This is a genomic window from Longimicrobiaceae bacterium (assembly GCA_036375715.1).
In the GTDB taxonomy this organism is placed as follows: Bacteria; Gemmatimonadota; Gemmatimonadetes; order Longimicrobiales; family Longimicrobiaceae; genus DASVBS01.
Window position 1 is genome coordinate 1 of sequence record DASVBS010000045.1, and the last position, 57671, is coordinate 57671.

A 57671-nucleotide genomic window follows, 5' to 3' on the forward strand; every position below is an offset into this window, starting at 1 on the left:
CCGCGCGGATGGTACTGCCCGGGAGACCGGGTGGGAGAGTACGTCGCCGCCGGCCCCAAGCACCCCAGGAGGACGCCGCCCACACCGCCGCGTGTGGCCGGCGTCCTCTTTTTCTTGCCCCCTCCACCCCGCACCCGCACCCGCACCCGCACCGCCCAGCGCGATCACGAGCCGCGGACGGTGGCGGGTTTGCTTGCGCCGGCCGATCGGGTGCGTCTACATTCGACGTATGGGAGAGGAGGCGATGGGCGGCGCCGTAGAGGCGGATACGCGTGCGGGGTACGTCGCGCTGGTCGGGCAGCCGAACGCGGGCAAGTCGACGCTGCTCAACGCCTTTACGGGTGAGAAATTGAGCATCGTGACGCCGCGGGCGCAGACCACGCGCGAGCGGGTCATGGGGATCTACACGGCGCCGGGGTCGCAGATCGTCTTCGTCGACACGCCCGGACTGCTCGAGCCGCGCTACCTTCTCCAGCGGAGCATGCTGGAATCGGCGCTCGCAGCGCTGGCGGATGCGGATCTGGTGCTCTTGCTGCTGGACGCGACCCGCGCGGCCGAGGCCCGGCCGACGGGGGAGCCGCTGGACGCGTTGCGGCGGCGAGTGAAGGATCTGTTCGTTGCGGTGAACAAAGTGGATGCCGCCCCGGCGGAGGCCGTGGAGGAACTGTCTCGGTGGGCGGCCGAGACGTTCGGCAAGACGGCCTTCGCGATCTCGGCGGCGGAAGGCCGGGGCGTGGAAGCGTTGAGGGCGGCGTTGACCTCGGCGCTGCCGCGATCCCCGTTTCTGTATCCGGAAGACGAGATCGCGGTCCAACCGGTGCGCTTCTTCGTCTCCGAGATGATCCGGGAGACGATCTTCGAGGAGTACCGGGAGGAGGTGCCGTACAGCACGGCGGTGCGGATCGAGGAGTTCCGGGAAGCGACGGTGCCGGTGTTCATCCGGGCGGTCGTGTTCGTGGAGCGAGAGAGTCAGAAGGCGATCCTGGTGGGGAAGCGCGGCGCCGGGATCAAGCGCCTTGGGCAGCGCTCGCGGGAGAAGATCGAAGCATTCCTCGGCGAGCGGATCTACCTGGACCTTCGGGTCAAGGCGATCCCGGGGTGGCGCAAGAAGCGTTCGGCGTTGAAGCACCTCGGCTACCCGCTTCCGCAGGAGGGGGCCTAGTGGGAGCGCGGGCGGGGTGAAACGAGGAGGCATCATGCTGGATTCGGAGCTGCTGGAAATCCTGGTGTGCCCGAAGTGCAAGGGAGAGCTCGAGTATCGACCGGAGGAGAACGAGCTCGTGTGCCATGCGTGCCGGCTTCGCTACGAGGTCCGGGACGACATCCCGATTATGCTTCTGGATGAGGCGAAGCCTCTGTAAGGTGCGGCTGCGACCGGGGTCCCGCCCCCACAGGCGGTGGAGTCGGCGCGGTTCGCTGGCGGCGATCGCCGCCGCCGGCAGCGCATGCCTCGCCGTGGCGCCACTGCATGCTCGGCAAACGCCGGCCAGCGAGCGCACGCCGGCCTCCGAGTGCTGCCTCGTGCTGATCCTGCCGGTCGGGGCGCGTTCGATCGCGCTCGGCCGGGCGCTGACGGCGATGGCGACGCCCGATGCGGTGTTCTCGAACCCCGCCGGCCTGGCCGGGGTCGATGGCGGGTACCTCATGGTGCACCACACGGACGTCGCGGCGCAGGGGAACGCGTTCTCCCTGGTCTTCGCGCCGGAGGGCGTGGGCACGCTCGGCCTCTCGTACGAGCTCGTGGATTTCGGCGAGATCGAGCAGACGGACGACCGGGGCCAGACCATCGGCGCCGTCACGCTGCGCCACCACGTCCTCGTCGCCTCGTACGGCGCGCACCTCGCGGGCGGACTGGGCGCGGGGATCAGCTACAAGTTCTACCAGTTCCGGATCGGCTGCCGCGGCACCTGCGGCGGCGAGGAGGTGACCGCGACGACGCACGCGGTCGACGTGGGCGTGCGCTGGCACTCGCAGCGGTTCCCGGCGCTCCAGCTCGGGGCCGCGGTTTCGAACATCGGCTTCCCGCTCCAGGTCATCAACGCGCAGCAGGCCGACCCGCTCCCGGTCCGCATCCGGGTCGGCGGCGCGTACGAGGTGCTCCACCACCTGCGCCGGGACAGCGGCCTCGAACTCTGGTGGGCCGTCGACGTCGTGGACGAGTGGCACGAGCCCGGATCGCCGGACGTGTCGACGGGCCTCGAGCTCTCGATCGGCGACGCGGTCTTCCTCCGCTCCGGCTATGTGCCCGGCGAAGGGATCGGCACCGGCGCGGCCATCGGGGTCGGCATCGATTACGACCGCTTTACCGTGTCGATCGCCCGCAGCTTCGCGTCGAGCCCCCTCGAAGCCGTGGAGGAGCCGATGCAGTTCTCGTTCGGCCTCCGCTTCTGAGGCGCGGCGCCATGCTGCCGCGGGCGGCGCTCGCTTGGATGCTCCTCGCCCTCTTCGGCGATTCGGCCGATGCGCAGCGGGTACCGGAGGCTCCGGCCGTGCCACCGCCGGCGGCCGCGATGGAGCCGGTCGCCGGTGCGCCGGCCGCGCCGAGCGCTCCCCGCATGATGCTGCTCTCCGCCGTGGCCCCCGGGGCGGGCCAGTATGGGCTCGGCCAGAAGCGCTGGATCGCGTACGCCGCCGCCGAGGTGGTGGGCTGGCTGTGGTACGTCGACCGCCGCGGGGAGGGCCGCGATTTCGAGGCGCGGTACCGTGACCTTGCCTGGGACGTCGCCCGGCGCGTCGGCACGGGGGAGCGGCGGGACGGCGATTTCGAGTACTACGAGGCGCTCGCGAAGTACGAACGGAGCGGGGCATTCGACGCCGACCCGGTGAGGGAGGGCATCCAGCCGGAGTCGGACGTCGAGACGTACAACGGCTCCGTGTGGGCGCTCGCCCGGGCGATGTACCTTCCCGTCGGATCGGGCGCGCCGCCGGAAGATTCGCCGGAATACGAGCGGGCCGTCGCCTATTACCGGGCCCACGCGGCCAGTCCGGAGTTCGCCTGGTCCTGGGTCGGGAACGGCGGCGCGAGGCAGCGTTACCGGGAGCTGATGCGCTCGAGTGATGAGGCGTTTCGCGCCGCGACGCGAACCCTCGGCCTGATCCTTGCGAATCACGCCGTCAGTGCGGTGGATGCGCTGGTTTCCGCGCGTCTCCGCGGTCATCGGGATGCCGCCCCCCTCATCCAGTTCGAAAGCGCCCTGCGCGTCCGGGGAAGCGAGACATCGTGGAGCGCGATGGTTCGCATCCCCTGGCCGAGGAGGTGATCGTGCCGATCAAAGCCGACCTCATCATCGAGTACCTGCGCGAGACCGCGGGGCGCCCGCTGAAGGCGAAGGAACTGGCTCGAGGTCTGAAGGTACCCGAAGTCGATTACCCGGAGTTCAAGGCGCAGCTCCAGCGGCTGGAGGACGAGGGGCTGCTGTACCGGGTGAAGAAGCAGCGTTACGCTGCGCCGGAGAAGATCAACCTGGTCGTGGGGCGGCTGCAGACGATCCGCAGCGGCGCGGGGTTCGTGGTGCCGGAGGATGGAGCGGAAGACCTGTTCATCCCGTGGCAGGCGATGGGCTCCGCCGTGCACGGGGACCGGGTGATTGCGCGGGTCGAGAAGCGGCGCCGCGGCCAGCGGCGGGAGGGCCGGATCATCAAGGTCCTCGAGCGCGCGCGGGGGACGATCGTCGGCATCTATCACCCGGCGCGCAACTTCGGCTTCGTGGTGCCGGAGGATCGGAAGCTGACGCGGGACGTCTTCATCCCGCCGGGTCAGGAGTCGGGCGCGAACGACGGGGACGTCGTGCTGGTCCGCATCTCGAGCTGGGGGGACGAGCACCTGGGTCCCGCCGGAGAAGTCGAGACGGTCCTCGGCCATCGGGCCGAAGCGGGGGTGGATGTCCTGGCCGTGGTGTACGGGCACGGGCTGCCGATCGATTTCCCGGCGGAGGTGACGGAGGAGGCGGAGCGCCTGCGCGAGCGGGGGATCCGCCCCGAAGATCTCGAGGGGCGCCGGGATCTCCGCGACGAAGTGGTCTTCACGATCGATCCCGCGGACGCGCGCGACCACGACGACGCACTGTCGATCCGACCGGTCGGCGACGGGCGTTGGCGGGTCGGCGTGCACATCGCCGACGTGAGCCATTACGTCCGCGAGGGGACGGCGCTGGATGCCGAGGCGATGCAGCGGGGGACGAGCGTCTACCTCGTCGACCGGGTCATCCCGATGCTGCCGGAGGCGCTGTCGTCGGACCTGTGCTCGCTCGTCCCCGACCGCGACCGCCTCGCGCTGACGCTGTTCCTCACCGTCGACGAGGAGGGGCGCGTCCACGAGCACGAGCTGGTGCGGAGCGTGATCCGGAGCCGGCACCGGCTCTCGTACGACGATGCGCAGTCGGTCATCGACGGCGAGCGGTCGGTGGACCGCGAGACCGACGAGGCCATCCGGACGCTCGTTCGGATCAGCCGGGCGCTGCGGAGCGCCCGTGAGCGGCGCGGCAGCCTGGACTTCGACCTGCCGGAGGCGCGGGTCGTGCTGAACACGCGGGGTGAGCCGACGGACATCCAGCGCGTGCTCCGGCTGGAGAGCCATCGCCTGATCGAGGACTTCATGCTGCTGGCCAACGAGACGATCGCACGGCACGCCGTGCGGTCGCGGCTGCCGTTCCTCTTTCGCATCCACGAGCGGCCGGACGCCGATCGGCTGGAGCAGCTCCGGGACTTCGTCGCCACGTTCGGGTACCGGGTCGGCCGGCGCGCCGAGCCGAGGCCGAAGGACCTCCAGCAGCTCCTGGTCCGGGTCCAGGGGCGGCCGGAAGAGAACCTCATCTCCACCGTCGTGCTCCGGTCCATGAAGCAGGCGCGATACAGCCACGACAATGCGGGGCACTTCGGGCTCGCGGCCGAGCACTACACGCACTTCACCTCGCCGATCCGGCGGTACCCGGACCTCGTCGTCCACCGACTGGCGAGCCGGGCGATCATCGATGGGGAGCGGCTGCCGGAATCGCTGCGGGAGGAGGCGCTTCCGACGATCGCGCGGTTGTCGAGTGAGCGAGAGCGCGTGGCCGTCGAGGCCGAACGCGACAGCGTCGACCTGAAGAAGGTCGAGTTCATGGAGCGACACCTGGGCGACGAGTTCTCGGGCACGATCAGCGGCGTGACGTCGTTCGGCCTGTTCGTGCTGCTGGACGACTATTTCGTCGAGGGGCTCGTGCACGTCAGCTCGCTGGAGGACGACTACTACGTCTTCCTCGAGGAGCAGTTCGCCCTGGTCGGCGAGCACACGCGCCGACGCTTTCAGCTCGGCGGCGCGATCCGAATCCGCATCGCGGCCGTGGATCGGGAGGAACGCAAGATCGATTTCGTGCTGGCGGAGTCGCCCTGATCTGGCGATCCGGCGTTGTCGGGCGTGGGTTTGACAGTCCCCGGGCCCGGCGCTAGCTTCGACCTGACCTTCCAAGGACCTGATCTCACCGGCGGTTATGCGCCTGCATCGAACGATCGTGTTTCACTCGCCGCGAGGGGCGCAGCCGCCGGCCGCGGTGCAGGCCGTCGCGCGCGAGCGCGGTCTCCACGTCGTCGCCCATCGCGACGGCGCGGGGATGCTTTCGCTCGTGAACCAGAGCTTCCCGGTGCTCATCGTCCTGGACGGGAGTGACGGCGCCGGGAGCATCGCCCTGTGCGAGACGCTCAAGAGCGACCCGTTCACCGCGATCATCCCGGTGGCGTTCATGCTCGCGCAAGAGGACCGCGAGTACGCACTGCGCGCGCTCGAGAGCGGCGCGGATGAGGTGCTGCGCCCCGCCATGGAGGACCGCGAGCAGCTGCTGCGCCTCCGGCGGGCGCTGGACCGGGCCGACCGCGACGTGAGCGTGCATCCGAGCACGCGTCTGCCCGGCACCGTCCAGATCGAACGCGACATGGCCGACCGGCTCCGCAGCGGCGAGCTCTTCGCGGTCTGCTATGCGGACCTCGACCATTTCAAAGAATTCAACGACCGTTACGGGTACAACGAAGGCGACCGGGTCATCCTGCTCCTCTCGCGGATCCTGCGCGATGTGGTGAAAGGCCACGCGCCGTGCGGGTTCATCGGGCACATCGGCGGCGACGACTTCATCTTCAACGTCCCGCTCGAACACATGAGGCCGTGCTGCGAGGACATTCTCGAGATCTTCGATGAACTGATCCCGTACCAGTACACGGAGGACGACCGCCGGATGGGCTACTTCCTCGGCAAGGACCGCCGGGGCAACCTCCTGCGCGTCCCCATCATGACGCTCTCCATCGGCGTGGTGACGAACCAGCATCGGCACTTCACGCATACCGCGCGGATCAGCGAACTCGCGACGGAGATGAAGTCGTACGCGAAGACGCTGACCGGCTCGGTCTACGCCGTGGACCGTCGGCGCGACGCCGTTCCCGTCGTCCATGCCGGTTTCCAGGAAACGAAGGGCGAAGCGCCCTCGGAGCAGTCTTGAGTATGAACGTACGTTGCACCCACTGTGGCACCGCTTATCGCATCGATCCGTCGCGGATCCCGGCCGGCGGCGCGATGGCTCGCTGCGCCCGCTGTCAGCAGGCGTTCCGGATCGATCCCGCTCAGGCGGGCGGCGCGGGCGCGCCGCATGCGGCACACGGGCACGCAGCCGCGCCCTCGGCGGCGGCATCGCCGGGCGGCGCGGGCCTGGTCGCGCCGAAGCCGACGGGGCCGGCGACGCCGACGCCCCCGGCCGGGCCGGCGGGCCGGCCTCCCGCCGAGCCGAAGCCGCGGGTGACGGTCGCGTCGTCGACGGGGGGCGCGCCGGCGGCCCGCCCCGCCCCGATCTTCGGGCCGCAGGACCCGGAGGTCCGCGCCCGGCGCCTCGCCCGTGCACTCGTCTCGGACATTATCGCCTACCACCAGGACCGCTGGGAGCGGAGCGTGGCCGCGGGCACGCTCCGCGAGGATTTTCGCGAGGAGATCCTGAAGAGCTGGGAGGAGTACGTGCTCCAGGTGGGTTCCGAGCGGGCGCACGGCACGCCGTACTTCCGCGACGCGCTCAACGAGATTCTCGCGAAAGGACGGCAGGTCTTCTGACGCGCTCGGTTGATCCGAGTCCGGGAATCGGCTATATTTTCAGGGTGTCCACGTTTGATTCGGGGGCCGTCCATCCGGACGGCCTCTCGCGTTAAGAGAGGGGGAATCCGAATGAACGACACGAGGGAACGGCTGGACGGGTACCGCGAGCGGATCGCGTCGCTCGGAGGTTATCTTTGACGTAGAGGCCAAGCGGAGCCGCATCCAGGAGTTGGAGCAGCGGATGGCGGAGCCGGGCTTCTGGGACGATGGCGCCGCCACGCGCGAGGTCATCGCGGAGGTCAAGGAGCTGAAGGGCTGGGTCGAGCCGTGGGACCGCGCGGCCGCGAAGCTCGGGACGCTGGCCGAGCTCGGCGAGCTGCTGGCCATCGAGGCGGACCCGGACATGGAGGCCGAGTGGAGCGCCGAGGTCGACGCGCTCGGCCGTGAGGTCGAGCGGCTGGAGCTGCGCAACATGCTGCGCGGCGCCGACGACGCGCGCGACGCGCTGGTGACGATCCATCCGGGCGCCGGCGGTACGGAGTCGCAGGATTGGGCGGAGATGCTCATGCGCATGTACTCGCGCTGGGCGGAGGACCACGACTACGAGGTCGCGCTGCTGGATCTCCAGCCGGGCGAGGAGGCCGGGATCAAGAGCGCGACGCTGGAGGTCCGCGGCCGGTACGCGTACGGCTTCCTGAAGGCGGAGAAGGGCGTGCACCGACTGGTGCGGATCTCGCCGTTCGACGCGCAGGCGCGACGGCACACGTCGTTCGCGAGCGTGTTCGTCTACCCGGTCGTGGACGACGAGATCGAGGTCGAGATCAACGACAAGGACCTGCGGATCGACACCTTCCGCGCCGGAGGCAAGGGCGGTCAGCACGTCAACAAGACGGATTCGGCGGTGCGGATCACGCACCTGCCGACGGGGATCGTCGTCTCGTGCCAGAACGAGCGGAGCCAGACGCAGAACAAGGCGACGGCCATGAAGATGCTCAAGGCGGCGCTTTACCAGCACGAGCAGGAGAAGCGCCAGGCGGAACGCGACAAGGTCGAGGCGGAGAAGACCGAGATCGGCTGGGGGAACCAGATCCGGTCCTACGTGTTCCAGCCGTACACGATGGTGACGGACCACCGGACGGAGCTGAAGATCCCGGACGTGCAGGGGGTCATGAACGGGGACCTCGACCCGTTCATCGAGGCGTATCTGAAGGAGCACGGGGCGCGAGTCGCCTGAGCCGATTGGAAACGGAGCGGAGCGGAGGAGACCGCATGGGCGGAGCGGGAGCGGGGTCGGAGGCCCGGGAGCGGAGGAGTCAGGTCGTCGAGGCGCGCCACGAGAAGCTGGACGAGCTCCGGCGGCGCGGGATCGAGCCGTTCGCGTACGGCTACACAGTCACGCATTCGGCGGCCGACGCCCGCGCCGCATTCGAGGCGGCCGAGGGCGCGGGCAACCTCTCGGATGCCGGCGACGGGCCGGAGGTCCGACTCGCCGGCCGGCTGACGTCGCTGCGCGGGCACGGGAAAAGCACGTTCGCGGACCTGGCCGACCGCAGCGGCCGCATCCAGCTGTACTTCCGCAAGGACGAGCTCGGCGAGACGGCGTACGAGCTGCTCGACCTCCTGGACCCGAGCGACTGGATCGGGCTCGAGGGCGTGCTGTTCCGGACCCGGATGGGCGAGGTCACGGTGCGGGTGCGGTCGTTCGAGTTGCTGTCCAAGTCGCTGCGGCCGCTGCCGTTCGGCAAGGAGGAGGTGGACCCGGAGACCGGGGAGCGCCGCGTCTACAGCGGCTTCGCCGACGTGGAACAGCGGTATCGGCAGCGGTACGCGGACCTGGCGGTGCACCCGGCCGTGCGGGAGGTGTTCCTGACGCGAACCCGGCTGGTGAGCGCGATCCGACGCTTCCTGGACGCGCGCGGGTACGTGGAGGTCGAGACGCCGGTGCTCCAGCCGCTCTACGGCGGCGCCTCGGCGCGGCCGTTCACGACCCACCACCACGCCCTCGACATGCCGCTCTACCTCCGCATCGCGGACGAGCTGTACCTCAAGCGGCTGATCGTCGGCGGGCTGGAGCGGGTGTACGAGATCGGCAAGGACTTCCGGAACGAGGGGATCGACCGGACGCACAACCCCGAGTTCACGATGCTGGAGTTCTACCAGGCGTTCGCGGACTACGAGGATATGATGGCGCTGGTCGAAGAGCTGCTCGGCGCGGTCGTGCGCGAAGTGACCGGCGGCTCGACGGCGCTCGAGTACCAGGGCGTGCGCATCGACTTCGCGCCGCCGTTCCGGCGGCTCCCGTACTTCGAGGCGCTGCGCCAGTACGGCGACCTGGACGCGCGGGCCATGGATGACGCCGCGCTGCGCGACGCCGTCCGCTCGTTCGCCGTCGAGGACGTCGACACGATGGGCCGGCCGAAGCTGATCGACGAGCTGTTCAAGGCGCTCGTGGAACCGCACCTCGACCAGCCGGTATTCATCACCGACTATCCGCGCGAGATCTCGCCGCTCGCGAAGCCGAAGCGGGGGGATCCGGAGCTGGTCGAGCGATTCGAGCTGATCGTGGCCGGACGGGAGATCGCGAACGCGTTCAGCGAGCTGAACGATCCGATCGACCAGAGGGAGCGCTTCATGGCGCAGGTTCGGCTCCGCGAACAGGGCGATGAAGAGGCCCAGAGCTACGACGAGGACTACATCCGCGCGCTCGAGTACGGCATGCCGCCCACGGGCGGGGTGGGGATCGGCATCGACCGGCTGGTGATGCTCCTCACCGACCAGGCGTCGATCCGCGACGTCATCCTGTTCCCGACCCTGCGGCCGGAGTGAGACGGCGACGTGAAGAGGCTGGATTGGTTCATCGCGAGGCGGTACCTGTCCTCGCGCCGGAAGGGGCGGTTCCTCTCGCTGATCACGGTGATCGCGGTCGGCGGGATCTGCCTCGGCGTGACCGCGCTGATCACCGTGATCGCGGTCATGACCGGGCTGCAGCGTGACCTGCAGGGCAAGATCCTCGGGAACAACCCCCACATCTTCGTGTTCGAGCCGGGCCAGTCGTTCCGGCTCGAGCACTACGAGGGGCTGCTCAGGTCCGTGCGCGAGGTGCCCGGCGTGGTCGCCGCGGCGCCGCTGGTCATGACGCAGGTCGGGCTGGTGAAGGAAAACGGCGAGTACGCCCAGGCCGGGCAACTCTGGGGGATCGACCCCGACGCCGAGGGCCCGCCGCTCACGGTGGTGCAGGAGCGGATCCGGTCGGGCGAGTACTCGCTCGGCCCGACGCAGACGGGGCTCCCCGGGATCCTGGTCGGGCGGCGGCTGGCGGACAAGATGAGCCTGATGCCGGGCGACATCGTCACGATCATCTCGGGCGAGAACATCAAGACCGGTCCCCTCGGGGAACTCCGGCCGGCCACCGAGCAGTTCGAGGTGACGGGCCGCTTCGAGACCGGGATGTACGACTACGACAGCCAGTTCATCTACGCACCCATCGCCGCCGTCCAGGACCTGCTCGACCTGCCGGCGAACACCGTGAGCGGCCTGGCCGTGAACGTCGTCGATCCGTGGCGCGCCGACGCCGTCGCCGTCGCGGTCGAGGACGCCCTGGGCTTCCCCTACTTCACGCAGTCCTGGATCGAACTGAACGCCACGCTCTTCTCCGCCTTGAAGCTGGAGAAGCTGGCGCTGTTCGTCATCCTGTCGCTGATCATCCTGGTTGCCGCGTTCAACATCGTCAGCACGCTGGTCATGGTGGTGAAGGACAAGACGAAGGAGATCGGGATCCTGAAGTCGATGGGACTGACCGACGCCCGGGTGCTGCGGGTCTTCCTGCTCCAGGGTCTGGCGATCGGGCTGGTCGGCACGGCACTCGGCACCGTCGGCGGTCTCACGCTTGTATGGCTGCTCGATCGCTATAAATTCATCACTCTCCCGGGCGACGTCTATTTCGTCGACACGCTGCCCGTCGCACTGGACCCCGTCGACCTGCTGCTGATCGTGTGCGTCAGCATCCTGATCGCGCTGCTGGCGACGGTCCACCCGGCGCGCCAGGCATCCCGGCTCCAACCCGTGGAGGCGATCCGACATGAGTGAAGCGCGCGTGGTCCGGATCGACCCCATGGCGGACGCCGCGGCCGCGGAACCGGTCCTCGAAGGCCGGGCGCTGAGCCGGGTCTACATCGGCGGCGACCAGCGCGAACTCGTCATCCTGGACGGTGTAGAGATCCGTGTGGCCCCCGGCGAGGTGGTCGCGATCGTCGGCGCGAGCGGCGCGGGGAAGTCCACGCTGCTCCACCTGCTGGGTGGGCTGGACCGCCCGACGGCCGGCGAAGTGGTCGTGGCCGGCCAGTCGCTGGCGGGGCTGTCCGACCGCGATCTCGCGGACGTCCGGAACCGGCGCATCGGCTTCGTCTTCCAGTTCCACCACCTGCTCCAGGAGTTCACGGCGCTGGAGAACGTGATGATGCCGATGCTGATCGCGGGCCGGCCGGAGGGCGAGGCGGAAGAGCGGGCGCGTTTGCTCCTCGATGAGATGGGGCTGGGCGCCCGGGTCAGGCACACGCCGCGCGAGTTGAGCGGCGGCGAGCAGCAGCGCGTCGCCGTGGCGCGCGCCCTGGCGAACGAGCCGACGGTCGTCATTGCGGACGAGCCGAGCGGGAACCTCGACGCGCACACGAGCGAGCGCCTGCACGACCTGTTCTTCCGGGTTCGGGAGGAGTACGGCGTGGCGCTGGTCCTGGCGACGCACAACCGCGAGCTGGCCGACCGCGCGGACCGCGTGCTCCTCCTCAAGGAAGGGCAACTCCAGAGCTTCCACACGGTGTAGGGAACCATGCTCTGCGACCACTGCGGCGAGAACGAGGCGGTCATTCACCTCACGCAGATCGTCGACAACCAGATGAGCACGTTCCATCTGTGTGAGGCGTGCGCGGAGGAGAAGGGCCTGGAACCGGGGGTCAACGCCGGGAACTTCCCGCTGACCGACTTCCTCGCCCAGATCGGGAAGGGGATCGGCGCCGAGGGCGGCGCCGCCGTGGGCGCGTGTGCGTACTGCGGGCTCAAGTTGGAGGATTTCAAGAAGACCGGTCGGCTGGGCTGCCCGCACTGCTACGTCACGTTCGAGGTCCACCTGCGGAGCCTGCTCCGGCGGCTCCACGGCGGCACGCAGCACGTGGGGAAGGTGTACCTGCCGCCCGACCCGACGCAGGCGCAGCGGCAGCAGCGGCTCAGCGGCCTGCGTCGCAAGCTGGACAAGGCGGTCGCGAGCGAGGACTTCGAGCGGGCTGCGGAGCTGCGCGACCAGATCCGCGCGCTGGAGGCGGCGACGTAATGCTGGACCTGACCACGACCCCGGATTTCGGCCTCGGCTGGTTGGAGGCGAGCGGGCCGCACGCGGACGTCGTGCTGTCCACGCGGGTCCGACTGGCACGAAATCTCCAGGGGCACGCCTTCGGCCCGCGTCTCCGAGATGGCGAGCCCGATCAGGTCTACAGCCAGGTCCGAGACGCGGTGGCCCGAACGGCCTCGCTTCGGGGCGGCGTGAGCCTCGAGCTGGATGCGCTGCCGGTGCTGTCGCGTCGGGTGCTGCTGGAGCGGCACCTGATCTCGCGAGAGATCGCCGGGGAGAACGGCGCCGGCCCGCCTCGCGGCGCCGCGCTGTTCATGGGACCCGAGGAGCGCGTCGGGATGATGGTGAACGAAGAGGACCACCTTCGCCTTCAGGCGCTGCTTTCCGGGCTCCGGCTCGAGGAGGCGTTCCGGCTCGTGGACCGGCTCGATGAGGAACTCGGTGCGCACCTGGCCTTCGCGTACCACCACGAATTCGGCTACCTGACCAGCTGCCCGACCAACGTCGGCACCGGGCTGCGCGCTTCGATCTTCGTGCATCTGCCCGGTCTGGTGCTGACGAAGGAGATCGGCCGCGTGCTCCAGGGGATCGGCCAGGTCGGGCTCACCTTCCGCGGGCTGTACGGCGAGGGTTCCGAGGTCGTCGGGAACTTCTTCCAGATCTCCAACCAGACCACGCTGGGGAAGAGCGAGGAGGACCTGATCGACCACCTCCAGAAGATCGTGCGCCAGGTCATCCAGTACGAGATGCAAGCGCGCTCCGTGCTCATGCGGGATGCGCCGGCGGTGATCGAGGACAAGATCTGGCGCGCATACGGCTTGCTTCGCTACGCGAGGTCGCTCACCTTCGAGGAGGTCATGAACCTGCTGAGCGGCGTGAGACTGGGTGTGAGCATGAAACTACTCCCGGGACTCAGTGTATACACGCTCAATAAAATCATGATTTACGCACAGGCCGCGCACCTCCAACAGGCGGCGGGGCGATCCCTCTCCGAAGCGGAAAGCGATTTGCATCGTGCAGCGTATGTCCGCCGCATCCTCGCCGTCGAGGGCGAAGTGCCCACGAGCGACGCGGATCCGGCCGCGGAAGGGGCCTGAATGGGAAACCGACGTCTCCGGCTAAGAGGGCTTCCATGAATTACAACTTCACGGACCGGGTCCGAAAGGTGCTCGCGATGGCACGCGAGGAGGCGATCCGACTCCAGCACGACTACGTGGGCACGGAGCATATCCTGCTCGGGCTCATCCGGGAAGGAGAGGGCGTGGCGGCCGCTGTCCTGATGAACCTGAACGTGGATCTGGAACAGATCCACGATCGGGTCGAGGAGTCGGTCCGGAAGGGGAAGGCGACGATCGCGCTGGGCGAGCTGCCGTACACGTCGCGCGCGAAGAAGGTGCTCGAGTACGCCATGGCCGAGGCGCGGGAGCTGAACCACTCGTACGTGGGGACGGAGCACCTGCTGCTCGGGTTGCTGCGCGAGGAGAAGGGGATCGCGGCGCAGGTCCTGAACTCGCTGGGCGTGTCGCTCGAGGAGGCGCGGGCCCAGACGCTGAAGCTGCTGGGCAGCGACGTGAACCCGACGCAGCCGTCGGGCCCGGGTGGGAGCGGCGGCCCGACGCCGAAGGGCGAGAAGAAGAGCAAGACGCCGGCGCTCGACCACTTCTGCCGCGACCTGACGGAGCTGGCGCGCGGTGGCGAGCTCGACCCGACGATCGGCCGCGCCAAGGAGATCGAGCGGGTCATGGAGGTGCTGAGTCGCCGGAAGAAGAACAACCCGGTCCTGATCGGCGAGCCGGGTGTGGGCAAGACGGCGATCGTGGAGGGGCTGGCCCAGCTCATCGCCAAGGGCGACTGCCCGGACAGCCTGCGGGACCATCGCGTGCTGGCGCTGGACATGGCGGCGGTGATCGCGGGGACGAAGTACCGCGGCCAGTTCGAGGAGCGGCTGAAGGCGATCATGAACGAGATCGCCCAGAACAAGAACATCATCCTGTTCATCGACGAGCTGCACACGCTGGTCGGCGCGGGCGCGGCGGAGGGCGCGATCGACGCGTCCAACATGCTGAAGCCGGCGCTGGCCCGGGGCGAGCTCCAGTGCGTGGGCGCGTCGACGCTGAACGAGTACCGCAAGTACATCGAGAAGGACGGTGCGCTCGAGCGGCGCTTCCAGGCGGTGATCGTGGACCCGCCGTCGGTCGATGAGACGATCGAGATCCTGAAGGGGCTGCGGAAGCACTACGAGGACCACCACAAGGTGGTGATCCCGGACGAGACGCTGGTTGCGGCGGCGCGGCTCTCGGAGCGTTACATTACCGACCGGTTCCTGCCGGACAAGGCGATCGACGTGATCGACGAGGCCGGCGCGCGCGCCCGCCTCGCGACGCAGGTGCCGCCGCCGGAGGTGGCGGAGCTGAAGGAGCAGCTCGAGGCGCTGGGCGCGAAGAAGGACGAGGCGATCCGCGACCAGGACTTCGAGCGCGCGGCGGAGCTCCGCGACCGGGAGCGCGAGCTCCAGGGCGAGATCCGCCGCAAGCAGGAGGAGTGGGAGCAGGAGCGGCGCAACCACCGCCCGACGATCACGGAGCAGGACGTCGCGTTCATCGTGAGCCGCTGGACCGGGATCCCGGTGACCCGCCTCAAGGAGGCGGAGACGGAGCGGCTGGTCCACATGGAGGACGAGCTGCACAAGCGGGTCGTCGGCCAGGAGGAGGCGATCAAGGCGATCAGCCGCGCGATCCGGCGCAGCCGGGCCGGGTTGAAGGACCCGCGCCGTCCGATCGGCAGCTTCATCTTCAGCGGCCCGACGGGTGTCGGGAAGACGGAGTTGGCGCGGGCGCTCGCGGAGTTCCTGTTCGCCGACAAGGAAGCGCTGGTCCGCGTGGACATGAGCGAGTACATGGAGAAGTTCTCCGTCTCGCGGCTGATCGGCGCGCCTCCGGGGTACGTCGGCTACGAGGACTCGGGCACGCTGACCAAGGCGATCCGGCGCAAGCCGTACTCCGTCGTGCTGCTGGACGAGATCGAGAAGGCGCACCCCGACGTCTTCAACATCCTGCTCCAGGTGCTCGACGAGGGCCATCTGACGGACAACTACGGCCGGGTGATCGACTTCAAGAACACGGTCGTGATCATGACCTCGAACCTGGGCGCCCGGGACATCGGCAAGGGCGCGGGGCTCGGTTTCCACCCGCCTTCGACGGAGTCGCAGCTGGAGGCGATCGAGGCTAAGGTCAACGACGAGATCAACCGGGCGTTCAATCCCGAGTTCATCAACCGGCTGGACGACGTGATCGTCTTCCACCCGCTGACCCGGGAGCATATCGCCCAGATCGTTCGCAACCTGCTCGACGAGGTGCAGCGCCGCCTGGACGAGGAGCGGCTGACCCTGAAGCTGACCGACGAGGCGATCAACTTCATTATCGAGCACGGCTACAACGAGAAGTTCGGAGCACGTCCGATCCGGCGTGCCATCCAGAGGTACCTGGAGGATCCGCTCTCCGAGAAGATCTTGCTGGCGGAGTTCTCTCCGGGGGACGAGATCGAGGTCGGTGTCGCCGAAGGTGGGGAGGCACTCTCGTTCAGGGTACCGTCCTCTTCGAAGACATGATTCGAGTATCGGGCCGAAGACTCGTCGCATACCTGGCCGCGGCGATGGCGCTCTTCACGGGTGCCATCGCCGCCGCGGCTCAGGAGCCCGTTGCGCCGCCCGCCGCCCCCGCGGAGGTTGTCGTCGACAGCATCATCATACGCGGCAACGAGCGAGTGGACGCGGCGACCATCCGGGTGACCTCCTCACTGCAGTCGGGACAGCGGCTCACCGCCACCTTGCTGCAGAACGCCATTCGCCGCCTGATGGCGACCCACAACTTCTCCGACGTGCGGGTCTTCTCGCAGGGAGATCCGAATCAGGGGGCGGTTGACATCATCATCGAGGTCGAGGAGAGACCGCTCGTCGCGAGCGTGGATTTCCAAGGCCTCGAGCGGGTCAGCGGCGGCCGGATTCGCGACACCCTGGACCTGGGCAGGGAGCAGCCGCTGAATCCGAACATAGTGGTGAAGACCGAGCAGATGATCCGCGACATGCTCGCGGCGGAAGGCGTGCAGCTCCTCTCGGTCGACACCACCCTCACCCCCGTCTCCAACCGTCCCGGCGTCTTCACCCTCACCTTCAACGTGCGAGAAGGGGAGCGGCTCAGCATCGCCGACATCGAGTTCATCGGCAACGAGCGATTCTCCGACAGTCAGCTGGAGAAGGCGCTCCGTACCAAGGAGGAGGGCTTCTTCTGGTTCCGGACGGGCAAGTTCGACCGTGCCCGCTGGGAGGAGGATCTGCAGATGAACCTCCCGACCTTCTACGGGCGGCATGGGTTCATCGATTTCGCGGTCGTCTCCGATACGCTGGTGGTGGACCCGGAGAGCGGTAAAGCGCGGCTGACCGTCGAGGTTCGTGAGGGACCGCAATACCGGCTCGGCGAATTCGCGGTCCGGGGTGCTTCCCATTTCCCCTCCGAGCAGCTAGAGCGCGTCTTTACCTCGCAGCGGCGATCGGTGCTGGGCCTGCCGTTCGGCGGCACCGACACGCGTGAAGCAGGAGAGGTCTTCGACCAGGCGGCGCTCGATGCGGCGGTAAACGAGATCCGCCAGATGTACAATAACCAGGGCTACCTTTACGCCCAGGTCGTTCCCCAGGTGGAGCGAGTGGAAACGGAGGACGGCCCGCCACAGGTGAACGTCACGCTGGCGATCAACGAGGACCGGCCGTTCTACGTCAACCAGGTCAATATCGAGGGGAACACCTATACCCACGAGTCGGTGATCCGGGACCGCCTCCTGATCTTCCCCGGCGACATCTACAGCGAGGCGCGGCTGCTGGATAGCTACCGCTCCATCGCCGCACTCGGCTTCTTCGAGACCCCGCTGCCGACCCCGAGCATCACGCCTGACGAGGCCTCGGGGACGGTGAATATCACCTTCAAGGTGACGGAGAAGCAGACCGGATCGATCAACTTCGGTACCGCCATCGGTGGCGGTGGGTACGGGCGGGCCGGAGGTCTCTCCGGCTTCCTTGGATACAGCCAGCCGAACCTCTTCGGCCAGGCCAAGCAGGCGGATATCCGGGGCGAATACGGGTGGGGGCGCACCTCATTCACCGCCTCGTACACGGACCCGGCGGTGATGGGGTCCAGGAACTCAGCGAGCATCTCGCTCTTCCACACCGATGACCGCTTCCGCGGCATCAGCTTCTCGGACGGCCGGTACATGCGGACCGGTGGGAGCTTCCGCTGGGGCTTCCCCATCTTCGGCATGCGCTGGACCCGCGCTTTCCTGGGCTACTCGCTTTCGCGCTATAGCTATGAAGCCCGCGAGGGTGAGTCCTGCGAAACGGCGAGCGGGATCGGCAACATCTTCTGTCAGCCGGCGGCCACGGCGAGCACGCTCTCGCTGGCGGTGACCCGGGACACGAAGAACCACCCGATCTTCCCGACTGCGGGAACACGGCAGAACCTCACGCTGGAGCAGACCGGAGGCCCGCTGGGCGGCGACGGCAATTTCCAGAAGCTCACCTCCGACGCGGAATGGTGGGTGCCCGTGGGCTCGATCGGCGGCGATTCGGAGACGGGGAGTGGTGGGGCGATGACGACGATCGGCCTGAAGGCACGGACCGGCGCGGTTTTCGGCAACGCCGACGCCTTCCCCTTCAGCCGATTCTTCCTCGGCGGCACGCAGTGGGGTGAGCCGCTGCGCGGCTACGAGGAATCGACGGTGACGCCGTTCGGCATCTTCGAGCGGGACGTTGGCGGGATCTCGAGTGCTCAGCGCCTCGGTGATGTGTTCCTGACGGTTTCGGGCGAGTACGCGATTCGGTTCAATGACAACCTCTCGGCTTCCATCTTTGCCGAGGGAGGGAACATCTGGAACGATCCGCGGCTCATCAACCCGACGCGTCTGTACCGAAGCATGGGAATCGGGGCCACGGTGGTAACCCCGTTCGGTCCGCTGGGAGTCGACATGGCGTATGGCTTCGACCGACCCGACCCGGGTTGGAAATTCCACTTCAAGATCAACCCGGCCGGATTCTAACCCAACGGAGCGAACAGGATGATGCGTTTGTTTGGTGCGGCTTCGCTGACGGTGCTTGGCCTCTCGCTGTTTGCGGCGGGGGATGCGGCGGCTCAGGCACAGAAGTTCGCATTCGTGAACACGAACCAGATCGTCGCCCAAGCACCGGAGGCCTCGCGGGCCCGGCAGAGCCTGGAAAGCGAGCTGCAGGGCTATCGCCAGGAGCTGGAGCGGCTGGAGGCGGAGCTGGATTCGCTGCAGACCAACTACGAGCGGCAGCAGTCCAGCCTCTCCGCCGACGCCCGGCAGCAGCGGCAGCAGGAGCTGCAGCAGAAGTTCGTGGCCTACCAGCAGCGCGCCGCCGAGCTCCAGCAGACCGTCCAGCGCCGCGAGCAGGAGTTGCTCGGCCCGGTCATGCAAAAGATCGCGGGCGTGATCGAAGAGGTCCGCAAGGAGGGCGGCTACACGATGATCTTCGACGCCTCCGCGGGCAGCGTGATCGTTGCCGCCGACCCCTCGCTCAACGTGACCGAACAGGTTCTGGCCAAGCTGAGGGAGGGATCGGGAACCAGCAGCTCGGGATCGGGGACGGGTAATTGAGTAAGGTCGGGAAAGGGAAGTGTGAAAGAATGGTCCCGCGCCTCCGGGGATGGGGGCGCGGGAGTTTTTTGGAAGGGATTTCGGGAAGAAGCGTAGTCTCCTTCTTCGTTCCCTACTGCCTAGCCTGAGGGAGTTGGGAGGTAGGAGTTAGGAGGTGGGTGAGGAATTGGTGGGAAGGGGAAGGGGAGCAGCCAGAAGCCAGGAGCCAGAATGAGCGTGGGCGGTTCCTGTGTGGGCGGCGAGATGATATCTTCGCCGACGCTCCTAGCCGTCCTGTAGCCGTAACGAAGTCAATACTCTGGAGTTGAAGCCGGCGGGAGGGGAACTTCTAGCTTCTAGCTCCTAGCTCCTTCTGCTGGCTCCTGGCTCGCCGACGGCGCGAATCCGAAGAATACTCCTGATCCTGAAACTTCCGAGCATCTGTCCATGCCCCTCACCCTTTCCGCCGTCGCCGAGCGCGTCGGTGGTGTACTGAACGGGGATCCGGACCACACGATCATCGGCGTCGCGCCTGTCGATCTGGCCGGTCCGGAGCACCTTTCATTTGTTGCCAACCCCCGGTACCTCCCGTATGTTCAGGGCACCCGGGCGGGGGCCCTGTTGGTGCCGGGATCGCTGGTGGATCGCGTGCCGGAGGGGCTGGCGACCATCACGGTGAAGGACCCGCACGTGGCGCTGTACCGCGTGCTTCCCATCCTTCATCCGCCGGAGCCCGTGGAGCCGGGCGTGCACGCCACGGCGGTGGTGGAGGAGGACGTCGAGTTGGGCGAAAACGTGCACATCGGCCCCTTCGCGGTGGTGGAGCGAGGAGCGCGGTTGGGAGACCGGGTGCGGGTCGGGGCGCACGCGGTGGTGGGACGAGGCGCCCGCGTTGGCAACGACTCCATCATCCATTCGCAGGCCACGCTCTACCCGGGAGTCGTGCTCGGAGAGCGTTGCGTGATCCACAGCGGAGCGCGGATCGGCAAGGAGGGCTTTGGCTTCGTCTGGGTCGACGGGGGCCATCGCAAGCTCCCTCAGGTCGGCGGATGCGTGCTCGGCAACGACGTTGAGGTGGGGTGCAACACCACCATCGATCGGGGTTCTGTCGGCGACACAGTGGTGGGAGACGGCACCAAGATCGACAACCTCGTCCAGCTCGGGCACAACGATCGCATCGGTCGCCATGTGATCCTCGTGTCGCAGGTGGGGATCTCCGGTAGCACCACCGTGGGCGACGGGGCGGTCCTCGCCGGCCAGGTCGGGGTGGCAGGCCACCTGACCATCGGAGCCGGGGCCCGGGTGGGCGGGCAGGCGGGCGTGATCGGTGACGTACCGCCAGGGGCTACCTACTCCGGGTATCCCGCGCGTCCGCATCGGGAGGCCATGCGCTCCCAGGGGCTCATCGCGAAGCTCGGGGAGCTGTATCGTCGTGTCCAGGCCCTGGAGAAGCACCTGGGGCTGGGGAAATGAGCCGGTTAATTCGACAGAAGCGTTCGACGCGTCGTTGATAGGAATGAGCACACCGAGACAACGGACCGTATCCCGAGAAGGGGAGCTGCGGGGGACCGGCCTTCACACCGGTATCGAGGCTCGGCTGCGTGTGCGACCCGCCCCCGTGGACCGCGGGATCGTGTTCCGCCGCACCGACCTCGAAGGGGCGAGCGAGGTCGAGGCCTCGGTTGCCAACGTGGTTGATACCGATCGCGGCACCACCCTCGCCGTGGGGGAAGCCCGCGTCCACACGGTGGAGCACATCCTTTCGGCGGCGATCGGAGCGGGGATCGACAACCTGATCGTCGAGCTGGACGGGCCAGAACCTCCCGCCGTGGACGGCTCCGCGCAGCCCTTCCTGGAGCTCCTGCAGGGTTGCGGAATCGAGGAGCAGGACGCCCCGGTGCGCATCATCCAGATCTCCGACACCTTCTCCGTCCAGGAGGGTGATGCGGAGTATGTGGTCGCGCCTGCCTCGAGCTATCGCATCTCTACCACGATCGACTTCGACCACCCGCGGATCCGTCAGCAGTACTTTTCGATCGAGGTGGATCCCGAGCGGTACGCGGCGCAGGTCGCTCCCGCGCGGACGTTCGGTTTCGTCCGCGAGGTGGAGGCGCTGAAGAGTCGCGGCCTCGCGCTCGGCGGAAGCCCCGAGAACGCCATCGTCCTCACCGACGAAGGACTGCACGAGGGAACGGACCTGCGCTTCCCGGACGAGTTCGTGCGCCATAAAACGCTCGACCTCATCGGCGACCTGGCCCTGCTGGGGGCGCGGTTGGAGGGTCACGTGATCGCGCACCGGCCGAGCCACCGCGGCAACGTGGAGCTCGTCCGCGAGATCCAGGCACGGGCGGAGCGCAAGGCGCTCGCGCGCCCGATCCTGAACATCCAGCAGATCCTACAGTATCTCCCGCATCGTTACCCCTTCCTTCTCGTCGATCGCGTGATCGAATATGAGGAGGGGAAGCGGATCGTGGGGCTGAAGAACGTCACCATCAACGAGCCGTTCTTCGTCGGGCATTTCCCGGGACACCCGATCATGCCGGGGGTGCTGATCATCGAGGCGATGGCCCAGGTGGGTGGCCTGCTGGTGATGGACATGATCGAGAACCCCGAAGACAAGATTGTCTACTTCATGTCGCTCGATAACGTGAAGTGGCGCCGCCCGGTGACTCCGGGCGACCAGATCCGCTTCGAGGTCGAGGTCGTCCAGATCCGTGGGCACACCGCCAAGATGAGGGGTGTGGGGATCGTGGATCGGCAGGTGGTCGCGGAGGCGGACATGATGGCGCGCGTGGTGGATCGCTGAAGAATGAGCGCGCACGCACCACATTCCGCTTCCGGGGGGATTCACCCCACCGCAATCGTCGACGAGAGCGCACAGATCGGCGAAGGCGTCACGATCGGCCCCTACAGCATCGTGGGACCGGGGGTCTCCATCGGCCCGCGCACGCGTATCGGTCCGCACGTGCTGATCGAGCGCGACGTGACCGTCGGAGCCGATTGCGTGTTCCACAAAGGCGCGGTGATCGGGACCGATCCTCAGGACCTCAAGTACGACGGGGAGCCGACGAAGCTGGTGATCGGCGACCGCACCGTGATCCGTGAGTACGCCACCCTGAATCGGGGTACCAGCGCGCTCGGTCGCACCACCGTGGGTAGCGATTGCCTGCTGATGGCGTACACGCACGTCGCCCACGATTGCCAGATCGGCGATCGGGTGATCCTGTCGAACTCTGTCAACATGGGTGGTCACGTGACCATCGAGGACTGGGCGATCGTGGGGGGTGGCACGCAGATCCACCAGTTCGTCCGCATCGGGTGCCATGCCTTCGTGGGGGGCGCCTCGGCAGTGAGAAAGGACGTGCCGCCCTTCGTGAAAGCCTCCGGGAGCCCGATGCAGCTCTACGGATTGAACACGGTGGGGCTGCAGCGCCGCGGCTTCTCAGAAGAGGTGCGCCGGGAGCTCAAGCGGGCGTACCGCCTCTTCTTCGCTTCGTCGTACAACACCACGCAGGCGCTCGCGCGGGCCCGCGACGAGCTTCGCTCCCTTCCGGAGATCGAGACCTTCCTGGCCTTCTTCGAGGAGAGCGGGCGAGGGGTGTCGGTATGACCACCGCGGCGCTGCCGGTCGGAGTGGTGGGGGTCGGCAGCCTCGGCTTTCACCACGCTCGGATTCTGCGCGAGGTCCCCGGTGCGCGGATGGTGGGCATCTTCGACTCCAACCCGCAGCGCGCTGAAGAGGTGGCCCGTGAGCTCGGGGTGCGCTCCTTCCCGACAATCGAGGATCTGCTCGAGCAAGTCGAGGCCGCGATCGTGGCGGTGCCGACCGTGTCGCACCACGGTGTGGCCATGGAGGCGCTGCGTCGCGGCGTGCACCTGCTCATCGAGAAGCCGCTTGCCACCAACCTCGAGCAGGCGGACGAAATCGTGCACGCGGCGTCCGCCCGGGGATTGCTGATCGGCACCGGGCACGTAGAGCGGTTCAACTCGGCGGTGCGCGCGGCCGAGCGCTTCGTGCACTCCCCGCGCTTCGTCGAATCGCACCGGCTGGCGCCGTTCAATCCGCGCGGCACCGACGTCGCGGTGGTGCTGGACCTCATGATCCACGACATCGACCTCGTGCTGAGCCTGCTGCGCGCCCCGGTGGCCCAGGTCGACGCCGTGGGCGTGCCGGTGCTCACCCCGAACGTGGACATCGCCAACGCGCGGCTTCGCTTCGAGGGAGGCGCGGTCGCCAACATTACCGCCAGCCGGGTCTCGCGCGACCGGATGCGCAAGATCCGCCTTTTCCAGCCGTCCGGTTACCTCAGCCTGGACCTGGCGGCAGGCACTGGCGAATTTCTCCGCATTCGCGAGGGCGTCGTGCTGGGAAATTTCACGGGGGAGATGCCGCGACTCTCCGAGATCGTGGAGCGAGTGGAGCTGGGAGGCGACGGCAAGGAGCCGCTCCGAGCCGAGCTGGAATCGTTCGTGGCCGCGGTGAAGGGAGACGCCGAGCTGGTGGTGAGCGGTGAGGACGGGCGTCGTGCACTGGCGGTCGCGCTCGAGATCATGCAGCGGAGCGAAGAACATGTCTCTCATGCGAGTGCGTCGTGAGCGTCGAGCGGTAGGCTCCGGGCTGAAGCGAGGCATGCCCGTGTGGCGGCTGGTGGCTCTGCTCATCCTGGTGCTCGCGCTCATCTGGTGGCTGGGTGGCCTGTAGTGACGTTGACAGCGGATACCGACGGACGGGGGCGCTCGAGGGCGCCCCTGATCTTCATCTCGGCGGGCGAGCCTTCCGGCGACCTTCACGGTGCGGGGCTCGCCCGCGCGTTACGGGAGCGCATTCCCGGGGTGCGGCTGATCGGGCTCGGGGGAGCGCGCATGGTCGCGGAAGGCGTCGAGCTCCTGGCGACGGTTGAAGATCTCGCGGTGATGGGGTTTGCCGAAGTCGCGGCCCGGCTCCCGTTCTTCGTGAAGCTCAGGAGGCGGGTGTTCTCCGTGGTCGAGCGCGAGCGCGTCGACCTGGTCATCCCGATCGACTACCCGGGCTTCAACCTGCGCCTGGCGCGCTTCGCCCACGACCGGGGGGTGAAGGTGCTGTACTACATCGCTCCTCAGGTGTGGGCGTGGCACGCCTCGCGAGCCGCCGACCTCGCACGCGACACCGACGAAGTGGCGGTGATCCTGCCGTTCGAAGAGGAGTTTCTGCGAAAGGCCGGGGCCTCCGCCAAGTTCGTCGGCCATCCCCTTCTGGACCTACCGGCGCCGTCGCGCCCGCGTGAGGAGGTGCTGCGAGGATGGGGGCTGGATCCCCAACGCCCGGTGCTCGCTCTCTTTCCCGGCTCCAGGCCGCAGGAAGTCCGACGACACCTGGACCTCTTCAACGCTGCGGCGGCGGCCGTGCAGCGGGAGCGGCCGGAGGTGCAGCCGATCATCGGGGCCTCACCCGACCTGGATCGGGAGGTGTTCGCCGGGGCTCGCTGGCCGCTCGCGGATGATCCTCGAGCCCTCCTTCACCATACCACGGCCGCACTGGTGAAATCCGGTACCACCACGCTCGAGGCGGCGCTGGCCGAGACACCGTTCGTCGTCGCCTACCGTATGAACCCGCTCTCGTATCGCATCGCGCGTCGGCTGGTGAAGGTGCCCCACATCGCCCTCGCGAACCTGGTGGCCGAGGAACGGCTCGCCCCGGAGCTGGTGCAGGAAGCAGCGACCCCGGAGACCCTCCGCGACGCAGCGCTCCCGCTGCTCGACCTGCATTCATCCGAGCGTCAGCGGATGGTGGAAGGATTGCGGCGGGTGCGGGCGAGGCTCGGGGGAGAAGGAGCCGCCCGGCGCGTCGCCGAGGACGCCGCGGCGCTGCTGGGGAGATGACAAGGCTGACGCAGCGGGGTAAGGAGGCGCGCCCGCCGCGGAGCGTACGGATCGTGTCGCGGCTCGGTGGCACCCTGCTGACCACCCTGATGCGCACGACGCGCTTCGAGCGCTCCGGGGTGCAGTACTACGATGCCTGGATCGGCAGCGGCCGGCCGGCTATCTACGTGCTCTGGCACGGACGGTTGCTCCCCTGCGCCTATTATCACCGACATCACGGCCTGGCGACGTTGATCAGCCGCCACCGTGATGGCGACTATATCGCCGGAGTAGTGGAGAAGTGGGGATTCAGGGTGGTGCGCGGCTCGAGCTCGCGCGGGGGTGCCTCGGCGCTGCTGCAGATGGTGCGGCTGCTACGGGAGGGCGTAGGGCTCGCCGTCACCCCGGACGGCCCTCGAGGACCGCGCCAGAAGATGAAGACCGGTCCTCTCTTCGCCGCCCAGCGGGCGGGAGTGCCGCTGATCCCGGTGACGGCCGGAACGCGCCAGGCCTGGTGGTTCGAGGGTTGGGATCGCTTCCTCGTCCCCAGGCCATTTGCCCGGATTCACCTGGCTTATGGGGAGCCCCTCTTCGTGCCTCCGGAGGCAGGCGAGAGCGAGATCCAGCGGCTGGCGGCCCAGCTCGAGCAGAGCCTCAACGAGCTGACCGCCCGGGTCGACCGGGAGGGTTGAGGGGATGGCGCCGGGGCTGCGAGAGTGGGTGCCGAGGTGGTGGCGAGGAGAGGCGGGGTGGGTCGGACGCGGCGCCAGCGCTGCCCTGTGGCCGGCTGAACAGCTCTTTCGCGGGATCGTCGCTGCCCGAAACCGGGCGTTCGATTCCGGATTGCTGCGGAGTGAGCGGGCGCCCATTCCGGTGATCAGCGTGGGAAACCTGGGAGTGGGCGGGGCAGGGAAGACCCCCTTTGCGGCGTGGGTCGCAGGCCGCCTGCATGAGTATGGTCGCCGCCCGGCGATCGTGCTGCGCGGCTACGGAGCCGACGAGATCCTCGTCCACCGTGAGCTGAACCCCGACGTCCCCGTGCACGCGGCGCGAGCGAGGATCGAGGGGGTGCGGGAGGCGGCTGCCCGGGGCAGCGACGTGGTCATCCTCGACGACGGGTTCCAGCATCGCGCCATCCAGCGGGACCTGGACGTCGTCCTGCTCACCGCGGATGGCTGGACCGGAGAGGTGCGACTCCTTCCGCGTGGCCCCTGGCGCGAAGACCTGGGGGCGCTCCGTCGGGCGGACCTGGTGGTGGTGACTCGCAAGGCTGCCGACGACCGAGCCGTGGGCGAACTGGTGAGGGTGGTGGGGTGCTGGGTCGATGCCGCTCGGATCATCGAGTGCCGGCTCGCGATGGGAGAGTTGTCGAGGATGGGTGGCGCGACGGTCGAGCGTGTCTCGCCGGGGTGGCTGGCGGGACGGGCGGTTCTCGCGGTAACGTCACTGGCGCATCCGGAGCCGTTCGTCGCCCAGTTGCGAGCCTGCGGCGCGCAGGTCGAGCTGGCCGCGTATCCGGATCACCACGAGTTCAGTTCGGCGGATGCATTGGAGATTGCGGCGCGGGTGGGAAACCGGCCGCTGGTCATGACCCTCAAGGAAGCGGTGAAGCTGCGCCGGCTTCTCCCGCCGGAGGTGCAGGGTTGGACGGTGAGTCAGGAGCTGACGGTGGAGAAGGGTGGTGACGTCCTGGACGCGGCGCTTCGGAGGGCACTGAGCGAATGAGCGAGAGGCGAGAGGCGGACATCCTGGTGATCGGGACGGGCAGCGCCGGTCTGTTCTTCGCGCTGAAGGCGGCGCGCTTTGCCCGGGTCGCGGTGATTACCAAGAAGGATCGTCCGGAGTCGAGCACGAACTACGCGCAGGGCGGTATCGCCGCCGTCTTCGCGCCTGACGACTCTCCGCGGCTGCACGCGGCCGACACGTTCGTGGCCGGAGCCGGTCTCTGTCACGCGGACGCGGTGGACGTGCTCGTCCGCGAGGGTCCGCAGCGCGTCCGCGAGTTGATCGACATCGGCGTGCAGTTCTCGCGGGAGGGAAACAAACTCTCGCTGGGGCGGGAAGGGGGGCATTCCCGCCGCCGTATCGTTCGCGCGCAGGATCTGACCGGTCGGGAGGTCGAGCGCGCGCTGCTCGAGGCGGTCGCGGAATCACCCAACGTGGAACTGCTGGAGAACCACATCGCGGTAGACCTGCTCACAGGGGAAGACCCCGAAACGGGGGAGACCTGTTGCGTAGGGGCGATGGTGCTGGGCCCGAATGGAGGTCGCCTCTACCCGGTGGAAGCGCGAGCGGTGGTGCTCGCCACCGGCGGATGCGGCCAGGTCTACCGGCATACGACCAACCCCGGGATCGCAACCGGAGACGGGATCGCCATGGCGTACCGGGCCGGGGCCGCGATCGCCAACATGGAGTTCGTGCAGTTCCACCCCACCGCACTCTACCCGGCGCAGGAGCAGACCTTCCTCATCTCCGAAGCCGTCCGTGGCGAAGGGGCCGTCCTGAGGCGCCGCGATGGCACGGCCTTCATGGACAGCTATCACCCGCTCGCCTCGCTGGCCCCGCGGGACGTGGTTGCGAGGGCGATCGACCGAGAGATGAAGCGGACGGGCGACCCTTACGTCCTGCTCGATTGCTCGCCGATTCCCGATGACGAGATCCGGGAGCGCTTCCCCAACATTCTGCGGGTGACGGGGGAGCGGGGGATCGACATGTTGAAGGAGCCCATCCCGGTGGTCCCGGCCGCCCACTACCAATGCGGCGGAGTGCTCACGGATACCCATGGGCGCACAACCCTCCCCCGCCTCTTCGCCATCGGCGAGACCTCCTGCACCGGTGTCCATGGAGCCAATCGGCTGGCCTCAAACTCCCTGCTCGAGGCACTGGTGTTCGCACATCGTGCCGCGGAGACGCTGGAAGAGAACCTGGGTCGCATGGCGCCGATCCCCCCGCGTGACGGCGGTCACAATCCCGGGAACGCGCCCGTGGAAGCGGTGCTGCTGGTGCACGACCGCGAGGAGGTGCGTTCGTTGATGTGGGACCTGGTCGGAATCGTGCGCAACGACGAGCGGCTTGCCCTGGCGCGGGGGCGGATGGAGGAGATCGCCGTGCAGTACGACCGCCTGTGGCGGAAGTGTCAGCCGCAGCCCGAGCTGATTGAGTTGCGAAACCTGATACAGACTGCTCTTTTGATCATTCGCAGCGCCCAGAGCCGTAAGGAGAGCCGCGGCCTTCACTACAACCTGGATTATCCGTTTCGCGACAACGAGCGGTGCCTGCGCGATACGGTGCTGTCGCGCGGGGGCGCGCCGTCGTGAAGCTGACCCTGCTGGTGGTCGGGAAGGTGAGGGGGCCGATGGCGGATCCGATTCGTGAATACGAGCAGCGGATCCGTCATTACTTTTCGTTGCAGGTCGTGGAGGTGAAGGAGGAGCCGGGAGGTGGGAGGCGTTCGCCCGAGGAGGTGATGGCGGCGGAGGGGGAGCGGCTACTCGCGCGCGTTCCACCGGGGAGCGAGGTGATTGCGCTGGATCGGCGGGGCACCCAGTGGAGCTCCGAGGAGCTAGCGCATCATCTGGAGTCCCTGGCGGTGAGCGCACACCCCGGCGCAACGCTGGTGATCGGGGGCGCGTATGGTTTGTCTCCGCAGGTGCTCGAGCGAGCGGATCGCAAGCTGTCGCTCTCCGCGATGACCCTGCCGCACGAGCTGGCGAGGCTGGTCATCACGGAACAGCTCTACCGGGCGGGGACGATCCTGCGAGGGGAACCGTATCACAAGTGAATACTATTCTTGAGCGGGCCTATCCGGAGGCCCTCTCGTGCGGGCCCGCTGATGGCGCCCGCCGGCACCGGAGGAATCGCTGAGCATCGAGATCAGAGTGCAACCGGTCTCCGGACCGGCCCTGGTGACAGATTATCTGAACGGAGTGCCCTCGGCGCTGGAATTCTACGGCAGCGACCCGCGGGAGCTGGAGAGCTACCGTCGACGCGCCGAGTCGGTCACCCGCCGCTTCGACGCGGCGGCACGCGCCCGTGCGGCCGAGGCGCTGACCCCGACGTCGCCCACAGCGCGCCAGCGACTGGAGCGGTTCGTGGAGGAGGGCGGCGTCATGGTGACCACCGGTCAACAGGCGGGACTGCTGACCGGTCCCCTGTTCACGATCTACAAAGCGCTGACCGCCGCCCGTCTCGCCCAGGAACTGGAGCGAAGACTGGGCATGCTGGTCCTCCCCGTCTTCTGGACCGCCTCGGAGGACCACGACTGGGAAGAGGTCAACCACGCATACCTGTCGATCGTGCGCGACGGCATCCGCCGCGTGCAGCTCACCCGCGCCCCCTCCGTTCCCACTCCGATGAGCCACGTGCTCATCGATGATGACGCTCGAATCATTCTAGAAGAATCATCGGACTTCCTTGTAGGAAATACTGATAACGAATATCTATTGAACTGGATTCGAGAGGCATATCGACCCGAAAAGTCGGTGGCGGGGGCCTTCACGGAGCTACTGGGTCGACTGCTGGCGCCGTTCGATTTCTGTATGACCGATGCGGCGCACCCGGCGGTGAAGCGGGGCTCGGCCGGGCTACTGGCCGAGGCGCTGGAGCGGAGCCGGGAGCACGAGCGGTTGCTGGCGGAGCGCACTCGCGCCATCGAGAGCGCGGGTTACCGGGGGCAGGTGGCGGTGCTGGAGGGCGCGACGAACGTCTTCCGGTATGGCCCCGCGGGAAGGGAGCGGATTTACCGTGATGGCGACGGTTACCGGGTCGGGGAGGGGACGGAGCCGATGACGCCGGCGGCGCTGCACCAGGAGCTGGAGGCGGACCCCGGCCGCTTCAGCCCCAACGTCTTCCTCAGGCCGGTAGTGGAGAGCGCGGTCTTTCCCACCATCTCGTACGTCGGAGGCCCGGGAGAGATCAACTACTTCGCCCAGATTGCCGGACTCTTTCCGGCTTTTGGCATGGAGCCGCCCGTAGTCGCGCCGCGCGCCTCGCTGCTGCTGGTGGAGATGCCGATGCGGCGGCTGCTGGAGAAGCTGGAGCTCGAGCCGGAGCAGCTGGCGCGGCCTCGGCACGAGCTGGTGGAGCTGCTGGCGCAGGATTCGGTGCCGGACACCGTGCGCTCCACCCTGACGGAGCTGGGGCGTAGCCTCACGGAGGGGTATCGGATCCTGATCGAGGAATCGAAGCGGATCGATCCCACCCTGGAAGGAGCGCTCGCGCGTTTGCGGAACGAGGCGCTGACCCGGGTCTCGGAGAGCGAGAAGAAGATCACCCAGCACATCAAGCGGAAGGAAGGGGTGCGGATCGGGCAGCTCGATCGTCTGCTGGCTCACCTCCGGCCTGACGGGAAGCCGCAGGATCGCGTACTCAACGTGATTCCCTTTCTCGGGCGCCATGGTCTGTCGCTGCTGACCCGGATCTACGAGGAGATCCGGGTCGACCTGCGATGAGCGCGAGCATGGGCGAAGGAGCCGAGGCGGCTCCTCCTATCCGGCCGACCCCATCGAGGGGAGGCGGTGCCGCCTCTTCGCTGGTGGCGGCAGGAATTCTGCTGAGCCGCGTCTCCGGGCTCATCCGGGAAAGCGTATTCGCGTATTACTTCGGCGTGACCCTCTACGCCGACGTCTTCCGTGCCGGTCTGCGCCTCCCCAACGCGTTGCAGAACTTGCTCGGCGAGGGGACGCTGAGCGCCTCCTTCATTCCGATCTATTCAGAGCTGCTGGAGAGAGGAAAGGAGGAAGAAGCCGGGCGGGTGGCGGGCGCGGTGTTCGCCCTGCTGGTCGCGATCGCGGCTGCCCTGGCACTGTTCGGGATCATCTTCGCCCCGGTGCTCGTCAGCATCTTTCTGGCGGGCTTCACGGGGGAGAAGCGGGAGCTCACGATCACCGTCACCCGCATCATCTTCCCCATGACCGGGGTGCTGGTGCTGTACGCCTGGACCCTGGGAATCCTTAACAGCCACCGCAAGTTCTTCCTCTCATACGTCGCCCCGGTGATCTGGAGTGGGGCGATGATCGCCACGATGATCCTGCTGGGCGGCCGGCTGAGCCTCGATCGGCTGGTGATCGCCCTGGCCTGGGGGGCGCTGATCGGCGGCCTTCTCCAGTTCCTGATCCAGCTGCCCTGGGTCCTGCGACTGGAGCGAAGCCTGAAAGTGCGTTGGGATACGCGGCTTCCCGAAGTTCGCGAGACCGTGCGGAACGCCGGACCGGCCATCATGGGTCGCGGGGTGGTGCAGGTGAGCGGCTACGTCGACACCTTCCTGGCCACCTTCCTGTTCCATGGAGCCCTGGCGGCGATCGGCTTCGCGCAGGTGCTGTATCTGCTGCCGGTCAGCCTGTTCGGCATGTCCGTCGCCGCGGCCGAGCTGCCCGAGCTCGCGCGGCAGCGCACCGCCGCCACCGAGGAGTTGCGCCGACGAGCCAGCGCTGCGCTGCAGCGCATTGCCTTCTACGTCGTACCCTCCTTCGTTGCGTTCGTCCTGCTCGGAGACCTGCTGGTCGCCATGCTCTTTCAGAGCGGCGGGGAGTTTGACGCCAGCGACACCAGGTTCGTGCACGCCATCCTGATCGCCTTCTCCATAGGCCTGATGGCGTCCACAGGTGCGCGGCTGATGAACTCCACCTTCTTCGCCCTGCGCGACACCCGCACGCCTGCACGCTTCGCGACCGTCCGTGTCGTCGTGGCCGCCGTCCTTGCGATCGTGCTGATGATCCAGTTCGAGCCGATCAGCCGGCTGGGCATCCCTGCCGGCGTCTTCGCCGGAGTGAGCATCGGAGGGCAGCCGCTGGGCGCAGTGGGGCTGGCCGCCGGATCGGGAATCGCCTCATGGCTCGAGTGGGGATTATTGAAGCGCGCGTTGCGGCAGCGGATCGGACCGGTGGGGGCGGGAGCGGCAACGGTCACGCGCATGTTCGTCGCCGCGTTGGCGGCCGCGGCGGCGGGATGGGGCGTCCGCCTTTTCCTGCCACCCCTCGACGTGCGCATCCTCGGTTTGGCCGTGGTCGCGGTCTATGGCGTGGTGTATTTCGCCGCCGCGGCAATGCTGCGCCTGGAAGAGATTCAGGGCCTGGCGAGCCGCCTTCACCACCTTCGTCGGCGCTGACCCTCACGGAAACGGACGAGGATTCCGGGGTACCATGGAGGGTTGCCGCCTTGCCGTGTCCCTGTGGTATGAGAGTGTCCGAAACCATCCAGGAGAAGCTGCGCCACCTTCCCACTCGCGCGGGTGTGTACCTGATGAAGGGGGAGGATGGTGAGGTTCTGTACGTGGGCAAAGCCCGCTCCCTGCGGTCGCGCGTTCGCTCTTACTTCAACTCCGACCACTCGGAGTCGCTGAAGACGCGCGAGCTGGTGCGGCGGATCCGCGACTTCGAGACGATCGTGGTCGGCTCGGAGGCGGAGGCGCTGATCCTGGAGAACAACCTCATCAAGGAGTACCAGCCGCGCTTCAACATCTCCCTGCGTGACGACAAGACCTACCCCTACGTCAAGGTTACAGTAGGGGAGCCTTTCCCGCGCGTGCTGGTGACCCGCAAACTGCAGCGCGACGGCTCCCGGTACTTCGGGCCCTTCACCGACGTGCGGCGCATGCGTCACGTCCTGGACGTGGTGAAGCGGCTGTACACGGTTCGCTCGTGTCACTACCGCCTTCCGACGGAGGGTCCGGCTCGCCCCTGCCTGGACTACCACATCGGACGCTGTCTGGCACCCTGCGTGGGCCTTCAGAGTGAGGCCGACTACCGCAGGATGATCGATGAGGTGCTGGACATCCTGGGGGGACACACGCGCCGTGCGGCCGAGCGGATCCATGCCGAGATGGTGCAGGCCGCGGAGGCGATGCAGTTCGAGCGCGCGGCCGAGTTGCGCGACGCGCTCAGGCAGCTCGCCCAGCTGGAAAACCAGCAGAAGGTGGTGGACATCTCCGGGTCGGACCGCGACGTCGTGGGCATCGCCCGCGACGGAGACGTGGCTTGCGGTGTGGTCATGAAGGTCCGCGAGGGGAAGCTGCTCGGCCGGGAGACCATCTTCCTCGACAACCTGGAAGAGGAGGCGGACGCCGCGGTGCTGGCCACCTTCGTGACCCGCTTCTACACCCTGGAGTCCATGGCGGCGGCGGAGGAGCTACCCCCGGAAGTGCTGCTGCCCACGGATTTCGAGGATCGGCTGGTGCTGGAGGGCCTGCTCCGCGAGCGCGCCGGGAGGGTCGTCCGGCTGCGGGTGCCGATGCGGGGAGAGAAGGTCCGGATGGTCGGGCTGGCCTCACAGAATGCGCGGCATCTGCTCGAGGAGAAAAAACTGCTGGACAATGCCGGCCTGGACCGGGCTCCGGATGCCCTGTACGACCTGCAGGAGTCACTCGAGCTGAGCACCGTTCCGCGCGTCATCGTCTGCTTCGACATCTCGCACACCCAGGGGAGCGAGACCGTCGCGTCGGCGGTGGTCTTCTCAGGCGGGAGGCCGGACAAATCGGAGTATCGCCGCTTCCGCATCAAGGGCGACTGGGGGAACGACGATTTCCGCTCGATGGAGGAAGCGGTGGCGCGATACTTCCGCAGGCGGCAGGAGGAAGGGAAGCCGCTTCCCGACCTGGTGGTGATCGACGGCGGGAAGGGGCAGCTGGCGGCGGCCCGTAAAGCGCTGGAAGCGCTGGACCTGGGCCATCAGCCGACGGTCAGCCTGGCCAAGCGGGAAGAGGAGGTCTACGCGCCGGGCCGCCCGGCGCCGATCCGGCTCTCGCGACGCTCTCCGGCGCTTCGGCTGCTGCAACGACTGCGGGACGAGGCTCACCGCTTCGCGGTCACGTACAACCGCAAGCTGAGGACGCGCCGCACCATCCAGTCGTCGCTGGCGGAGATCCCGGGAGTCGGCATCGCGCGGCAGCGGGCGCTGCTCGAACACTTCGGCTCGGTCCGGGCGTTGCGTGCAGCGTCGGAGGCGGAGATCGCGCGCGTGCCCGGGATCGGTCCGGGGCTGGCGCGAGTGGTTCTGCGGCACATCGCGGGAGGGGATGCGACGGTGCCGGGGAACTGACCCGACGCTGAGGAACCGGCCAGAAGCGGCCGGTGTTTTACCAATACGTATTCCTCCCCTCCGGTAGCATCGGCGCACCCATGGCGTACCCATCGTACTCGAATCCCTTCGGCTTCATGCTCACCCCCTGGGTAAGGCGATTGCTGATCGCCAACGGGGTGATGTTCATCCTCCTGCTGGCGTTCGGTGGGCTCGAGCCGTACCTGGCGTTCATCCCGTCGCGGATTCTGACGCAGCCATGGACGCTGGTGACGTACATGTTCGTGCACCGGGGCTTCCTGCATGTCTTCTTCAACATGCTGGTGCTTTTCTTCTTCGGCCCGGTGCTGGAGGAGCGATGGGGATCGCGTGAGTTCCTGAAGTTCTACCTGCTGTGCGGCCTGGGGGCGGCGGCCTTGTCGATGATCTTCCCCAACACGGGGATCGTAGGTGCTTCCGGGGCGGTGTACGGCCTGATGGTGGCTTTCGCGGTGTACTGGCCGGAAAGTCCCATCCATCTCTACGGGATCTTCCCGATCAAGGCGAAGTGGCTGGTCGGCGGACTGGTGGCGCTGAGCGTGCTGTTCGCGTTGAGTGGCGGGCGCTCCGGGGTCGCACACCTGGCGCACCTGGGTGGGGCGCTGACCGCCTTCGTCTACCTGAAGAGTCGGCTGGCGCCGTCCGCCTGGGGCCAGGTCTACCAGTCGCCCAAACCCGCGAAGCCCAGCAAGCCGCTCTTCGCGCGGCGGGAGAAGACCGAGTCCGCGGCCACCGCGACGCCCAATTCGGCGAGAACGCGCGAGCTGCACCGCTCGCTGGACGACGTGGACCGCATCCTGGACAAGATCTCGCGTGGCGGAATGGCATCGCTCACCCCCGAGGAGCGCGCGCGGCTCGAAGAGGCGAGCCGCAAGTTCCGCTCGAACTGAGCCGAAAAACGGCCTTCAGAATTCGTTTCTGAGGCGCGATCTCCTCGAGAGGAGTCCTCCCGGATGGATGGACTCCTCTCGGACGTTTAGCGCGTTTCTGAGGGATTTTCGCGCTGGGAGGCCGGAAGAGCGGGTAGGAAGTCGGCGGATTTGTTTCCGCATGACGATCACGCGGGTGCCGGCAGGGATGAGCCCCTCTGAGGGGCGGCCCTTGTAACCCTCGCGTACGACTCGGCGGTTTGCGCTCTGTGCTTTGCGAAAGATCGAGCGCTAGCCGGTGGGGAAAGTGGGGGAGCTCGGGAAGTTTTCCACGCCTTTCCCCGATTGTAGTTTACATAATCCCCATTATACGAACACACGTGAACTGCGCTTGGATGCTCGGAGGGATCTTCACGCCACCCAGCGATCAACCGCAGAGGATCACGCAGGATCGCTTCCCCGTGTCCCCCTTACAGCTTCCCCGTCATCGCCAACCACCTCAGGCGCCACACCCGCCACACCGCCTCGCGCACGATCTTCTTCGACATCTTGCTCTCGCCGATGTTCCGATCCACGAACATGATCGGGATCTCCTTGATGCGGAACCCCTTCTTCCAGGCCCGAAAGCTCATCTCGATCTGGAAGGCGTAGCCGTTCGACTCCACCCGCTCCAGCTCCAGCGCCTCCAGCACCTCCCGGCGGAAACATTTGAAGCCGCCCGTGGCGTCGGCGAGCGGCAGGCCGGTCACCACGCGGGCGTAGACGTTGGCGAAGTAGCTCAGCAACAGCCGGCCAATCGGCCAGTTGACCACGGTGACCCGACCGTGCAAGTAGCGCGAGCCGAGCACCAGGTCGGCCTCCTCGATCGCCTCCAGGAACTCCGGCAGGTGCGCGGGATCATGGGAAAAGTCGGCGTCCATCTCGAAGAGATAGTCGTAGCCGCGATCCAAGCCCCAGCGAAACCCCGCCAGATAGGCCGTTCCCAACCCCAGCTTTCCCTCCCGGTGCAGCACGTGCAGCCGCGGCTCCCGCTCCGCCATCTCCTCCGCCAAGTCGCCCGTGCCGTCCGGCGAGGCGTCGTCGACGACCAGGACCTCCAGCGACGGATCCTGCGCCAGGATCATCGGCACCAGCCGCGGCAGGTTCTCGCGCTCGTTGTACGTGGGAACGATGACCAGGGAGCGGGGCAATTGAAGGCCGATAAATGCTTGAAGTTGGCCGGCACCGCCGGTATTGTTACGGGATTTGCGAGCCCGGGAAACTACTCGCGGCCCCTGATGCCGACAAGTGAAAGCCCTCTACATCGTCACCGCGTTTCCGCGAAATCCGGAGGACGTCATCACCCCCTGGCTGGTGGAGATGATCACCCGGCTCCGCGAGCGCAGGATCGAGGTGGAGGTGCTCGCACCCGCCTACCGCGGCCTCCCTAGCCAGCGCGTCCACGACATCGTCGTCCATCGCTTCCGCTACGCCCCCCGTCCCTGGGAGACGCTGACCCACGACCAGACGGCGCCGGATCGAATTCGTGAACGACCGGTGATGGCCTCGCTCCTCCCCGGCTACCTGCTGGGCGGGATGCGCGCCGCGCGTCGCCTCGCGCGCGAGGGCGGCTTCGACCTCGTGCACGCCTTCTGGCCCCTTCCCCACGGCCTGCTCGGCATTGCCGCCAAGCGCGCGGCCGGAATTCCGCTGGTCGAGACCTTCTTCGGCGTGGAGCTCACCTGGGTGGAGACGCAGCTCCAAGCTCTGCGCCCGGTTCTGCGGGCGATCGTTCGGGGCGCGGATGCAGTGACGGCGATCTCCACCCACACGGCCTCGCTGCTCGACCGGATCGCACCGGGCGCGCACCCGGTGATCATCCCCTTCGGAGCGGCCGTGGAAGCGGACGAGGCCACGCCCGCTCCCGTAGAGCCCCTGCACTCCGGGCTGCGACTGCTCTTCGTCGGCCGGTTGGTAGAGCGCAAGGGGGTGCACGTGCTGCTCGACGCGCTGGCCCTCCTCCCGGAGGAGCCCCCGATTCGTCTGGAGGTCATCGGCGATGGTCCGGAGCGGCGGCCGCTGGAACACCGGGCTCGCTCGCTGGGCATCCAGGAGCGCGTGGAATTCCACGGGTACGTCCCGCGCGAGCGCCTGGAAGCCAAGCTCCGCGAATCGGATGCGCTCGTCCTCCCTGCGGTCACGGACGCCAAGGGTGACGTCGAGGGCCTCGGCGTGGTGCTGCTGGAAGCGATGAGCTTCGGCAAGCCGGTGATCGCCTCGCGCGCGGGAGGTATCACGGACATCGTTCGCGAGAGTGAGAACGGCCTGCTGGTGCCACCCGGCGACGCGCCTGCCCTCGCCTCGGCAATCGAGCGGTTCGCCCGCGACCCTCTCGAGACCCGCCGCCTCGGCGAGGCGGCTAGACAGGACGTGCGCGAGCGCTTTTCCTGGGAGTCGATCCTCGACCGGCTAGCAGCGGTCTATGCCTCCGTCCTGCCCGCGAGATTGGTCCGAGCGGATGCGTAACGAGCGAACCGTCCGCGGCGGAAATGAGGCCGCGCCGCCCCCTACCCCGCGTTACGAGGCGCTGCTGGAGTCGGCGCGCTCGACCTGGTGGGACTCGCGCAACTTCGACAAGTGGAAGAGCCACTATCTCTCGGAGTACGCCCGCGGCCGCTCGATCCTGGCGCTGCTGGCGGAGCGAGCTCCTGAATTGCGGATCGAGGGCACGCGTGTGCTCGATGTCGGCTGCGGTGATGCGGGCGTCGCGATCGCCTTCGCCGAAGCCGGCGCCCGGGCCTTCGGCATCGAACCCTTCGAGCTCTCGGTGGAGCGCGGCCGGGTGCGGGCGGAGGAGCACGGCGTCACGGTGGACCTGCGCGTGGGCGTGGCGGAGGAGCTACCCTACGAGAGGGCCTCCTTCGACCTGGTGCTGCTGGACAACGTGCTGGAGCACGTGCAGGACCGCGAGCGCACTCTGGACGAGATCGACCGGGTGCTCCGCCCGGGAGGTCTGCTCTACCTGGTGACGCCGAAGCCATTCGCGATCCACAGCCTGGTCAGTGATCCACACTACGGGATGGCCGGCCTCGTGCTGATGCCGCGCCCGGTCCAGAAGTGGTACTTCGAGCGGGTGCGCGGAGGCGGCCAGGGGAACTACGGGGTCGGATGGATTCCCACGCGTCGCTGGGTTCTGTCGCGGCTGCGCGCGCGGGGCTTCGAGTTGCTCGCGCCGCCGCGCGACCTGTGGATCCGTTACCTGCGAGAGCGGATCGGCGATCCCGCGGCACTCTCTTCGCCGCTGAAGCGGCGGGTGGCTCGTTGGGTGGCCGAGCATCCGGCCGCCACCGGGAGCCCGGTGGCCGCGGCGTTCTGGGACGTCGCCCTGGGAGCGAATATCTTCCTGGCCCGTAAGCGCTCCTGATGCTGCGCGTTCTGCACTGCATCTACGACGATCCGGACAACCCCTGGGTGGGTGGCGGCGGCGCGCTGCGCGTACGCGAGCTGTACCGGCGGCTGGTGGGAGAGGTAGAGGCGACAGTCGCCACGGGGGCCTTCCCCGGCGCCGCGGATCGCGAAATCGACGGGATCCACTATCGGCGGCTGGGCCTGCCCCGCCCCTACGCCGCGAGCCGCCTCACCTACGGTCTGGCCGCCACGCGGTTGCTGGCGCGAGGCGACTACGACGTCGGCCTGTTCGATTACTCGGTCTACACGCCGATCCGGCTGCCGCGCGATCGTCCCGTCGGACTCGTGGTCCACATGCTTCACGGTCCGACCGCTGGCGGTCGGTGGGGCGCGCCGGGCGCAGCCCTGGTGAATCGCGTGGAGGTGGCGGGCATCCGTTCCGCCCGTTGGATCAGCACGACCTCCCGCTGGATGGTCGAGCAGCTACAGCCCCTGGTCGCCCCGGGAACCCGGATCGTGCCGGTAGGGAGTGGAGTACCTCCCGAGTTCACCGCCGTGCAGCGTGAGGAGGCCGACCACTTCCTCTTCTATGGGCGACTCGACATCTACCAGAAGGGGCTGGATACCCTGCTTGCCGCCTTTGCGCGCTTCCGGGCGGATCATCCGGGCTTCCGTCTGGTGATTGCCGGCCGCGGAAAGGACGAGGCTGAGCTGGTGGAGATGATCCGCGAGTCTGGGCTGGCTTCCGCGGTCGAGCTCATCCCGCGTCCTGCGCGGGCGCAGGTGTTGACGTTGATGGCGGGCGCGCTGGCGATGGTGATGCCGTCGCGCCTGGAAGGACTACCCATGGCGCCGGCCGAGGCGATGGCGGCCGCGGTGCCGGTCATCGCAAGCCGGGTGGGAGCGGTCGAGGAGATCGTGATCTCCGGCTCGACGGGCCTGATCGTGCCCCCGGCGGATCCCGCGGCGCTGGCCGCAGCCATGTCGCGGCTCGCCGCCGACGCGGACCTGCGCGCCGCGATGAGCGCGGAAGCGCGCCGATCCGCGGCCCGGTTTTCCTGGGACACGGTGGCTCGTGCGCACCTGGACTACCTGCGAGCGATCGCCGGTGATGTCGGCTCGTATTCACCCGCACCTTCCTCCGCATGACCGATCGACAGGAAACGGAACGGAAATCCTCCCACGGCGGTCTCTCCATAGGCGGATGGACCGCTCTGGCGATCTACTTCGCCCTCGCCGTGGCCTACTTCCTCCCGGCCTTCCTTCCCGGTCAGCACATCTACGGGAGCGACTACCTGGCGGGCGGATACTTCTTCCACGAGTTCATCTCGGCTCGCTTTGCGGAGGGGGCGCTCCCCAAGTGGGTACCCTACGTGTACGGCGGTCTCCCGCTCTTCGCCAACCCGGGGAGCACGTACTACCCGTTTCGCTTCCTGGCCGACCTGATCTTTCCCGTCTCGAAGGTCTGGCCTACGCTGTTCGTGATCCAGTTCACCCTGGCGGGGATCGGGATGTACCTGCTCGCCCGCGAGCTCAAGGCACGGCCGTGGGTGGCGTTCGTTGCGGGGCTGACCTTCCAGTTCACCGGGGTCATCATGTCCTGGGTACTGGCGGGCCACGAGGGTCGCATCATCGTGGCGACCTTCCTGCCCCTGCTCTTCTACCTGCTGCACGCCGGGATCCGCACCGCTTCCCTTCCCGCCTTCGCCGGGTCCGCGGCGGTCATCGGGTTCTGCCTGCTCTCGTTTCAGATCCAGAACTCCTACTACCTGCTCCTCTCGGGGGCCATCTGGGCCGTTTTCCTGATCTTCTCCCTGGGCGTCCATCGCGACCGGCTGCGGCTGGCGAAGGTGCTCGCCATGGGTCTGGGTGCCGTGGCCTTCGGTTTTGCGCTCGCGTCGGTGAACTTCCTCCCCTTCCTCGACTACGTGGCGCAATCGCCGCGCGGCGAGAGCGGCGGGCGGGGATACGAATACTCGGTGTCGTTCTCGATGCCGCTGCCGGAGCTGTCCGCCGTCGCCGTGCCGGAGCTGATCGGCTACCTGGACACCTACCGCGGCACCAATCCCATGAAGCTCCACACGGAGTACGTGGGCGCGGTCGTGCTCCTGCTGGCTGCGGTGGGCTTCTACAACGCCCGGCGGAACCGGTACTGGTGGCTCTTCGTCGGCCTGGGAGTCTTTGCCCTGACCATCGCCCTGGGAGGAAGCACCCCGATCTACCGGCTGTGGTACGAGATCCTGCCGGGAACCAAGCGCTTCCGCGCGCCGGGGATTGCCTTCTTTGTCGTCGCCTTCGCGCTGGTCTGCATGGCCACGCTCGCGCTGGAACGCCTGGCGGAGGCGGTCGAGGAGCGCACAAAGCCGCTCCGGGGGATCAGGGGCGACGACGCCGAACTGCGGGTTGTACCGTTGATCCTGGCCGCGGTGGTGGTCGTCGGCTTCCTCCTGGGCGGAATGGCCGCCGGCGAGGCCGGACCGGCCGCCTACCGCTTCGCTCTCTTCGCCGCGGGGACCGGGGTCATTCTCTGGCTCTGGCTGCGCGGATCGATGGGGACGACGCTGGTGGCGCTCCTCCTCTCGGCGATCGCCGTGCTCGACCTGTGGATCGTGGATCGCGACTTCTTCGACACCGTGCCGCCTCCGGACGAGATGTTCGCGGCGGACGACGTCGTGAATTTCCTCCAGCAGCAGCCTGAGCCTTTCCGCGTGTGGCACCTTCCCTTCCCCGCCGGGATGGTCTATCGCGGCGTGGCGGGCAATTATCTGATGCACTTCGGCATCGAGCAGGCTGGTGGCGAACACGGGAACCAGCTTCAGCGCTGGAACGAGTACCTGGGAGCCGGTCAGGAGACCTACGTCGACTGGCACAACTTCCTGCGGGATCCGCAGGTGGTAAGCACGCCCGAGGGAGGTCAGGCGATCGGCTTCACCAGCACACCTGGCTTCCTCGAGGCGGCCAACGTCCGCTACGTGGTCAGCGCCGTGCCGCTGTCGCATCCGAACCTGCGGCTGGCATACGCCGGATCCGCCGCCGTGTACGAGGATACCGCGGCTCTTCCCCGTGCCTACCTGGTGCCGGAAATAGAAATCGTTCCGGGTGAGGACGCCGCGCTCGAGCGCATGGAGCGAGACGGCTTCGAGCCGACGCAAGTCGCCCTGGTGAGCACGGACGAGCCGCTGGAGGTCCCCGGCGGCGAGCTGACGGGCGAAGCGCGAGTCACCGAGCACGAGCCCGACCGTGTGGTGGTGCAGGCAAACCCGTCCCGCCCCGCCATGCTGGTGTTGGCGGACAACTACTACCAGGGGTGGGTGGCGCGAATCGACGGCGAGGAAACCCCGATCTACCGGGTGAACCACACGCTGCGAGGCGTGGTCGTGCCGGCGGGGGAGCACCAGGTCGAGTTCACCTACGAGCCGACGGACCTGTTCACCGGCTTCTATATCTACCTGGTCGGGATGGCGATCCTCGCGCTGTACGGGCTCTGGCTGCTCGTGGGTATCATGCGCCGGAGGCGGGTGGCGCATGACGTCTGATTCGGGCAGTCGCCGCCTGGCCTTCGCGCTGGGCGGAGTCGGACCATCAGGTGCTTCGGTTCGCCGGTGACCATCTCACCCCGGCTGCGGCGGCTGATCTCCTTCCTGCTGATCGCCGCCGCGTTCGCTTTTCTCGCGCGGGAGATCGTCCGCAACTTCGACGCGGTGCGGGAGTTCGACTGGCAGCTCCGACCCGCGGTGCTGGCGCTCTCCCTCGTCGCGTTGATGGTGGTCCTGGCAGCCGGGGTCGCTTTCTGGGCCCTGGTGCTGAGGTCGTTCGGCGTTCGCATCCCGCTGCTCCCGCTCGCCCGCACCTGGTTCCTTGCCAACCTGAGCCGCTACATTCCTGGCGTCGTCTGGCAGTTCGTGAGCCTTGCCCAGTTCTCGGGTGCGGCGGGATTGACCCCGGTGCTCTCGATCACCTCGCTGCTGGTGCAGATGGGATTCATGCTGCTCTCGGCGGCAGGCATCGGAGTGATCGTGCTTCCCCTCTCGCCGCTGGGCGATGCCTATCCACTGCTCCGTGACCTGCGCTGGCTTGCGCCGCTGGCGCTGTTGGGGGTGCACCCGGCTGTGATCCGGGCGATGGTGGGCGTGCTCGCGCGGGTTTCGCGGCGCACCACCGTCGAGTGGCGGGGATCGTGGCGGATGGGTCTCGTCCTTCTGCTCCTGGCGACACTCCTCTGGCTGGCGTATGGCCTGGCTTTCTTTTTCTTCCTGCGCGCCTTCGTGCCCCTGCCGCCCACGCTGCTACCGGCCGTCACGGCGATCCATGCCTTTGCCTTCCTGGTCGGCTATCTCGCCTTTTTCGCCCCCGCCGGGCTCGGCTTCAAGGATGCGGCGCTGACTCTGCTCCTAGCAGGGCTCCTTCCCACCTCGGTGGCCGCCTCCCTGGCCGTGCTCGCGCGCCTGTGGAGCATCGCGGGGGAGGCGATCCCTGCGCTGTTCCTCCTGCCGCGATCTGGACCCAGCTTTCCATCGCCGGGGGAGCCACAGAGGACAACAGAGGATGACACAGAGGGCACCGACGATGGACTTACCTGACCAGACGCCACGCAGTTGACACCCGCCTCTCACCTCCTTAAGGTGCGCCGCTGAATTTTTTGACCTAATAACTATAACCCCACCGCGCATGGACGCATGCCCTCGGGCAAGACTCCATACATGCCGCCACCACTTCGGCGCCACACGACCACGTCCCTCCTCCACTAACCTCGCCTTCCGTCCAACGCTCCAGCTGCATCGAAGCACTTCCTGTCCGCATCAGGACGCTCGACGCGTTATAGATCCGCCGCAGCCAGTGGAAGCACCAGACGTTCGAGATCCGATCTGTCCCGTCCGCAGGCGACTCGCCTCCGGACTCTTTTTTCCTGCGAACATGGCCGAACCATGAGAACCTTCAGGTTCAGCGGGATCCCACTAATGAGCTGGTCACTCCTCCTTCTCCTCCTCTGGCCCGGCGTCAGACTGCAGGCACAGCAGATCACCGTTCGGGGTCAGGTGGTGAACGCAGCGACCGAAGAGCCGATTCAGGGTGCCTCGGTCACCGTCGTGGAGACCGGCCAGAGCACCGCCACCGACGCTGAGGGCCGGTTCACGGTGAGTGTCCCGGGGCCGGATGCTTCCCTTAGCGTCACCGTGCTCGGTTACGAGACCGCCGAGGTCGCCCTCGGCGGACAGACCAACGTCGTGGTCCGCCTGCAGCAGAGCGCCGTGGCCCTGGAAGGGGTCGTGGTGGTGGGTTACGGAACACAGCAGCGGAGCGACGTGACCGGGTCGGTGTCCACGATCGACCAACGGCAGCTCGAGGATCGCGCCACGGTCACCATCGAACAATCGCTGCAGGGCGCCGTCCCCGGCGTCTCCATCACCACCACCGGCGCCGGCGCGGAGCCCAATAACACCTTTCAGATCCGCGGACGGAACTCGATCACGGCCAGCAATGAGCCACTGATCGTAGTCGACGGAATCCCTTACGAAGGGCCGATCTCGGAGATCAACCAGAACGACGTAGCCGCGATCAGCGTGCTCAAGGACGCCTCCGCCGCCGCGATTTACGGTGCCCGCGGATCGAACGGCGTCATCCTCATCACCACCAAGAAGGGCGGCGGCGCCCCCCGGATCGCTTACGAGGGATACGCGGGCGTGCAGCAGATCACCAATCTGCCACGCCTGATGACCGGGCCTGAGTTCGCCCGGTTCAAGTGCGAACGGTTGAACGGCGGGGTCAACTGTGAGGATGCTCTCACTGCGACCGAGCTGGAGAACCTGAACGCGGGCCGCTGGGTTGACTGGCTCGACCTGGCGACGCGCACCGGCACCCAGCAGCAACACAACCTCTCCTTCTCCGGTGGCGCCGGCGGCACGCGCTTCTACATCGCCGGATCGCTGCTCGATGTGGCCGGGGTTGCCAACAACGACGATTTCGAGCGCTACTCCCTCCGCGTGAACCTCGACCAGGAGCTCAAGTCCTGGCTACGCCTCGGAACCAGCACCCACATGTCCTACACGGACCGGAGTGGGATGGACGCGAACTTCGAGGCGGCCTTCTTCATGAACCCGCTCACCAACGCCTTCAACCCGGACGGCACGCTCACCACCACGCCCTGGCCAGAGGACGTCTTCTGGGGTAATCCGCTCGACGGGACCCTGGTGGTCGACGATGACGTGAGTCGGCGGATCTTCACCAGCAACTATCTCGAACTCGACCTTCCGATCGACGGATTGACCTACCGCCTCAACGCGGGGATCGACTTCGCCAACCACGAGCTGGGTCGCTACTGGGGCCGTAACACGCGGACGGGGCTCGATAGGCAGGGACGCGCAATCACCGAAAACGCCACCCGCTTCGATTGGACCGCCGAGAACGTCCTGCGTTTCCAGCGGGATTTCGGCGCCCACGGCCTGGACCTCACCGCGCTGCTCAGCGTCCAGGGGAACAACGTCGAAGAGGACCACCTCGCCTCAGAAGGTTTCCCCAACGACGTGCTCACCTACTACCAGGCCAACGTAGGTGCGCTGGTGGAGCCGTCGTACGTGGTGAGCCACTCCCGGCTGGTCTCGCAGATGGGACGCCTGAACTACAGCTACGACGAACGCTATCTGGTCACGTTGACCGCCCGTCGTGACGGCTACTCCGGGTTCGGATCGAACTACAAATACGGTGTGTTCCCCTCGTTCGCGCTCGGCTGGAACGTCTCGAACGAGCCGTTCTTCCCGGCCGAAGGGCCGGTGACCTCACTCAAGCTGCGCGCCTCATGGGGCAAGAATGGTAACCAGGCAATCTCGCCCTATCGGACCCTCGCACGCCTGAGTGACGAGTCGTACGTGGAGAACGGGATGACCGCACCCGGGTTCATCCCGTCTGCACTCGGCAACCCCGATCTCCGCTGGGAGACGACGACTTCGCTCAACGTCGGCCTCGACTTCGGCTTCTGGGGAGATCGATTGACCGGCAGCATCGACGCGTACCGGGCGCGCACCCGCGACCTGCTGCTGAACCGGCTGATCTCACCGGTGCATGGGATCACGCGCATCACCGAGAACATCGGGAAGACGGCGAACAAAGGGATCGAGCTGCAGCTCTCGTCCCTCAACCTCGACCGGCCGGATCTTTCCTGGCGCACGGACTTCAACATCTCTGCGAACCGGAACGAGATCGTCGACCTCTACGGCGACGGTCAGGACGACGTCGCCAACCGGTGGTTCATTGGCCACCCGATCAATGTGCTCTACGACTACGAGTTCGATGGGATCTGGCAGGAGGGCGACGACATCGCCAACTCGGCACAGCCTGACGCGGTCCCCGGCGACGTGCGTATCGTGGATCAGAACGGTGACGGCGTGATCAACACCGACGATCGCACATTCGTCGGCGACCTCGAGCCGGACTACATCGCCGGTCTGATCAACACCTTCACATACAAGGGCGTCTCCCTCAGCGCGTCCCTCTACACCGTTCAGGGAGTGGAGCGCGAGAACAATCTGCGGGCGCTGAACCTGGTGCACACGGAGTTGCGCAGAAACACCATCTGGCAGGATTACTGGACCCCGGAAAACCCGAGCAACACCGTGCCGCGCAACAGCGATGATTCGAACCCCTTCAGTGTCCCCTTCCTGGAGGATGCCAGCTTCATCCGGCTAAGAGACGTCACCCTCTCCTACGACCTGCCGCCCTCCTTCACTGAGCGGCTTGGGGCGGGCTCAATGCGCGTCTACCTCAACGGACGGAACCTGTGGACGCACACCGACTGGACGGGGATGGACCCGGAGCTGAGCAACGCCAACCAGCGGGGTGTGCCCCTGGAGCGGGTGATCGTGGGAGGAGTCAATGTCCAGTTCTGAACGAGGAACCAACGGACAGGCACATTCACCCACGAACCGCGAAGCCGGAACTATGACTATACATCGACGGATCACCCGCTATATCGGCGCTACCCTGATGGCTGCAGCGAGCATCACGCTGGGTGCGTGCGACGATGGAATTCTCGACGAGGATCCTCCCCACATCATCGTCCCGGAGAATCTGTACGTCGACCTGGCGGGCTTCGAGGCGGGAATCAATGCCCTGTACGCACAGGTGCGTAAGGAGCGGGAAGGCGTGAGCGGCGACGGCTCGAACGAGCTGCGGGCAATGATCGCGACGGTGGGCGTCGACAATGCGTTTGGCAACCACCGCGTCCGGAATGGGGCGGATCTTCAATGAATGGGGCGTGCGCAACAATCCCCAGGAGGGCTTCTATCTCGACATCTGGACCTGGCTCTACCAGACCATAAACGCCGCGAACACGATCATCCAGCGCGCGGAGAACCCCGACATCGACTGGACCGAACGGCAGAAGAACGAGATCCTGGCCCAGGCGCGCCTGTTCCGCGCTTGGGCGTACCGCCACCTGACGTACTTATGGGGTGACGTGCCGTTGAATCTGGAGGAAGCTTCCGGCGAATCGATCCGCACAGACTGGGAGCGGACGCCGAAAGCCGAAGTGTGGGCGCAGATGGAGGATGACCTCCTGTTCGCCGAGCAGTATCTGCCGGAGATACCCTCGAGCCCCGGGCGTGTGAGCAAGGCCGTGGCGCGCCACTATCTGGCGGAGCTCTACCTGGCCATGGATCGTCCGGCCGAGGCGGAGGAAAAGGCGGCTGCGGTGATAAACGGTGGCAACTACACTCTGATCACCGAACGCTATGGCGCAAAGGCCTCCGAACCGGGCGTGCCCTTCATGGATCAGTTTCAGGACGGCAACGTCAACCGCGACCAGGGGAATACCGAGGCGCTCTGGGTCTTCCAGTACCAGGTCGACACGCCGGGCGGTGGGCAGAGCATCATGCGGCGATATTGGGTGAACCGCTACTACACCATCCCCGGGCTCCAGGTATCCGCGGAATACGGCGGACGCGGCATCGGACGGTTGGGGATTACGTCGTGGGCGCTCAACCTTTACGAACCGCAGGACGATCGCGGCTCCGACTTCGCCATTCGGAAGTTCTACCTCTACAACGATCCCGACCGCCTGCCCGAAGGAAAGGAGCTCGGGGACACCGTATACCTCAGCTGGGAGCAGGAGTCGGAGACGAACGAATACTGGCCGAGCACCCGCAAATGGGACTGGGTCGACCCGCAAGACATCGACGGAGCTCGTCAGTACCAGAACCAGCCGTACTTGCGTCTCGCCGAAACCTACCTCCTACTGGCCGAGGCGCAGATGAAGCAGGGCAAGCTCGCCGAGGCCGCGGAGAACATCAACATCGTCCGCCGCCGGTCGAACGCCTCTGAGATCGGCCCTGACGACGTCACGCTGGATTTCATCCTGGACGAGCGCTCGCGCGAGCTGGTCACCGAGGAGCACCGGCGCTATACGCTGATCCGCACCGGTACCCTGTTGGAGCGGGTGAAGAAGTACAATCCGCTCGCCGCGCCGAACATCGTCGAGCGTGATACCCTCTTCCCGATCCCCCAGGCGGTGATCGACGCCAATGTGGATACGCCGATGCCGCAGAACCCGGGGTATTGAGCGGGGCCTCGTGGTGGACATTCGCATGATGGCGGTCGCCGGACTCCGGCAATCCGGGAAAGCTCAGCGTTGGAGCAGGTGGCGGCAGCTTCTGCTCGGCGCGCTGCTGCCGCTCGTCCCGACCGAGTCCGTAGCCCAGGGCCCGCTGCAGGTCCTCGCCTTCACCGACACCAGCAGCGTGCGGATCGAGGTGGAGGTGCCGAACGCGGCCACGCTCGTCGGGGCGGCGGTGAATGCCACGATCGTGAACGAGACCGATAGCACCCACCTCTGGTCGGGTGAGCTCGGACAGCTCGCGGTCGCTGAGGGAGACGTCGGGCGCCTTACGGCCCGCCTGGAAGGACTCGACCCGCTGCGCTGGAGCCCGGAGTCGCCCCATCTGTACCGGCTGACAGTCGAAGTGGCGCATGCGAGCACTACACTCCGAAGCACTGCGCGCATCGGGTTCAGGCGCTTCGAGGTGCGGGACGGCCGCTTCTTGCTCAACGGTCGCCCGGTCTTCCTGAAGGGCAACTCCATCAACCCGCCGGATCGCACGCTGCCAGATTCGCTCGACGAAAACCCTCGCTTCGCCCGCGAGTACCTGCAGGCGCTCAAGCGCAGCGGCGTCAACATCATCCGGCTGACCCGCCATTCCCAGGTCTGGTTCGACGTGGCAGACGAGGTCGGGATGCTGATCTTCCAGGGGCACTACGGCACTCCCGAAGGCGGCGGCGCCACCTATCCTCCGAGGCAGCCCCTCGAGCAGTCGCTGCAATGGTATCGCGAGGAGGTGTTCGAGCCCCTCGTCAACCATCCCAGCGTGGTGATCTACGTGCTCTCCAACGAGCAGGCGGCGCCGGAAATCTCCTACAAGAGCCGCGGGCACGAGGAGATTGAGCGCTTCCTCACCAATGTCTATCGCGAGCTGCGCCGGTGGGACGATACCCGGCCCTACATCGGGAACGCAGGGTACGGATTCGGCCGCTCGGGCGACGTCTGCGACCTCCACCGCTACTGGGGGTGGTACTACAACTCCTTCCTCAGTTACTACACGCTACGCGACCCACACGTCTGCTGGCGATCCGATCGGGTGCAGCCGATCACCCTGACCGAAGCGGTCGGCAACTACACCGGGGTGGACGGCCGCTTCAACTTGGTATCGCGCAGCAAGCAGCCCGACTCGCAGCTCAACTGGACAGGCCACGCCCCGGACAGCGAGCAGGCGGAGCGCGGGCTTGCGCACCAGGCTCTCGTCGCGAAGCAGGCGATCGAGATCACCCGCCGCCTGCGTGCCCGCAACCCCTACCTAGCCGGCATCATGCCCTTCTCCATCCCCTTCTACCGCTGGTGGGGGATACGGAGCTTCGCCGAGATGGGCTCGAAGCCGGTTCTGGACCAGTTCGCGGTCTCCTACCAGCCGGTGCTGCTGAGCTGGGAGCTGTGGACCCCCCAGGTCTATGCGGGCAGTACCCTCCGACCCGTGGCGCATGTGGTGAACGATGCGGAGAGCGGCGAGGGGCTCGACGACCTGGTGCTGCACTACGCCCTGGTGGACTCTGCCGGGACCAAGCGAGCCGAAGGACGCCTTCCCTTCCCTGACGTTGCCTACTACCAGGCGGTGGGAACCCGGCTGGAGATCCGGCTACCGGAGGATTTACCGACGGGCGAGTACATGCTCCGGGGGAGGCTCGAGCGGAACGCTGAGGTGATCTCGCGGAACGAGACCCCGATCTTCGTAGCCGGCCGTGACTTCGTGGGGGAGCCGGCGCGGATCGATCGAACGGTGGTGCTCTACGATCCGAGAGGCGCCACTGGCGCGGCGCTCCGCAACCTGGGCGTGCCGTTTCGCGCCGCCAGCGACCTCGCAGGGCTCGACCCGGAAGCGGATCTACTGGTGATCGGCGCCGAGGCCTGGGACGAGACCCTCGCCGATTCAGCCGAAGCTCTCCGAGCCTTCGTCGACGAGGGAGGGCGCGCGATCGTACTTCGGCAGTCAGCGGATCGCTTCGATCCGTCCTGGCTGCCCACCGCCGTGCGGTTGCAGACCGAGGAGCTGGATCACCCACTGGTTTATCCGGGAGGACGGCCATTCCGCAATGCGCTGGCGGTCAACCCGGAGCGGCTGGACCATCCGGTCTTCGACGGGATCGACCGGGATCGCTTGTACCTCTGGTCCGACTACACCGGCTGGGACGAAGGGCGCCCGGGCTTTCCCGCCGTCTACCCAGTGACATCGGGCTTTGTGCTGACCGATCGGGACCATCTGGCACACACCGCCGTGCTGGCCAACTACGACCACGGCCTGGAGGGGGTCGCGCTCGTCGAGATGTTCTCGGGTGAGGGGTCGGTCATTCTCTCCGGCTTCGACCTGGTGAACCGCAGCGGCATCGATCCGGTGGCCGATCGGCTGCTGGCGAACCTGATCCGCTACCAGGGAACGAACGAGCCGCATTTCGTCCATCCACTGGTGACCGAGAAGATAGTCTGGGGCGAGTACGGGTCGGAGCGTGGGCTGGTGACCGGGATCTACAACGGTTTGCTGTTGAACACGGTTCCCGAGATTCCGGAAGGCCTTCGCGACAAGTATCCGCTGCGCATCGACGACGAGGGTTTCCACTTCGCCGGCGCGGCGGGAGGCTGGAACACCCGTCCGGCGATCCAGTACGTGCCTCGCGGCCGGCGTCCGTTCGGTCCTTACGAGTTCACCCTCGGCGGCGCCGTGCGCCTCCCGGACGGTGCAGGGGCGGTGGGTGAAGGGCGTGTGTGGCTGCGCCTCCCTGAAGACCGCAGCCGCATGGTGACGACGGTCTGGAACCCGGCCGACGTGCCACTGGAGATCGAGATCGAGGTGAACGGGACGCGCCAGCCCGCACGCATCGCCGCAGGCGCGACGGTGGAAGTCGAAACTCCGCTGCCAAGGGCGTCGAGAAGCCTCGCGCTCGTTTATCGAGGCGACAGGCGACTGGTGTTGCTTGCGACAGACTTCCAGTAGATAACCACACAGGATCACAGAGGATTACACAGAGGGCGCTGAGGCGGCCCCGCTGTCCGTAATTCAAAATTCAAAATTCAAAATTGTCATTTCGTAATTCGTAATTCGTAATTCTCCCCTCAGGATGGCCGCCGCGCGATGGTGATGGTGTCGAACGCCGCCTCCACCGGAAACTTCAGGCCGGCGTTCAGGATTCCGAACACGCCGGAGAGCCGCTGCATGATCCGATGCTTCCGCAGCTTTCGAGGAGAAAGGCGGGCGAGCTTCTCCAGCTCCACGCACTCCCATTCGGAGAGGACCACTTGGAGGCCGGCGTCGTCACAGAGGGCGCGCATCCCCTCCGGGTAGATGCGCCAGCAGTCCACGGGCGACTCGTGGTAATGCCAGGAGACCGGGTTGATGACAATCACCAGCCCGCCCGGTGCGCAAACGCGTGCCAGCTCGGGCATCCACCGCCAGATCTTCCGTACGTGCTCGATCACCTGAGCCGCGAAGACCACGTCGTAGGCGCCATCGGGCACGGGGAACGAATACTCGTCGGTAGTGCGGTAGGTGAGGGGCACATCCGCGCGGGAGGCGAAGTCGAGGGTATCCCAGGCCAATGTCGGCCCGACGATGGTGCGGTAGGTGGAGGGCTCCCGATCGGGCCCGATCTCCAGCACCCGGTGCTCGGGAAGAAAGAAATCGCGTGCGTACTTCTCGAAGAGGAGACGACTGTTCTTGTGCATGCGGGCGATGGGCTGGGCATGTACCGGCGTGCCGGGAATCTACAGGGCGGGCCATTCGAATTCCATCGCCAGCCGAAGGATGTGGGTAGCGGCTTTGCCCGCGCGGCGGTACAATCTCTGCTCGCAGTCCACCATGCCCGCGGACTACGGCTGCGGACACCCTAAGGACGAAGACGGCACAACGCGGAATGCCCGGGCGGTTCCGATACCCTCCCGGAAATCGCTGCGATGATCACGGGAAGCCCTCTCAGATCGAAGACGGGAGGCGCTCCTCCGCCCCGCGCCGTCCTCGTCCTTTGTGTTCCCGCACGCCAAGGTTCCGGACCGGGCGGCCTGTCCATCTGTGCACCGAGCTTGAGATGCTGGAAGAGCTGAAAGCGAAGCTGGAACAAGAGATCGAACGGCTCACCCACGAGCTTCAGGTCACCCTCCCGCGCGCGATCAAGACCGCGGTAGAGCACGGGGACCTGCGGGAGAACTCGGAATACAAGTCCGCGCTCGAGCGGCAGCAGTTCGTGCAGGCACGACTGAACCACCTCACCCGGCGGATGCAGGAGCTCTCGAAAATCGACCTGACCGAGATCCCGCTGGACCGGGTCGGCTTCGGCTCCCGGGTGACTGTGCAGGACCTGCGGACGAAGGAGGAGGAGGTCTACACCCTGGTCTTCGGCGATTACATCGACATCGAGACCGGCCAGATCTCCATGGCCTCGCCACTGGGGCAGACCCTGCTGGGGAGACAGGTGGGAGAGGAGGTGACCCTGCAACTCCCCCGGGGCTCCCGCAAGCTGAAGATCACCGAAGTGGTGACGCTGCCGCAGATGGCGGGAGGGGAGGGGTAATATTACGAATTACGAATTGCGAATACGAATTACTTGGCCGGAATTTTGAATTCTTAATTTTGAATTTTGAACTCCGCTCAGGCGCATCAGCTCCGCGCAGCTGTATCCCAACCGCGGAGCCGTAATTCGTAATTCGTAATTCGTAATTATTCGCAATTCGTAATTTACTGCTGCCGCCGCTGCCGCCTGAGCTGGTCCACCTCGCTGCGCAGAGTGGCGATCAGCTCGGCGGTGAAGCCGAAGCCGAAGAGCATAAAGCCCACCGTCTCCAGCAGCAGCACCAGGGTCAGTAGCGGGCGGTAACCGAAGGGCGGCATCCAGCCCGCCACGCGCAGCACAACGGCCACCAGGCCGACCAGAATGCCGAGCAGGATCAAACCGATTCCCCACCCACCGAAGAACTGCATCGGCTTGGCGCTGAACTTCAGGTAGAACCAGACCACCACCAGGTCGTTGACGCCGACCGCGATGCGGCTCCGGCCGGAGTACTTCGACATCCCCGCCCGCCGCGGCAACAGCTCGATGTCGATCTCGCTCATCGTCCACCCGCGGTCGTGAGCCAGGACGATGAAGAAGCGGTGCCAGTCGTGCCGCAGCGGGATCTCCTCCAGTATCTCCCGTCGGAAGGCCTTCATTGAGTTGAGGTCCCGCACCGGCACGTTGAAGAGGCGCTGCGAGAGCCAGTTGTAGGTCCGGCTTACCGCCTGCTTTTCATACCGCCCCACCTTTCGGCCGGTCACGATGTCCCACCCCTCCGCCAGCTTGGCGAGGAAGCGGGGGATCTCCTCGGTCGCGTGCTGCAGGTCGGCGTCGAAGAGGATGACGTAGGTGCTCTCCGCCGCCGCCGCGCCGGTCACCATCGCCTCCGTCTTCCCCTGGTTCCGCCGGTGCCGAAGTACCTTCGCCCGCGGCATTCCCGCCGCCTCCCGTTCCGCCGCCTCGTAGGTGCCATCGGTCGATCCATCGTCGACCAGGATGATCTCGCCGTTCAGCCGATGGCGAGCGAAGGTGGCCCGCAGCTCCGAGAAGAGCGCGGGCATGTTCTCGACCTCGTTGTAGGCGGGGATGAGGACGGCAAAGTCGGCGCGAAGCGCCTCGGGGATCTGCGGACCGTCGGACGGCGACGAGGCAGGGGTGGAGCCTCGCTCTACCATCCTCTCCTGGGAGCTTAGACTCACACCCGCTTGCGCATCCGAGCGGAGAGGATGCCCAGCTGGTCGCGATACTTGGCGACCGTGCGTCGGGCGATCTGGATCCCCTCCTTCTTCAGGATATTGACGATCGCCTGGTCGGTGAGCGGCTTCGCCGGGTTCTCCTCCGCGACCAGCTTCTGGATCTGGGCCTTGATACCGCGGGCGGATACCTCCTCGCCCGAGGTCGTCGACAGGCCCGAGGAGAAGAAGAACTTCAGCGGCAACACGCCCCGCGGCGTCTGCACGTACTTCTCGTTGGTCACCCGCGAGACCGTCGACTCGTGCATGTCGATCACCTCGGCGACCTCCCGCAGGGTGAGCGGCTTGAGGTACTGCACGCCCTTCTCGAAGAAGTCGCGCTGCCGGTCGACGATGAAGTTCATCACCTTCAGCATGGTCTGCCGGCGCTGCTCGATCGCCTGGATCATCCAGTTGGCCGAGTTCAGCTTGTTGGAGATGAACTCCTTGTTCTCGCCCGCGAACTTCTTCTTGTCCTTTGCGATCTCGCGATAGGTCTTGGAGAGCTTGAGCCGCGGAAGGTTGGTGTCGTTGAGGAAGACGAGGTAATCGTCACCCACCTTCTCCACCACCAGGTCCGGGGTGATGTAGTTGTCGTCGTGACTGCCGTACTTGAGCCCCGGCTTCGGATCCAGCTTGGAGATCTCGTCGGCCGCGTCCTGGACGTCGCGCGGCGTGATCGAGAGCTCCTTCGAGATCTCCGACCACCGGTGGTTGATCAACTGGTCGAAGTAGTCCCGCGCGATGCGGTAAGCGAGTGATCCCGCAAGGACCTCCTCCAGCTCCTCGTCAGTAGGCTCGATACCGCCCGACTTCGCCGTCAACTCCTGCGCGGCGGCGTCCCGAAGCTGCAGGAGAATACATTCCCGCAGGTCGCGGGCGCCGATGCCCGGGGGATCGAAGCCCTGGATGAGCCGAAGCATCTCCTGCGCCTCCTGCATCGTATACGGGCGCTGCTCATCCTCCGACCCAGCCCAGTCCGACCCTTCCTCCCCGAGGAACTCGTTCAGCGATTGAACCACCGTCTCCAGCGGACAGACCAGGTACCCTTCGTCGCTGATGTTGCCGATGATCTCCTCGCCCAGCAGCAGCTCCCGCGGAGAGAGGCGCAGCAGGGTGAGCTGGTCCCGGAGGTGGTCGCCCAGATCCCGCGTCGCCACCGAGATCGGCTCGTAGTACTCGCGCTGCTCGTACTCCTCGCGCCGACCGCCCGCTTCGAAGCCGTTGAGGAGGATCTCCTCCCAGTCGATCTCTTCGTCGTCCTCCTTCTTTTCCTCCTTGACCTCAGGAACCTCTTCAGCCTCCGCCTCCTCTGCCATCTCGAGGAAGGGATTGTTCAGCAGTTCCTGCTTCAGGTGCTGCTGCAGGTCGAGCAGGGGCATATAGAGCAGATCCATCGCCTGATACAGGCGTGGATTGATCTTCATCTCCTGCTTGAGCGCAGTGCCCTGGTACAGACCCGTCTTCATGAGCTGACTCCCTTACTCGGGATTTGTGTATCGCTGACGCATGCGGGCGGTCAGGGTGGGGCCAAGGTAGATCTCCGCCACCTCGTCATTCCATACCAATTCAGAAACCGTACCGGAAACCCGCACGCGTCCTTCGTACATGATGTATGCTCGATCCACGATGTCGAGCGTTTGCTCTACATTGTGGTCACTGATCAGTACCCCGATGTTGCGCTGGCGGAGGTCGGCGACGATCTGCTGGATGTCGTGCACCGCGATCGGGTCGACCCCGGCGAAGGGCTCGTCGAGCAACATGAACTTCGGACGGCCTACCAGCGCCCGGGTGATCTCCAGCCGGCGCCGCTCTCCGCCGGACAGGGCGTATGCCTTGGAATGCCGCAGGTGCTTGATCCCGAGCTCGTCGAGCAGAACCTCCAGGCGCCGCTGCTGCTCCTCCTTGGAGAGGCCCATCATCTGCAGAATGGCGCGCACGTTCTCCTCGACCGTCAGCTTGCGGAAGATCGACGGCTCCTGCGCCAGGTAGCCGATCCCCTTGCGAGCCCGCCGGAACATCGGCGTATCGGTGACGTCTTCCTTGCCGATGGTCACGCGACCGGCATCGGGGGCGATCAGGCCGACCATCATGTAGAAGGTCGTGGTCTTCCCGGCCCCGTTGGGGCCGAGCAGACCCACGATCTCCCCCTGCGTCACGTGCAGGTCGACGTTGTTCACCACCTTCCGCTTTCGATACACCTTGACCAGCCCGGAGGCAGCGAGCGTGCTTCCCCCGGGGGTCGGCTCTCGGACGGCCCGCTGAGTGGTCGGCGCCTCGGTGATCACGCGGATGCGCCGTTCCACCCGCTCCTGCAAGGCGTCTCGCCGCGCGCGCAGCGCCGGGGCGAGACGGACGCTGCTCCCCTCGAGGCCGTCTCCACTCGTCCCGCGAAGCTCGACCAGCCCCTGGTCGGCGAGCATGCGGGCCACGTGCTCGTGCAGGTAATTGCGCTCCTCCTCGCTCGGCTGGGGAGTCTGCTCCCAGGGCCTCGAGGCGTGCGACAGCCCCGTCTCCGGTGCGGCACCCAACCGCGTGAGCTCGCGCTCCAGCTCGTCCACGAGCGCCGCGCAGGAGACCCACCCCTCCCCGGCTTTCTCACGGAGGGCGAGCGCGCGCAACGTGAGCAGGGCCGAAAGGTCGGCCCGCTCCGTCCGCGCCAGCAGCTCGTCCACCATGGGTGGCCGCTCGTCAGCCATCTGCGTCTCCACTCTACGGTTCGGGTTCCGTGAACGGCTCGGGCACCATGCCCGGATCCGGCTCTCCAAACGGCTCGTCCGGAAACTCCTCGGGCTCTGGCGGAAACTCGTCGGTCTCCGGGGGGAACTCGCCCGTGTCGGGCGGCATGTCGGCTCCGCCATCGTCGTCGGCGGGTTCCTGCCCCTCTGCCTGCCCCTCCGCCGCCTCCGCTTCATCGGCTGCCTCGGCCGCTCGCGCCGAATCGGCGGCGGTCATGGGCTCGAGATAGAGTCCGCGCCGGAGCCCCGTCACGTCCGCGGTCTTCACCCGCCCTTCCGCGAAGATCAGCTCGATGCGGGCGGCCGAAAGGAAGTTGATCCCGGGGCGCGCATCGACCGAGTCCCCCTCCTGCGGCGGGACGTGATAGAGCGAGCGGGCATTCCCCACCGACACCAGCCGCTCCATCACCAGGGCCGTATCCGCTCCGGCGGGTGTCGCCCGCACCGGCTCGCCCACCACCAACGGATCGCTCGCCTCGCCGTTTTCCTCGGCGTCCGTAGCTGCTCCCGCCATGTCGGCCGCCTCGACACTGTCGGCGGGCGACTCCACGATGGTGGTGAAGTACCCGGTGATGGTATCGCCGGTGATCCAGTCGTTCTGAACGAGGCGTTCGGCGCTGACCGTCACCACGCTGTCTCCGCTGGCAAACATCGCCTCTACCCCGCCCCGCTGACGATCGGCGAGTGCCGCCGTGTCCGCCCTGGCCCGCGCAGCGCTGTCTGCGGCCGGAGCCGGTTCGCCCAGGGCCAGCGTGTCAGCGGAAGGCTGCCCGACCGGGCGCTGCCCCTGAGCGATACCTGCCGAATCCGGCGGCAGGCCGAGCGTGTCGGCCGCCAGGGTATCCGCTGCCAGCGTGTCGCCCGGGAAGCGGACGGGCACCACCGGCGCCCGCGTGGTGTCGATCATCTCGCCGCGCGCGTTCCCGATCGCGACTACCAGCTCCAGCTTCTGCCCCGGCAGGCTCGCGTCCAGCGAGTCCGCCTCGAGGCGGAAGGTCGGTGACGTCGCCAGCGGCCGCACGCCGGGCGCGATAGCCGGATCGGACCGGGCCACGGTGCGCTGCAGCAGGTCGTCCTCGAACAGGAGGTTCAGTTGCGGCGCCTCCACGTTGAGGTCGTCTCCGATCAGGCGCGCGTCGCGCCGCGCCTCCACCTCGCGGATGGCCCCTCCCGGAATGGTGGCGAAGATCACCGCCGCCTCCAGCGAGTACTCCGCGCTGTGGATCGACGCGTTCCCACGCAGCTCCAGCGTCTCGGACGATCCTCGCTGCTCCGCCTCGTCCGCGACCGCTCGCATCTGGTCATCCTGGATGACCACGTTACCGACCGCGGTGAGGTCGTTCTCACCCAGGATCGACATGCGGTCGGCATCGATGGTCAGCGGCATCCCGGAGGTGTCGGCGGGCGCCCCGCCCCTCCCGGGCGGGAATCGCACCGGAACAGCCGAATCCGTCTCAA

The 57671-nt window shown here is 67.0% G+C and carries 46 protein-coding genes (1 of these 46 running past the window's edge); 40 read left to right on the plus strand and 6 right to left on the minus strand.

The window, feature by feature from the left end:
• Window positions 1-193: 193 nt before the first annotated feature.
• From era to VF167_08640, 30 genes are all read left to right on the plus strand, one after another.
• The gene (gene era, locus VF167_08495; protein ID HEX6925456.1) at window positions 194-1162 is read left to right on the plus strand and encodes a GTPase Era; all 969 of its coding nucleotides are present in this window, start codon (window positions 194-196) and stop codon (window positions 1160-1162) included.
• Window positions 1163-1196: 34 nt separating this feature from the next.
• A complete protein-coding gene (locus VF167_08500; protein HEX6925457.1) occupies window positions 1197-1361 on the plus strand; it encodes a Trm112 family protein in 165 nt (54 codons plus the stop codon).
• A gap of 94 nt (window positions 1362-1455) precedes the next feature.
• Window positions 1456-2391 (plus strand): PorV/PorQ family protein, encoded by a 936-nt coding sequence (locus tag VF167_08505; GenBank protein HEX6925458.1) that lies wholly within the window; start codon window positions 1456-1458, stop codon window positions 2389-2391.
• 11 nt (window positions 2392-2402) lie between these two features.
• Window positions 2403-3260: a hypothetical protein gene (locus tag VF167_08510; GenBank protein HEX6925459.1), complete on the plus strand. Its 858-nt coding sequence runs from the start codon at window positions 2403-2405 to the stop codon at window positions 3258-3260.
• Window positions 3221-5371 (plus strand): ribonuclease R, encoded by a 2151-nt coding sequence (gene rnr / locus VF167_08515; GenBank protein HEX6925460.1) that lies wholly within the window; start codon window positions 3221-3223, stop codon window positions 5369-5371. Before VF167_08510 ends, rnr begins: the two co-directional genes overlap by 40 nt.
• Before the next feature lie 118 nt (window positions 5372-5489).
• Entirely contained in the window at window positions 5490-6464 is a 975-nt protein-coding gene (locus tag VF167_08520) for a diguanylate cyclase (protein HEX6925461.1), read from the plus strand.
• 2 nt (window positions 6465-6466) lie between these two features.
• The gene (locus tag VF167_08525; GenBank protein HEX6925462.1) at window positions 6467-7063 is read left to right on the plus strand and encodes a zinc-ribbon domain-containing protein; all 597 of its coding nucleotides are present in this window, start codon (window positions 6467-6469) and stop codon (window positions 7061-7063) included.
• Window positions 7064-7235: 172 nt separating this feature from the next.
• The gene (prfB, locus tag VF167_08530) at window positions 7236-8279 is read left to right on the plus strand and encodes a peptide chain release factor 2 (GenBank protein HEX6925463.1); all 1044 of its coding nucleotides are present in this window, start codon (window positions 7236-7238) and stop codon (window positions 8277-8279) included.
• Window positions 8280-8314: 35 nt separating this feature from the next.
• Window positions 8315-9871 carry a lysine--tRNA ligase gene (gene lysS, locus VF167_08535; protein ID HEX6925464.1) on the plus strand — a complete coding sequence of 519 codons (1557 nt, stop codon included), beginning with the start codon at window positions 8315-8317 and terminating at the stop codon, window positions 9869-9871.
• A gap of 9 nt (window positions 9872-9880) precedes the next feature.
• On the plus strand, window positions 9881-11131 hold the full coding sequence (locus VF167_08540; protein HEX6925465.1) for an ABC transporter permease: 1251 nt from the start codon (window positions 9881-9883) through the stop codon (window positions 11129-11131).
• Complete coding sequence (locus VF167_08545) at window positions 11124-11864, plus strand: ABC transporter ATP-binding protein (protein ID HEX6925466.1); 741 nt, start codon at window positions 11124-11126, stop codon at window positions 11862-11864. The genes VF167_08540 and VF167_08545 overlap by 8 nt, the downstream gene beginning before the upstream one ends.
• 6 nt (window positions 11865-11870) lie before the next feature.
• The gene (locus VF167_08550) at window positions 11871-12368 is read left to right on the plus strand and encodes a UvrB/UvrC motif-containing protein (protein HEX6925467.1); all 498 of its coding nucleotides are present in this window, start codon (window positions 11871-11873) and stop codon (window positions 12366-12368) included.
• Window positions 12368-13483, plus strand: a complete 1116-nt coding sequence (locus VF167_08555) for a protein arginine kinase (GenBank protein ID HEX6925468.1) — start codon at window positions 12368-12370, stop codon at window positions 13481-13483. Before VF167_08550 ends, VF167_08555 begins: the two co-directional genes overlap by 1 nt.
• Before the next feature lie 35 nt (window positions 13484-13518).
• On the plus strand, window positions 13519-15993 hold the full coding sequence (locus VF167_08560; GenBank protein HEX6925469.1) for an ATP-dependent Clp protease ATP-binding subunit: 2475 nt from the start codon (window positions 13519-13521) through the stop codon (window positions 15991-15993).
• Window positions 15990-18467 (plus strand): outer membrane protein assembly factor BamA, encoded by a 2478-nt coding sequence (bamA, locus tag VF167_08565; GenBank protein HEX6925470.1) that lies wholly within the window; start codon window positions 15990-15992, stop codon window positions 18465-18467. The genes VF167_08560 and bamA overlap by 4 nt, the downstream gene beginning before the upstream one ends.
• Window positions 18468-18485: 18 nt before the next feature.
• Window positions 18486-19046 carry an OmpH family outer membrane protein gene (locus VF167_08570; protein ID HEX6925471.1) on the plus strand — a complete coding sequence of 187 codons (561 nt, stop codon included), beginning with the start codon at window positions 18486-18488 and terminating at the stop codon, window positions 19044-19046.
• 426 nt (window positions 19047-19472) lie between these two features.
• A complete protein-coding gene (gene lpxD / locus VF167_08575) occupies window positions 19473-20498 on the plus strand; it encodes a UDP-3-O-(3-hydroxymyristoyl)glucosamine N-acyltransferase (GenBank protein HEX6925472.1) in 1026 nt (341 codons plus the stop codon).
• A gap of 43 nt (window positions 20499-20541) precedes the next feature.
• Complete coding sequence (gene lpxC / locus VF167_08580; protein HEX6925473.1) at window positions 20542-21831, plus strand: UDP-3-O-acyl-N-acetylglucosamine deacetylase; 1290 nt, start codon at window positions 20542-20544, stop codon at window positions 21829-21831.
• Between the two features lie 3 nt (window positions 21832-21834).
• A complete protein-coding gene (gene lpxA, locus VF167_08585; protein ID HEX6925474.1) occupies window positions 21835-22635 on the plus strand; it encodes an acyl-ACP--UDP-N-acetylglucosamine O-acyltransferase in 801 nt (266 codons plus the stop codon).
• Entirely contained in the window at window positions 22632-23621 is a 990-nt protein-coding gene (locus VF167_08590; GenBank protein ID HEX6925475.1) for a Gfo/Idh/MocA family oxidoreductase, read from the plus strand. Before lpxA ends, VF167_08590 begins: the two co-directional genes overlap by 4 nt.
• Complete coding sequence (locus VF167_08595) at window positions 23596-23727, plus strand: hypothetical protein (protein ID HEX6925476.1); 132 nt, start codon at window positions 23596-23598, stop codon at window positions 23725-23727. The genes VF167_08590 and VF167_08595 overlap by 26 nt, the downstream gene beginning before the upstream one ends.
• The gene (lpxB, locus tag VF167_08600; GenBank protein HEX6925477.1) at window positions 23727-24884 is read left to right on the plus strand and encodes a lipid-A-disaccharide synthase; all 1158 of its coding nucleotides are present in this window, start codon (window positions 23727-23729) and stop codon (window positions 24882-24884) included. Before VF167_08595 ends, lpxB begins: the two co-directional genes overlap by 1 nt.
• On the plus strand, window positions 24881-25555 hold the full coding sequence (locus tag VF167_08605; GenBank protein HEX6925478.1) for a lysophospholipid acyltransferase family protein: 675 nt from the start codon (window positions 24881-24883) through the stop codon (window positions 25553-25555). The genes lpxB and VF167_08605 overlap by 4 nt, the downstream gene beginning before the upstream one ends.
• A 4-nt stretch (window positions 25556-25559) precedes the next feature.
• The gene (gene lpxK / locus VF167_08610; GenBank protein ID HEX6925479.1) at window positions 25560-26588 is read left to right on the plus strand and encodes a tetraacyldisaccharide 4'-kinase; all 1029 of its coding nucleotides are present in this window, start codon (window positions 25560-25562) and stop codon (window positions 26586-26588) included.
• Entirely contained in the window at window positions 26585-28180 is a 1596-nt protein-coding gene (nadB, locus tag VF167_08615; protein HEX6925480.1) for an L-aspartate oxidase, read from the plus strand. The genes lpxK and nadB overlap by 4 nt, the downstream gene beginning before the upstream one ends.
• Window positions 28177-28644 (plus strand): 23S rRNA (pseudouridine(1915)-N(3))-methyltransferase RlmH, encoded by a 468-nt coding sequence (rlmH, locus tag VF167_08620; GenBank protein HEX6925481.1) that lies wholly within the window; start codon window positions 28177-28179, stop codon window positions 28642-28644. Before nadB ends, rlmH begins: the two co-directional genes overlap by 4 nt.
• A 97-nt stretch (window positions 28645-28741) precedes the next feature.
• Entirely contained in the window at window positions 28742-30313 is a 1572-nt protein-coding gene (gene bshC / locus VF167_08625; protein ID HEX6925482.1) for a bacillithiol biosynthesis cysteine-adding enzyme BshC, read from the plus strand.
• Window positions 30310-31968, plus strand: coding sequence for a murein biosynthesis integral membrane protein MurJ (gene murJ / locus VF167_08630; protein HEX6925483.1), 1659 nt, complete (start codon window positions 30310-30312; stop codon window positions 31966-31968). The genes bshC and murJ overlap by 4 nt, the downstream gene beginning before the upstream one ends.
• Before the next feature lie 68 nt (window positions 31969-32036).
• Window positions 32037-33896, plus strand: a complete 1860-nt coding sequence (uvrC, locus tag VF167_08635) for an excinuclease ABC subunit UvrC (GenBank protein HEX6925484.1) — start codon at window positions 32037-32039, stop codon at window positions 33894-33896.
• A gap of 80 nt (window positions 33897-33976) precedes the next feature.
• Window positions 33977-34804, plus strand: a complete 828-nt coding sequence (locus VF167_08640; GenBank protein ID HEX6925485.1) for a rhomboid family intramembrane serine protease — start codon at window positions 33977-33979, stop codon at window positions 34802-34804.
• 449 nt (window positions 34805-35253) lie between these two features.
• Here VF167_08640 and VF167_08645 read toward each other — a convergent pair whose 3' ends face one another.
• A complete protein-coding gene (locus VF167_08645) occupies window positions 35254-35973 on the minus strand; it encodes a polyprenol monophosphomannose synthase (protein HEX6925486.1) in 720 nt (239 codons plus the stop codon).
• A gap of 97 nt (window positions 35974-36070) precedes the next feature.
• On the opposite strand from VF167_08645, the gene VF167_08650 reads away from it, so the two are divergent.
• From VF167_08650 to VF167_08690, 9 genes are all read left to right on the plus strand, one after another.
• A complete protein-coding gene (locus VF167_08650; protein HEX6925487.1) occupies window positions 36071-37288 on the plus strand; it encodes a glycosyltransferase family 4 protein in 1218 nt (405 codons plus the stop codon).
• Window positions 37281-38186 (plus strand): class I SAM-dependent methyltransferase, encoded by a 906-nt coding sequence (locus VF167_08655; protein HEX6925488.1) that lies wholly within the window; start codon window positions 37281-37283, stop codon window positions 38184-38186. The genes VF167_08650 and VF167_08655 overlap by 8 nt, the downstream gene beginning before the upstream one ends.
• Window positions 38186-39319 carry a glycosyltransferase gene (locus VF167_08660; GenBank protein ID HEX6925489.1) on the plus strand — a complete coding sequence of 378 codons (1134 nt, stop codon included), beginning with the start codon at window positions 38186-38188 and terminating at the stop codon, window positions 39317-39319. Before VF167_08655 ends, VF167_08660 begins: the two co-directional genes overlap by 1 nt.
• Window positions 39316-41706, plus strand: a complete 2391-nt coding sequence (locus VF167_08665; protein ID HEX6925490.1) for a YfhO family protein — start codon at window positions 39316-39318, stop codon at window positions 41704-41706. The genes VF167_08660 and VF167_08665 overlap by 4 nt, the downstream gene beginning before the upstream one ends.
• A 66-nt stretch (window positions 41707-41772) precedes the next feature.
• The gene (locus tag VF167_08670; GenBank protein HEX6925491.1) at window positions 41773-42750 is read left to right on the plus strand and encodes a hypothetical protein; all 978 of its coding nucleotides are present in this window, start codon (window positions 41773-41775) and stop codon (window positions 42748-42750) included.
• Window positions 42751-43128: 378 nt separating this feature from the next.
• Entirely contained in the window at window positions 43129-46050 is a 2922-nt protein-coding gene (locus VF167_08675) for a TonB-dependent receptor (GenBank protein ID HEX6925492.1), read from the plus strand.
• A gap of 52 nt (window positions 46051-46102) precedes the next feature.
• Window positions 46103-46411 carry a hypothetical protein gene (locus tag VF167_08680; GenBank protein HEX6925493.1) on the plus strand — a complete coding sequence of 103 codons (309 nt, stop codon included), beginning with the start codon at window positions 46103-46105 and terminating at the stop codon, window positions 46409-46411.
• Window positions 46371-47720, plus strand: coding sequence for a RagB/SusD family nutrient uptake outer membrane protein (locus tag VF167_08685; protein HEX6925494.1), 1350 nt, complete (start codon window positions 46371-46373; stop codon window positions 47718-47720). Before VF167_08680 ends, VF167_08685 begins: the two co-directional genes overlap by 41 nt.
• A gap of 25 nt (window positions 47721-47745) precedes the next feature.
• Window positions 47746-50694, plus strand: coding sequence for a glycoside hydrolase family 2 TIM barrel-domain containing protein (locus VF167_08690; GenBank protein ID HEX6925495.1), 2949 nt, complete (start codon window positions 47746-47748; stop codon window positions 50692-50694).
• A gap of 119 nt (window positions 50695-50813) precedes the next feature.
• Here the strand turns inward: VF167_08690 and VF167_08695 are convergent, their stop codons facing one another.
• Window positions 50814-51422 (minus strand): methyltransferase domain-containing protein, encoded by a 609-nt coding sequence (locus tag VF167_08695; protein ID HEX6925496.1) that lies wholly within the window; start codon window positions 51420-51422, stop codon window positions 50814-50816.
• A 359-nt stretch (window positions 51423-51781) separates the two neighbouring features.
• Between VF167_08695 and greA the strand changes: the two genes are divergently transcribed.
• Window positions 51782-52264 (plus strand): transcription elongation factor GreA, encoded by a 483-nt coding sequence (gene greA, locus VF167_08700; protein HEX6925497.1) that lies wholly within the window; start codon window positions 51782-51784, stop codon window positions 52262-52264.
• Window positions 52265-52428: 164 nt separating this feature from the next.
• On the opposite strand, the gene VF167_08705 is transcribed toward greA, so the two are convergent.
• The 4 genes in view from VF167_08705 to VF167_08720 are tightly spaced (at most 20 nt apart) and all read right to left on the minus strand, a layout consistent with a single transcriptional unit that may run on beyond the window.
• Entirely contained in the window at window positions 52429-53418 is a 990-nt protein-coding gene (locus VF167_08705) for a glycosyltransferase family 2 protein (protein ID HEX6925498.1), read from the minus strand.
• A gap of 20 nt (window positions 53419-53438) precedes the next feature.
• On the minus strand, window positions 53439-54944 hold the full coding sequence (rpoN, locus tag VF167_08710) for an RNA polymerase factor sigma-54 (protein ID HEX6925499.1): 1506 nt from the start codon (window positions 54942-54944) through the stop codon (window positions 53439-53441).
• Window positions 54945-54956: 12 nt separating this feature from the next.
• Window positions 54957-56174 carry an LPS export ABC transporter ATP-binding protein gene (gene lptB, locus VF167_08715; protein ID HEX6925500.1) on the minus strand — a complete coding sequence of 406 codons (1218 nt, stop codon included), beginning with the start codon at window positions 56172-56174 and terminating at the stop codon, window positions 54957-54959.
• A 13-nt stretch (window positions 56175-56187) separates the two neighbouring features.
• A protein-coding gene (locus tag VF167_08720; GenBank protein ID HEX6925501.1) for a hypothetical protein crosses the window boundary here: on the minus strand, window positions 56188-57671 show its 3' portion. Its footprint extends 544 nt past the window's final position; 1484 of the gene's 2028 nt are visible here — the last part of the coding sequence; the start codon falls outside the window, past its right edge — the gene reads right to left on this strand; its stop codon occupies window positions 56188-56190.

Bases quoted from the DNA above. Each gene is read 5' to 3' on its own strand.
- VF167_08695 (HEX6925496.1), bottom strand. From the start codon at position 51,422: ATGCACAAGAACAGTCGTCTCCTCTTCGAGAAGTACGCACGCGATTTC.
- VF167_08675 (HEX6925492.1), top strand. From the start codon at position 43,129: ATGAGCTGGTCACTCCTCCTTCTCCTCCTCTGGCCCGGCGTCAGACTG.
- uvrC (HEX6925484.1), top strand. From the start codon at position 32,037: ATGAGAGTGTCCGAAACCATCCAGGAGAAGCTGCGCCACCTTCCCACT.
- lpxA (HEX6925474.1), top strand. From the start codon at position 21,835: ATGAGCGCGCACGCACCACATTCCGCTTCCGGGGGGATTCACCCCACC.
- VF167_08500 (HEX6925457.1), top strand. From the start codon at position 1,197: ATGCTGGATTCGGAGCTGCTGGAAATCCTGGTGTGCCCGAAGTGCAAG.
- bamA (HEX6925470.1), top strand. From the start codon at position 15,990: ATGATTCGAGTATCGGGCCGAAGACTCGTCGCATACCTGGCCGCGGCG.
- lpxK (HEX6925479.1), top strand. From the start codon at position 25,560: ATGGCGCCGGGGCTGCGAGAGTGGGTGCCGAGGTGGTGGCGAGGAGAG.
- murJ (HEX6925483.1), top strand. From the start codon at position 30,310: ATGAGCGCGAGCATGGGCGAAGGAGCCGAGGCGGCTCCTCCTATCCGG.
- VF167_08640 (HEX6925485.1), top strand. From the start codon at position 33,977: ATGGCGTACCCATCGTACTCGAATCCCTTCGGCTTCATGCTCACCCCC.
- VF167_08545 (HEX6925466.1), top strand. From the start codon at position 11,124: ATGAGTGAAGCGCGCGTGGTCCGGATCGACCCCATGGCGGACGCCGCG.
- VF167_08590 (HEX6925475.1), top strand. From the start codon at position 22,632: ATGACCACCGCGGCGCTGCCGGTCGGAGTGGTGGGGGTCGGCAGCCTC.
- VF167_08570 (HEX6925471.1), top strand. From the start codon at position 18,486: ATGATGCGTTTGTTTGGTGCGGCTTCGCTGACGGTGCTTGGCCTCTCG.
- VF167_08690 (HEX6925495.1), top strand. From the start codon at position 47,746: ATGATGGCGGTCGCCGGACTCCGGCAATCCGGGAAAGCTCAGCGTTGG.
- VF167_08605 (HEX6925478.1), top strand. From the start codon at position 24,881: ATGACAAGGCTGACGCAGCGGGGTAAGGAGGCGCGCCCGCCGCGGAGC.
- VF167_08680 (HEX6925493.1), top strand. From the start codon at position 46,103: ATGACTATACATCGACGGATCACCCGCTATATCGGCGCTACCCTGATG.
- VF167_08550 (HEX6925467.1), top strand. From the start codon at position 11,871: ATGCTCTGCGACCACTGCGGCGAGAACGAGGCGGTCATTCACCTCACG.
- VF167_08555 (HEX6925468.1), top strand. From the start codon at position 12,368: ATGCTGGACCTGACCACGACCCCGGATTTCGGCCTCGGCTGGTTGGAG.
- rpoN (HEX6925499.1), bottom strand. From the start codon at position 54,944: ATGAAGACGGGTCTGTACCAGGGCACTGCGCTCAAGCAGGAGATGAAG.
- VF167_08560 (HEX6925469.1), top strand. From the start codon at position 13,519: ATGAATTACAACTTCACGGACCGGGTCCGAAAGGTGCTCGCGATGGCA.
- VF167_08705 (HEX6925498.1), bottom strand. From the start codon at position 53,418: ATGGTAGAGCGAGGCTCCACCCCTGCCTCGTCGCCGTCCGACGGTCCG.
- lpxD (HEX6925472.1), top strand. From the start codon at position 19,473: ATGCCCCTCACCCTTTCCGCCGTCGCCGAGCGCGTCGGTGGTGTACTG.
- greA (HEX6925497.1), top strand. From the start codon at position 51,782: ATGCTGGAAGAGCTGAAAGCGAAGCTGGAACAAGAGATCGAACGGCTC.
- VF167_08660 (HEX6925489.1), top strand. From the start codon at position 38,186: ATGCTGCGCGTTCTGCACTGCATCTACGACGATCCGGACAACCCCTGG.
- VF167_08655 (HEX6925488.1), top strand. From the start codon at position 37,281: ATGCGTAACGAGCGAACCGTCCGCGGCGGAAATGAGGCCGCGCCGCCC.
- lpxC (HEX6925473.1), top strand. From the start codon at position 20,542: ATGAGCACACCGAGACAACGGACCGTATCCCGAGAAGGGGAGCTGCGG.
- VF167_08510 (HEX6925459.1), top strand. From the start codon at position 2,403: ATGCTGCCGCGGGCGGCGCTCGCTTGGATGCTCCTCGCCCTCTTCGGC.
- lptB (HEX6925500.1), bottom strand. From the start codon at position 56,174: ATGGCTGACGAGCGGCCACCCATGGTGGACGAGCTGCTGGCGCGGACG.
- nadB (HEX6925480.1), top strand. From the start codon at position 26,585: ATGAGCGAGAGGCGAGAGGCGGACATCCTGGTGATCGGGACGGGCAGC.
- VF167_08525 (HEX6925462.1), top strand. From the start codon at position 6,467: ATGAACGTACGTTGCACCCACTGTGGCACCGCTTATCGCATCGATCCG.
- lysS (HEX6925464.1), top strand. From the start codon at position 8,315: ATGGGCGGAGCGGGAGCGGGGTCGGAGGCCCGGGAGCGGAGGAGTCAG.
- VF167_08595 (HEX6925476.1), top strand. From the start codon at position 23,596: ATGTCTCTCATGCGAGTGCGTCGTGAGCGTCGAGCGGTAGGCTCCGGG.
- VF167_08665 (HEX6925490.1), top strand. From the start codon at position 39,316: ATGACCGATCGACAGGAAACGGAACGGAAATCCTCCCACGGCGGTCTC.